Here is a 56,896-nt window from a genome sequence, read left to right as displayed (position 1 = left end):
CCCTTCACCCTGGAGGGGCGGGCCGCCCTGCCCCGGGTCGACGTCGCCTACGCCTATGCCGACGCGGACGGCACCGCCGTGCGCGCCTTCGTTGCAGCCGGCGCGCAGGGACTCGTCTCGGCGGGCCTCGCCCCCGGCATGACGCCCCCGGGCGAGGCCGACGCCCTGGCCGAGGCCGTGGCCGCCGGGGTGGTGGTGGTCCAGTCCACCCGCGCCGGCAGCGGCGTGGTGCCGGTCACGACCCGCCTGCGCGAACGCGGGATCCTCAGCGCCGACAACCTGACGCCGCAGAAGGCGCGGATCCTGCTCGCGCTGGCGCTGACCCGCACCCGCGATCCGGTCGACATCGCCGCGATGTTCGCGACCTACTGAGCGGCAGGGCGCGCCGTTCGACGGGTGCGGATGGCGCGTGCGGCGTGCCCAAACGCGTCGACGCCGATCGCCCGCAGAGGGCACGCGAAGACGCGCAAACGGAAGGCGGAGCGTCGCCCGAACCACCCGCGCCCGCGCCTATTCCAGCGAAGTCTGTGACCTTTCGGCGTTTCGGCCGTTGATGAGACATGCCGAACCGGTCGCGACGGCGTGACCGGCCATCCCGAACCATCGACGCGAGGTCCTTTTCATGAAGTCATTCGTCATCGCCACCGCCCTCCTCCTCACCCCCGTCGTCCTCGCGGGCACGGCGCAGGCCCAGGGCACCATCCGTGGCGCCGAGCGCGGCGTCGAGGACGGCAACCGCGCGGCCGGCCCGATCGGCGGCGTGGTGGGCGGCGCCGTCGGCGCGGCCACCGGCACGGTCGGCGGCGTCCTCGGTGTCGATCCGGATCGCCGTGAGGACCGGATCGAGCGTCGCGAGGAGCGTACCACCATCACGCGCGAGCGCCGCGACCGCTAAGCCGACCGCCTCGGCCCCGTCTCGGGGCCGAGGCCTTTCCGGGCCTGTCAGCCCAATCCCCGCCGGACCGCATGCGCCCCAATTCCGATCCGCACGCCCACCTCCTGGCCACCGCCCGGGGGTTGTTCCATGCCCTGCACGACGCCCTCGCGCGCCTCGGGCCTGTGCCGGTCGAACCGCCGACCCACGCCCATGTCGCGGACCGCCTCGCCCTCGAGGTCGTGAACCAGCAGATCTCGACCCGCGCCGCGGCAGCCATCTGGGCCCGCGTCGAGGCCGCGGCGCAGCTGCGGAGCGTGGCCCCCCGCGACCTCTTCGTCGAAGCCCATGCCGAGACCCTGCGCGGCTGCGGCCTCTCGGGCGCCAAGGTGCGGGCGGTCCAGGCCATCCGCGCCGCGGACGAGGCGGGCCTGTTCGGCCCCGACCTCGCCACCCTGCCCCACCCGGACCGCGCGGCGATCCTGCGCAGCATCAAGGGCGTGGGCCAGTGGACCGCCGACATGATCGGCATCTTCCACTATCACGACCCGGACATCTGGCCGGCCGGCGACGTCGCCGCCGTCGGCAGCCTCCGGCGCCTGACCGGCTGCACGGACACGCAGGCGTTCACGCGCCCCTTCGCACCCTATCGCTCCCACCTCGCCCGCGCGATGTGGCGGGTGCGTGATCTGGTGCCGGCCCCGACCCGCGCGGCCTGATCAGCGCGCCCCGAGGGGCGGCGTGCTCGCCGGCAGCCGACGCAAGGTCGTCGCCTGCTCGAAGGCGTAGGCGAGACCGAGGAGCTTCGCCTCGCTCCAGGGCTGGCCGAGCAGGTCCATGCCGACCGGCACGCCCTCGGGCGCCATCGCGGTGGCGGCCGAGAACCCGGCGGGGACGTCGATGGCGGGGAAGCCCGTCAACCCCGCGACGATCCCGTTGCGATCCGCCTGGTTGAGTTCGCCGATGGGCACCACGAGCCGCTTCTGCAGCGGGTAGACCAGGGCGTCGAGCTTCTGCGCCGCGAAAACCTCGGTGACATGCGCCTTCAGGGCGGCGATCCGTCCGAGACGGGCCCTGTACTCGGGCTCGGCCATGCCGTCCTGGCGCGCCTCGGCGGCCGTCAGGAACGACTCCAGGGCGGCGCGGTGGAACCGGCCCGAGGCCAGGATGCCGGCGAGATCCTTGTGCGGCGCATTCGGGATCGTGGCCAGATAGCCGTTCATCAGCGCCTTGTACTCGTAGGTCTGAACGTCGTCCTCCCGGTTGAGGGCGTCGGCCTCGAAGGCCGGATCGTCGATCCGCACCAGGGTGGCGCCCGCCGCCTCCAGGGCGTCGAGGGCCGTCTGCATGACGCGGTTGACCTCCGCGTGCTCCGGCTTGGTCCCGAACAGGGCCCGGACGACGCCGAGGCGGGCGCCCTTGAGGGCGTCGGGCTTCAGCGCATCGGCGTAGCTCCGCGCGACCTTACCGATCGCCGCGGCCGTGAGGGGATCGGCCGGGTCGGGGCCGGCCATGGCCTGCAGCAGGGTCGCCGCATCCGCCACCGTGCGGGTGATCGGCCCGATGGCATCCTGCGTCTTCGAGACCGGCATGATGCCCGCGAGGCTGATCAGCCCCTGGGTGACGCGCAGGCCCACGAGGTTGTTGGCCGAGGCGGGCGAGCGGATGGAATTCACGGTGTCGCTGCCGAGCCCCCCGAGGGCGAAGCCGGCAGCCAGCCCCGCGCCGACGCCGCCGCTGGAGCCGCCGGGGGTGCGGGTCAGGTCGTAGGGATTGCGGACCTGTCCCCCCAGCGAACTCACCGAGACCCCGCCGAGGGCGAGTTCCTGCATGTTCGCCTTGGCCAGCACGATGGCGCCGGCGGCGCGCAGGCGGGCCACCGCCGTGGCGTCCTGCGCCGGCTGCGCGCCCGCCAGCGCCGCCGAACCACCGGTCGTCGGCAGTTCGACGGTGTCGTAATTGTCCTTGAGGAGCAGGGGGACGCAGCCGAGGGGCTTGGCCGCGCCCGCCGTGCGATCCGCGTCGTAGGCCTCGGCCTGGGTCAGGGCCTGCGGGTTCAGCGCCCGGATCGCCGCGAGCTTCGGACCGGCCTGATCGTAGGCGGCGATGCGGTCGAGATAGCCCTGGACCAGGTCGCGGCAAGTGATCCGCCCGGAGGCGAGGGCCTCGCGCGCCCCCGCGATCGTCGCTGCCTCGACTCGGAAAGGCGCCGAAGCCGGGTCCTGCGCCGCGACGGGGGCGGCTTGGGCGAGGACCGCGGCCGCGAGGGCGAGGACGCAGGCAGGTCCGGGATAAGCGATCTTGGGCATTGGATTCCGATACGGATCGAAGAGGCCCGCGATCAGGCAGGTTTCGGGCCGGAATGGTCAAGGCGCTTCGTTGACGGCGGGCCGCTCGCGGGTGATCCCGTCGCCCGGCGATATGCCCCGGCCCCGAGGAGATCCGACTCCATGCCCTCCCCCCTCCTTCTCGTGACCAGCCTTCCCGCCGCGGACGAGGCGGCCTGGCGGGACGCCCTGGGCGCCGCCATGCCGGGGGAGCGGATCCAGACGGCCTCCGCGGGCGCCCCGGCGGACGCGGCGGAAGTCGCCATCGTGGCGAACCCGCCGCTGGGGTCCCTCGCGGGCCTGCCGAACCTGCGCTGGATCCAGAGCCTCTGGGCCGGCGTCGACCGCCTCGTCCTCGACGACACGCTGCCCGACGTGCCCGTGCGGCGCCTCGTCGACCCGACCCTGGCGCGCGCCATGGCGGAGGCGGTGGCGGCGGCGGTCCTGCACCTGCACCGCGACTTCCCGCTCTATGCCGCCCAGCAGCGTGCGGGAACGTGGCACCAGCACCCCGTCCGCTTAGCCGGCGCGCGCCGCGTGACGCTCCTCGGCCTCGGCGAGATGGGCCGGGCCGCGGCCGACCTCCTGCGCGCCCTCGGCTTTCCCGTCCGGGGCTGGAGCCGGTCCGGCACCGCGCACGGGACGATCCGGGTCGCCAGCGGCCCGGACGGCTTCGTACAGAGCCTCGCGGCGGCCGACATCCTGGTCAACCTGCTGCCCCTGACCCCGGACACCCGCGGCATCCTGAACGCCGACGCCTTCGGCCACCTGCCGCCGGGCGCCGCCCTGGTGAATTTCGGGCGCGGCGCGCACGTGGTCGAGGACGATCTCCTCGCCGCCCTGGCGACGGGCGCCCTCGGCCACGCCATCCTCGACGTCTTCCCGGAGGAGCCCCTGCCCCCGGATCACCGCCTCTGGACCCATCCGGCGATCACGATCCTGCCCCACGTCGCGGCCCCGACGAACATGGCCTCGGCCGCCGAGCTCGTCGCCGAGGCGGTGGCGGAGTTCCGGCGCACCGGCCGTGCGCCGGCAGGGATCGACCGGAGGCGGGGCTACTGAGGGCCTGCGCCCCCGCGCCACCCGCGTGCGGCGCCTCGGACTCGACCGGAGCGGGGGACGCGGACACGCTTCGTCACGCTGGCGGCAACGGCGCGACAAACGGGCCGGCTATCTCCCGGTTCGAAGCGGCCATCGCCGCTCCGACTTCGGAGACAGACCCATGAAGACCACGATGTTCGCCCTCCTCACCGCCGGCCTGCTCGCGGCGGCCCCGGCCCTCGCCGTCGACGGACACGCAACGCGTCGAACCCCGAGCAGGTGAAGCCGAACCTCGGCACCGTCTCCGGCGGACCGAACCACAGCGACGATCCCCGGGTGCGGGAGACGCAGGACAAGGGTCCCGACGGCAAGCCGCTGCATTCCGACACGGACGGGCATGCCCACGGCCACGGCCACGGCAAGAAATAGTCCCGCCGCCCCGGCCCGACGCCGCCCCCGCTTCCCGCAGGCTCACCCGCCTGCGGGAAGCGGGGGCGAGGGGCGAAGACCCTGGCGCTGCCGGAGGCCGTGAGGACCACCCGCGGCGGCGGCGCCAGGGGAAAGCCCCGACGATGATGAGCGCGAGGGAGCCGCCGTTGCCGCCCAAGGGAGAAGCCGCGTTCGGTGCGCGGGGAAGTCGCCGGCCAGCGCGTCACCGCGGCGTCGCCGTCATGGGCGCCGGTGGCGGGGACATGGGCGCCGGTGGCGGGGACATGGGCGCCGGTGGCGGGGACATGGGCGCCGGTGGCGAGGACATGGGCGCCGCTGGCGAGGACATGGGCGCCGCTGGCGAGGAGGAGTCCCACCCGGGTGACGCGCAGGTGCGCCGGGGCGAAGATCGACAGGGCGGTGGTCGGCACGGAAGGGTGCGGACCGGCGCCGGGCTCGGGCAGGGGCCGGCACACCCCGACCACCGGGCGCGCCGGCTCGAGGGGACGCACTGGGGCGGCGCCGCGTTTACACCGGACAACCACGGCGCGATCATAACCCATCCGAACGGATCTCCCATGACCACGAACAGACGCAACGCCCTCAGGGTCGCGGCCGCGGCCGCCGCCGGCACTGCCCTTCGGTCCACCGGGGCGACCGCCGGGGAAGCCGGGACGGCCCCGGGCGGCGCCGCGCCCCGGCCGCTGTTCGCCCTGCCCCCGGTCACGATCCCCATCGTCGGCAGCGCCGAGGTCTTTCCGGTGCGGCGGATCTACTGCATCGGGCGCAACTACGCCGCCCATGCCCGCGAGATGGGTTCGGACCCGACGCGCGAGCCGCCGTTCTTCTTCCAGAAGCCCACGGACGCGATCCAGGTCGTGCCCGTCGGCCACGTGGCCGACCACCCCTACCCGTCCCTGACCCGGAACTACCACCACGAGCTCGAACTGGTGGCCGCCCTCGCGTCGGGAGGCCGCAACATCCCGAAGGAGGCCGCCCTCGACCATGTCTACGCCTACGCGATCGGCCTCGACATGACGCGGCGCGACCTGCAGCGCCGCATGGGCGACCAGAAGAAGCCCTGGGAGATCGGCAAGAGCTTCGACCAGGCGGCGCCGATCGGGCCCCTGCATCCGGTCTCGGCCCTCGGCCACCCGGTGCGCGGCGCCATCCGCCTCAGCGTGAACGGCACGGTCCGCCAGGACGCCGACCTGTCGCAGATGATCTGGTCGGTGGCCGAGCAGATCGCCAACCTGTCCGAGGCCTTCGAGCTGAAGGCCGGCGATCTGATCTATTCGGGCACGCCGGAGAATGTCGGGCCGGTGGTGCCGGGCGACGTGCTCCTCGGGCAGATCGCCGGCCTGCCCGACCTGTCGATCCGCATCACCGACCGGGCCTGACCGCCCGTCGTCGGCGCGATGACGAAACCGCGCGGCTGAATGGCCGCGCCGCGCGTTGATGCCCCGACACTCGCGACTTGGAGCCGCATCGATGACCGAATCCCACACCGTATCCACAGCCGATTGGGCCGGGATCGTCGCCCAGGGCTACGCCGACGCGGCGGCACCGCCGCTGACGCCGGAATTGCTGGAGACGGTTCGGGAAACCCTGCGCGGGGCCGGCCTCGACCGTCCCCAGGCGGAGTCCCTCGATGCCGCCACCGTGGCGCGGGTCAACGAGGCCCTGGACGCCTTCGAACTCGAGATCAACGCCGTGGTCGGGCCGCGCGTCGCCGCGCTGCCGGCCGGTGCGCCGCCGTCCTTCGTCCAGCGCTCGGAGGCCGGGCGGCCGCTGCGCGCGTTCGGCGGCCAGTGACGCGCGACCAAATTCACTTCCGAATTTTTCTCATGTGCTGCTATGGGGAGGCCTATAAGAACACTGCGCAGAATCTGGTATTTTGAATACCAAAGGGGTAGGATGAACGCATGAGCGCGCATGACATCGGCGAGGTTCGCCGCTTCGAGCACCCTGGCAAGGGACGCAACCGAGCCAGGCCCGTCCCCAAGGGACGGCAGGTCGAACCCGTGGCCAAGGTCGAGATCGAGCGCCTGCTGGGCGATCGGTCGCGGCAGCGCGACCTGCTGATCGAGCACCTGCACCTCGTCCAGGACACCTACGGGCGGATCAGCGCCGCCCACCTGGCGGCCCTGGCCGACGAGATGAGCCTGGCCTTCGCCGAGGTGTTCGAGACGGCGACGTTCTACGCGCATTTCGACGTGCTCAAGGACGGCGACGCCGATTTGCCGGCCCTCACCGTGCGCGTCTGCGACAGCCTCACCTGCGCGATGTTCGGCGCCGAGCCCCTGCTGGAAGCCCTGCGCGAGACCCTCGGCAGCGGGGTGCGCGTGGTGCGCGCGCCCTGCGTCGGCCTGTGCGACCACGCCCCGGCGGTCGAGGTCGGCCACAACTTCCTGCACAAGGCGGACGTCGCCAGCGTCACGGCGGCCGTCGAGGCCGGTGACACCCACGCCCACCTGCCCGCCTATCCCCATTACGACGCCTACCGTGCGGGGGGCGGCTACGCCGTCCTCGACCGGCTGCGCTCCGGCGAGCTTGGCATCGACGCCATCCTGCAGGTCCTCGACGATGGCGGCCTGCGCGGCCTCGGCGGCGCCGGCTTCCCCACGGGGCGCAAGTGGCGCTCGGTGCGCGGCGAGCCCGGTCCCCGCCTCATGGCGGTGAACGGCGACGAGGGCGAGCCCGGCACTTTCAAGGACCAGCTCTACCTCAACGCCGATCCGCACCGCTTCCTCGAGGGCATGCTGATCGGCGCCCACGTGGTGGAAGCAGCCGACGTCTACATCTACCTGCGCGACGAGTACCCGATTTCCCGCGAGATCCTGGCCCGCGAGATCGCCCGGCTCCCCGCCGGCGGCCCGCGCATCCACCTGCGCCGGGGTGCGGGCGCCTATATCTGCGGCGAGGAATCCTCGCTGATCGAGTCCCTGGAGGGCAAGCGCGGGCTACCGCGGCACAAGCCGCCCTTCCCGTTCCAGGTTGGCCTGTTCAACCGGCCGACCCTGATCAACAACGTCGAGACGCTCTACTGGGTCAGGGACCTGATCGAGAAGGGCGCCGATTGGTGGAAGAGCCACGGCCGCAACGGCCGGGTCGGCCTGCGCTCCTACTCGGTGTCGGGGCGCGTGAAGGAGCCGGGCGTCAAGCTCGCCCCCGCCGGCCTTACCATCCGGGAGCTGATCGAAGAATATTGCGGCGGAATCAGCGAGGGGCACCGCTTCGCGGCCTACCTGCCGGGCGGCGCCTCGGGCGGCATCCTGCCGGCCAGCATGGACGACATCCCCCTCGATTTCGGCACCCTCGAGAAATACGGCTGCTTCATCGGCTCGGCCGCCGTCATCGTCCTGTCGGACCAGGACGATGTGCGCGGCGCGGCCCTGAACCTGATGCGGTTCTTCGAAGACGAGTCCTGCGGGCAGTGCACGCCCTGCCGCTCCGGCACGCAGAAGGCGCGCGTGATGATGGAGAACGACGTGTGGGACACCGATCTCCTCGGCGAGCTTTCGCAGTGCATGCGCGACGCCTCGATCTGCGGCCTGGGCCAGGCGGCGTCGAACCCGCTCACCACCGTGATCAAGTACTTCCCGGACCTGTTCCCGTCGCCGCAGCGGATCGCGGCTGAATAGCGATCCATCCCCGATCCGACGGCGCGGCTGCCCCCTCGCGGCAGCGGCCCGACCCCGATTTTCCTGCGCCATGACTGGAGCGGAACCATGAGCAGCGGCACACAGAACAGTGGTCTCAGCGGAGCCCACGCCACCACCCCCACCGGCCCCCAGGATGCGGGCGGCAAGGCGGACGGCGCCAACCCGGGCGCCGGGAGCACCTATTCCGAGGGCACCCAGTCGGGCGGCCAGGCGGGTCCGGCCCCGAGCGGCACCTTCGGCCTCAAGGAGATGCCGGCCGGAATCCCGGGCGTGATCTTCGAGTTCGACGGGCAACAGGTCGAGGCCGCCCCAGGCGAGACGATCTGGGCCGTCGCCCAGCGGCTGGGCACGCACATCCCCCACCTCTGCCACAAGCCCGCCCCGGGCTACCGGCCGGACGGCAATTGCCGCGCCTGCATGGTCGAGATCGAGGGCGAGCGCGTGCTCGCCGCCTCGTGCAAGCGGGTGCCGGGCGTCGGCATGAAGGTGAAGTCCGCCTCGGAGCGGGCGACCAAGGCCCGGGCCATGGTGATGGAGCTCCTCGTGGCCGACCAGCCGGCCCGGGAGATCTCGCACGACCCGACCTCGCATTTCTGGGCGCAGGCCGACCATGTCGCGGTCACCGAGAGCCGCTTCCCGGCCGCCCAGCGCTGGGAGGGCGACTGGAGCCACCCGGCCATGCGGGTCAACCTCGACGCCTGCATCCAGTGCAACCTCTGCGTCCGCGCCTGTCGCGAGGTGCAGGTCAACGACGTCATCGGCATGGCCTACCGTTCGGCGGACGCCAAGGTGGTGTTCGACTTCGACGACCCGATGGGCCAGTCGACCTGCGTCGGCTGCGGCGAGTGCGTCCAGGCCTGCCCGACCGGCGCGCTGATGCCGTCGGCCTACCTCGACGACAGTCAGACCCGCACCGTCTATCCCGACCGCGAGGTGGACTCGCTCTGCCCCTATTGCGGCGTCGGCTGCCAGGTCTCCTACAAGGTCAAGGACGACAAGATCGTCTACGCCGAGGGGCGTGACGGACCGGCCAACCAGAACCGCCTCTGCGTGAAGGGCCGCTTCGGGTTCGACTACGTCCACCACCCCCACCGGCTGACCAAGCCCCTGATCCGCCTCGACAACGTGGCCAAGGATGCCAACGACCAGGTCGATCCGGCCAATCCCTGGACCCATTTCCGCGAGGCGACCTGGGACGAGGCGCTGGAGCGCGCCGCCGGCGGCCTCAAAAAGATCCGCGACACCGTCGGCCGCAAGGCGCTGGCGGGCTTCGGCTCCGCCAAGGGCTCGAACGAGGAGGCCTACCTCTTCCAGAAGCTGGTACGTCTCGGCTTCGGCTCGAACAACGTCGACCACTGCACCCGGCTCTGCCACGCCTCCTCGGTGGCGGCCCTGATGGAAGGCCTGAATTCCGGCGCCGTCTCGGCCCCGTTCTCGGCGGCCCTCGACGCCGAGGTCATCGTCATCATCGGCGCCAACCCGACGGTGAACCACCCGGTGGCCGCGACCTTCATCAAGAACGCGGTCAAGGAGCGCGGCGCCAAGCTGATCATCATGGATCCGCGCCGGCAGGTCCTGTCCCGGCACGCCTACAAGCACCTCGCCTTCAAACCGGGCTCCGACGTGGCGATGCTGAACGCCATGCTCAACGTCATCGTGACGGAGAAGCTCTACGACGAGCAGTACATCGCCGGGTACACCGAGAACTTCGAGGCGCTCAAGGAGCGCATCGTCGAGTTCACGCCGGAGAAGATGGCTCCGGTCTGCGGCATCGACGCGGAGACCCTGCGCGAGGTGGCCCGCCTCTACGCCCGCTCCCGGGCCTCGATCATCTTCTGGGGCATGGGCGTCAGCCAGCACGTCCACGGCACCGACAACTCGCGCTGCCTGATCGCGCTCGCCCTCACCACGGGCCAGATCGGCCGCCCCGGCACCGGCCTGCACCCCCTGCGCGGCCAGAACAACGTCCAGGGCGCCTCCGATGCCGGCCTGATCCCGATGGTCTATCCGGACTACCAGTCGGTGGAGAACGAGACCGTCCGCGACCTGTTCGAGACGTTCTGGGGCCAGTCCCTCGATCCGAAGAACGGCCTGACCGTGGTCGAGATCATGCGCGCCATCCACACGGGCGAGATCAAGGGCATGTTCGTCGAGGGCGAGAACCCCGCGATGTCGGACCCCGACCTCAACCACGCCCGGCACGCGCTCGCCATGCTCGACCACCTGGTGGTGCAGGACCTGTTCCTGACCGAGACCGCCTTCCACGCCGACGTGGTGCTGCCGGCCTCCGCCTTCGCCGAGAAGGCGGGCAGCTTCACCAACACCGACCGGCGCGTGCAGATCGCCAAGCCCGTCGTCCCGCCGCCGGGCGACGCCCGCCAGGATTGGTGGATCCTGCAGGAGCTCGCCCGACGCCTCGGCCTCGACTGGACCTATACCGGCCCCGCCGACATCTTCACCGAGATGGCCCAGGTGATGCCCTCCCTGAAGAACATCACCTGGGAGCGGCTGGAGCGCGAGGGCGCCGTGACCTACCCGGTCGACGGTCCCGATCAGCCCGGCAACGAGATCATCTTCTACGCCGGCTTCCCCACGGCGAGCGGGCGGGCCAAGATCGTGCCGGCCCACATCGTGCCGCCGGACGAGGTGCCCGACACCGAGTACCCGATGGTGCTCTCCACGGGCCGCGTGCTGGAGCACTGGCACACCGGCTCGATGACCCGGCGCTCGGGCGTCCTCGACGCCCTGGAGCCGGAGGCGGTGGCCTTCATGGCGCCGAAGGAGCTCTACCGCCTCGGCCTGGAGCCCGGCGACACCATGCGCCTGGAGACCCGCCGCGGCGCGGTGGAGCTCAAGGTCCGGTCCGACCGCGACGTGCCGGTGGGCATGATCTTCATGCCGTTCTGCTACGCCGAGGCCGCCGCCAACCTCCTGACCAATCCAGCCCTCGATCCCATGGGCAAGATCCCGGAGTTCAAGTTCTGCGCCGCCCGGGTCGAGGCGGTCCGGCCCCGGCAGATCGCCGCCGAGTAGGGCGGGCGCCCCTCACCACGCGACGGCCGGGGGCCGGAGGCGACGCGCATCGGCGTCGCCTCCGGCCCCTTTTTCGAGGGCGGGGCGGCCTTCGCCTGGGGAAGGCCCTGAACCGATGCCAAGGTTGGCCGTTGGTCCTCGCCGACCGCGATCCGAGGAGCCTCGATGTCCCACAGTCCTGATTCCCACGCCGGAGAGTCGGTGGCCGTCACCTTCCGGGGGCGCGGCTTCGCCCGCCTGCGCGGCCAGACGCTGTCCGTGCTGGTCTGCCCCCGCTGCTCGCAGCGCAACGCACCGAAGGTCGCCGACAAGGGCTACTGCCACTGGTGCGCCTACGAGCCCTCCCGCGAGGACATCGAGCCGGCCCAGGCGGCCTGAGCCGGCGCCTGCGCCTTAAACCCTGCAGCGCGGACAGGAACAGCCGCGGCTCCCGGATGCGCGGGGCGTCAGACGGGATGCCGGCCCGTCCGTAGCGATGGGGCCCCGGCGGCCTGGTGTCGTCCCCGCCGCGTCCAGAACCATCGGCGTCAGCGTGGCGTTACCCGAGGCGTGCATCACGCCAATCATTCGGGAGAAACGCCATGAAGGCCCTCGCACTCGCCCTCGCCGGCACCTTCGCCAGCACCCTCGCCCTCGGGTCGGTCGCCTTCGCGGCCGAGGGCGGCTCCGGCACCACCCGGTCCGGGACCATGAACACCACCGGTCCGAACGATGCCGGGGCCGGCTCCTCCCCGGGCGCGGCCGGCAGCGGCCCCTCGACCGGGGACAAGAGCCGGTCCGGCACCTCCAACAGCACCGGCGCCAACGATGCCGGATCCGGCGCCTCGCCGGGTGCCGCGGGCAAGGGCACCGGAGCGCCCACCCGCTGATCCGCGACGCGGCGCGCGAGGGCGCGCGCCGCAGGCTCGCCCCGGGCGGCCCGGCACCCCATATCGGTGCCGCGCCGCCCGGCGGCCGCGCGGACGGGAATGGACATGGCTGGCCTCAAGGACAAACGCGGCTTCATCGACAAGGATCGCCTCGACCTCTCGGAGCGCAAGGCGGTGGAGTTCTGGATGAAGCGCTGGGGCGTCACCCAGGACCAACTCGCCGCCGCCCACCGCAAGGTCGGCCGGATGACGAAGGACATCGCGGCCGAACTGGGCAAGAAGCGCTAGCGACCGGCCCGCGCCCGCCCGCGCGCCCCTATCTTCCCGCGCAGGTCATGCGCGCGGGTCACCGCGCCGAACGGGAGCCGGCTTCGATGCCACGCTACTACTTCCATACGCATATCGGGGACGATGTGGTGGTGGACCCGGACGGCCGGGACCTGTCGAGCCCGGACGCCGCCTGGGCCGCGGCCCAGATCCTGGCCCGGCAGCTCCTCCAGGGCGCCGACAGCGACCCGCAGCTCCTGCGCGCGGTGCTGTTCGTGGAGGACCAGACCGGAGAGATCGTGCTGGAGTTTCCCCTGATCGAAGCCCTCGGGATCGAACCCCTGTCCGACCCGCCGGACGGTACGCGGCACTGAGGCCGTCGGAGCGCCCCGGCGCGCGATCGATTTGGAGCAGGGGCCGAGACGGGCCAGGACAGGTCTCGTCAGGAACAGCGTCTCGCCGGGCACCCCGTTCCAGGACTCTGCGAGTCCTGGCGGAGTCCCGCCAGCGTCTTGGTCACGGTCACGTGAGTCCCGCGCGGCGCGATCGGCTGCCGATCCACCATCAAAAGCTTGCGAGGGTGGTCTTAAAAGCACAGCCTTCACGTTCGCACATTCGATTCCACAACGCGCATTGCGCATTTCCCATGGTCGTAACAGCATGCTCCGCAGCCGTGCCGTCCGTGCGCGGAGAGGAAGCGCAAGACGCCATGTTCGCCTACGTCACGATCCATCTTGCGTGCTTCGCGCTCGTGCTGGAGATGGCCGGCCGCGCACCGCTCTGGCCCGACGAAGTGCCGGTTAGCCCGCGCCGCTGAGCGCCAGCAGCCCGCGCAGCTAGGCGCCGATCAGCCAGAGCGCTCCCCAGCCCAACAGCCCGACCCATCCCAGTTCCAAGACGGCAAGTGACCCCAGAACGATGGGGGTCAGGTAATCGCGGGGGGGCTTGCCTTCTGCGGACGTGGTGTCAGCCGTCGCGGCCAGGGCTTGTTCCGCCATGAGCATGTCCGATGTGAGAGGTGGATGTGTCCGTAACGCGGTCCCGTCGGAACCGTTTCAAAGTTTATCCAAAATTGGGTTCAAGTTCCGCGCCGGGCAACCATTGCGGCAAAACTGCGACACGAACCGTTTTCGTACGCGGGTGCTGTCCCTCGACAATCTCCACCGGTCCATCGGGCGGTTTATCCCGGTTGATTGCGGCGGCGCTCTTGCGGTTGTGATCGCGACCGACCCGCGGCTCGTCGCCAGCGCGCCCTCCGAGCAGGTGGTCGCGGGGCGTCGGCTCCCCATGCGACACCGCACGAGGTGTCCTGCCGGGGGTCAGCGAAGGTCGTGGCGGCCCACGCGTCGAAACCGGAGATCCCCCACCAGGCGGCCCGGCCCCGGCGATGCCGTGAGGCCCCCGCATCCGGCCGGACCGGAGGGCGCACCACCGGGGCGCGGCACCTGGACTTGCCCGCGTCCGCTTGCCCCCTGAGCCCAGGGCGCTACCCTGTCGCGCATCAGGTGCGATCGAAGGCGCCGCGTGCGCCTCCGTTCCCGGACAGCGCGCGACGGGGCACAGGCAGGAAGGGACCTGGGATGAGAGATGAGGTTCGGTACCCGCAGGTCATTCCCATGGTGCAGGCCGTGCTCGACACCCTCCGGGCGGGCATCGCGGCGGAGGAAGCGGCCGCGTCGGAGCTCGCCGCACTGGCCGACACGATGCGCGACGCGCAACCGGAGACGGCGACCGCGATCCTCACGACGAGCCGCAACCATGCCATCAAAGCGCTGGCGCTGCGCGGCAGGCGGGCGGCGCTCCTGGCAGAGTACGGTCTGGAGTCGATGTGATCTCCGCGCGCCGCACCGGCGCGGCGGCCGCGATCTCCGGCAGGCCCCGGGCGTAGAGCTTCGCCACGGCGGACCAGAAGCGCCCGGCATCCTCACCCTGGAGGAGGCGCAGGCGCCGATCGATGGCCTCGCGCGCCGCCTTCGCCATCGCGTCCAGGTCTTCGGCGGCTTCGAGCAGCAACGACATCGCGGCATCCTCATGCTGTGACGCACCATGGGGAACGTCCGCGCCGCACGAACCGATCCCTCGCGGGAAAGGCGGGCGCCCAACGGCGCCGCCGGACACCCGCGGGCCGCCTTGTCGGCCGAGCCGAATGTCCGTCCCGACGAGGACCCGGCGCGGGAAGCCGCCCGGTCCCGGGCCCGAGGGGGAACGACCCGACGACGCCTTGGCCCGGGAGGCCGACGGTCCTGGTGCCGGTGTGCGTGGGATCCTGGAGCGGAGAAGTCGGACCGCCTCGTCGGACGGCGGAGCCTGAAGGGCTTGCGGCGCAGAGCCGGGGAACAGCCTGCCTGTCTCGACCACCGGATTCGGCTTGAGTTTCTGAGCGGTCGACGCGTCTCAGAACATGGGTGCCCGGACAAATCGTCGACGAATTCAACGAAACCAATGGCCGAAGGCTCAGGTGCGGGACAACGGGTACCTCTGATCTGCGAGGGCTATTTCCCGAGCCTCCCGCACGTCTGTCCGGCGACAACGGGCAGAAAATCGCCAGATCTCGTAGGTGCAGCAATCGATCGTTTGATCGACAGTGCGACCCTTTTGATGACCTGACGGCCGGAACGATAGGCGAGCTTACTCCACCAGGGATCAAGGTCGTCGCCCTCAGAAGCGGGCGCGGGATCGTCGCCGGCCAGCGCGACACAAGGCGCGGCATGGCGCTGAACCGACACCGGCGTACCCGTGAGCCCGATACTCACGTCTTGCTTGACGAGCAACGTGAATCGGTCGTCAAGGCGCGCGTCGGTGACGAACTCCCGGTAGGCCGCCCGGCTCCAGCCCAGCGTCGCCACGAACACTCGGGAGGGTCGGGCGCTTTTCGGGAAAGGTTTCGCGTCGCCGGAAGCGACGACTCTGAAGCAACATTGCGGCGCCGGACATGTGTTCGCTGTGGACGGAATTAACTCAGGTTATTTTTCGCCTACTATCGCGAGGGCACGGTTGTATTGCACGAAAGACACAGGTTGCGATCGTAACGAATCGGCAATCCTCTGCTTGGTATACAAAGTGAATTCTACCGGACTATTGAGACTTCCGACTCGGTGCGAGAGCGCAGAGCGCTAGTTACGCTTCAGCCACAATTCCCATGGGCCCTCGATGAGCGATCCAACACACAAGCCACCCCACGCAGTCGCAGGTGGCTTGAAGGCCGAAGCAGCGATGGGCCTCCAGCCTGAGAAATCGTCGAGCCCGATGCGGCGACTGGTCGAATACGTTGTCGACAGCTTTCGTGACTTCAGCGAAGCGCACGGCCTCCGGTGGGATCAGATCAGGCTCCAGCAAGCGGACGTGGCCATCACGGTTGCAGAGATGGCGCGCAGGCAACTTGAAGCGGACCGGATCGCGATTCAGCCAGTTGCGCCCAAGGTTCTGGTGCCCCTCATCGAGAAAGCCTCGCTGGAGGCGCCGGAGGGTGAGATGGTCCAGCGATGGGCGAGCCTCCTCGCCAGAGCGGCGTCTCCCGGAGGTCTTCCCCCACGGCTCATCCAGATCATCTCTGAATTGGAGGTCCGACAGGTGGCATTGCTTGAGCGCGCCACCATCAACGGCTTCGAAATGTTCAAGAATCCCCGACAGGTGCTTCGGGATTCGGCCGTCGAGCTTGGATCGAACCAGATTGAGGCGATCATCGACAGCGTTCTTTGCGACGATGACGCGACTCCCGAAAGCATCATCGAAGCCTTTGTTTTTTCGCTCGAGCGCCCGGGCGCCCTGTATCTGGCCAGCTCCGTGTTCAGCGACCGGACGGAACGGTATGACTTGCGCGTTCCGGACCTCGATGTCGTCGAACGGGACATCGCGATCTGCGAGAGCCTCGGTTTGATGAAACTCGTTCGGGTGCCGGTGTCCTTCGATCTCAACGAGGACCGGTTCCAGGGCCAACTGTCGTTCTGCCATCTCACGGCACTCGGCATCGAACTCGTGGAAGCCTGCGCGCCACAGGTCGTCACGACCCTCGAAGCGACGCAGAATTAAACATCTGGTCCAGCGATCGGCGATTCTGATGAAGCCCAAACCGCTTCAAACTGGACGTTGATCTGGATCTACTTCCCCGAGGATGTGATCCAGAAGGCGAATTCGACGCAGATCGGCTTGCTAAGTGCCCGATCTGGAACAAAGTGGGCGGCCCCCCTTCTGGATGCTGATCACCTCTAGGCTGGTTCCGTCACGCCACAAAGCCTTAACTCTTATAGAAACAGAACGTAGATATGAAGGTCCAACCATTAATGACCTTTCTAGACCGATGCTACCAAACCGCACTAAGCTTTGTTTTTCTGAACCTGCGTATTTGGTGGTTTATCCGTCGCCCAAATCATCATGGAGTCCTCGTGATGATTTGGTTTCAAGATCAAGTTTTGTTAGTGCGCAACTCCTACCAGCCGTGTTGGTCGGCGCCCGGAGGGGCAATCGAAGCGTCGGAAAGTTCGATTGAAGCAGCCATTAGAGAATGCAAAGAAGAAATCAAACTTGATATTAATCAGACCGAATTGGTATTTATTCGAGATATTGAGTATAATTTTCGGTCTCGCGCAGACAAAGTAAGTTTGTTTGAGTGGCACCCAAAGGACAGGCCCTTTATAAAAATCGATAACCGCGAAATTATTGAAGCAAGGTGGTTCTCGCCGAGCAGCACTCATACCTTAAATCTTATTACCCACTTGTCGTCATATATCAAAGACACACGTTTTATGAAAAACTAAATATGATTTCTCATATTTGAAACTACACTTGCATTCGCGTCCATATCCATTAGGAATTTCTGACTAGACATTAATAACAGTATTCCAGTTCATAATATAAAATAAAGGATATCACTCAGCAGAGCATGCGATCAATTCCTACAATTATCGCGCACTATAATAATCTTTTTATTTATCTTATAGCACAAACCCTATTTAAATTTGTCGTGCGCGCGTTCCATGCTCCGATCGGCCCTATCACGGCGTTGAAGACGTCGGCCATCGGCGGGCAATGAAGGGGATCTCGTGGCCGCGGTGGACGCAGATCTCGCCGCGGAGCGAGCCTCGGCCTGGACCTCGGTCGATCCCGAGCCGCACACCGGGTCCATCGCGTGACCTGACCGGCTGGCTTTGGACCGGGCTGATTGAGAGGATCAGCCAGGACCGAAGGAACTCAACATGAAGCGAGGTCCGTAGACGTGTGGTGACACGGTGTCATCCAGGCAGGCGGCTGTACGCGGACCCAATGACGATGGCCCGCCCGAGGACGAACATGCAGGCGCCAATGATGGCCAGAACGCGACACAGGCGCTCCCGCCGATGCAGTGCTTGGAGGAGGAGGTAGAACAGGACGTAGGCGGCGGGCACCACCAAGACCCACGCCATGATGGTGATGACCAGCGACTGGGACCGGTCCAGATCGTAGCCCAGCAGGGCGGCTAGCGCGAAACCGCCGAGCACCACCAGGAGCACAACGGAGCCGGGCGGAATGGGCCCGAACTCGGGATCGAACCAGACCGTCCTCAGCCAAGCGTTGAGCCGGCCCATGCCCTGGAAGACAGACTGAAGGCGGCGCAGCCCGAGAACCTCAGGCGTCACGAGGAAGAAAGCCGCCAGTTCGAGGAGGGCGACGAGGAGGTCTAGCTGCGGAGGCACGGGCCGGCATATAGGCGCGGCCAGCGCTGGGACCTAGGGGCGCCCTCACGTTCGGCCTGAGGCCCACCCGGGGCACCCATACGGGGGGAAAGCCCGCCGCTGCGTGTCATGTATGCCCCCTCGCATGAGTGACCCCGTGGGTAGTTGAGAGCTACCGTGAACCGTCCAGAAGTTTGTCGATGCCAGAGTATTTTAGTATCAGTTGAGACCGAAGCTGATCCCTCATAGGCACGCTCTCTATTTCTGCTATCATTTCCCGGGCTTCCGCATTCAACCGATCCAATCTAAGCTTCTCAAAAAACTCGCTCATGGACTTCTGTGCGTTAGTTGATTGGACAAAAAACCGCACCGATATGGCGTCTATTATCGCACCACTAGCGACTTTCACGACTGTTCCAGCAATGTCACTCGAAGTGTGCGAGACGAACGCAAACAGGAGAACGCTAAACCCTATTGATGCAAATATTATACTGAACCAGAAACTAATATTCGCACGGGCAAGCGCCTGTAACAGCTGCGCTGGGCGATCGGTATTAGGCGCCCGGGGTCATCCCTAGGTCGATCCTCGGAAGTTTGCCCACCGCCTCCGCCATCGCCCTCACTGTCACTTCGCCGTAAGCATCACCCGCCGTCCGTGCCGCGTGCCCCTGGATAACATCGCGCACATGCGGGTCCATTCCGGCCTCCCGCGCGACAGTCTTGAAGCGATGGCGCCAAGCATGGTTCGAGGCCACCCTCGGGTCCGGCACCACGTCCCGCGCGAACTCCGCCAGCCGGTTCTTCAGCCCCTGGAGCGGTCCCAGCACGTCGCCATCAAGCGCCGGCCTCAGGAACAGGTGGCCGCCCTTGGCCCCCGCAATGAACCGCCCGAAGCCTAACTCGATGAGGTGCGGGTGCAGGACTACCTCGCGCCTCTCGTTGGTCTTAACCGTGCCAGCCTCGGGCGTGATGGTAGCGACCCAGTGCGGACCCTCTTGCCTGATGTCTGCCTTACGGAGCTGGGCCAGCTCGCCCACCCTCGCCCCGGTGTAAGCTTGAAGCCAGGGCAGCCAGCGCTTGGCGGCAGTGGTCTCAGGCCTCTCCTTGCGGCTGCCCTGGTGTGCTGAGGCTGCTCTGAGGATCGCCGCCGCTTCCTCATGGGTAAACCCCTTGGACCGGAGCTTCTGCGGCTTGCCGAGCTTGATGGTCAGCCCCGTGGCAGGGTTCGAGGTCATCCTTCGGTTCGCAACGGCCCAACCGAAGATGGTCTTCAGGCCCGCAAGGTCGCTGTCCTTCACGGTCTTCGGGGAGATGGCCTTGCCGGTTCGCGGGTTGATGGTGGCGAGGCGGTGGTTCTTGAACCGGACGATATCCTCGGAGGTCACCCGGCCGGCATCGTCATGCTTCAGGAAGGCCACGAGGTTGGCCATCGTGTTCCGGTAGCTCTCGTGGGTGCTGGGCTTCCGGCCCACGGCTTTCTGTTCGGTCCACCAATCCTCGACCAGCTTGGTGAAGGAGCCTTGGCGAAAGCAGCCGGAGCGGGGCGCGGCTCGGCCTGCGGCGTCTCGAAAGCGGGAAAGCGTGCAGCCTTCGGGTCGGGGCTGTAGTCGCCCTCTGCGTTCCGGCGTCGAGCCGCAAAGGCATCACGCAGAGCAAGCACGAAGGCGTCGAGGAGGATGGGCCGCGTCCCGGCGTCCACGCTGGAGATACCTTTGGCAAACAGCAGGCGGTCCACGAGCCGGCCTATGAGAGGCTCAAGGTCACTCCCCTCCCCGCTCAAAGTGGCCGCATCCAGCTTCGCCAAAGCAGACTCGAAGCCCGCCCCCTCCTCCTCTGGTGTGCTCCGGTCGCGGACCCACCCACCCGGCGTATGAGTCACGGCGATGGTGCGATCCCCGCCGCCGTCCGCCCATGCACGGTAGAGGTCTCCGGCCAGCGCTGTGGCCTGCTTGTGACTTGGCGTGACCGGACAGGAGTTGCGAAGGGTGGCATAGAACTGCTCAACGACAGAGGCAGCCTGCCCTTACCGAACTTTCGCCTCGCTGGGATCGCGGGTCTTGAGCGAAAAGCGGACCATCGCCATGCCCGGCGTGATGGTGATGTGGGTGGTCTCGGAACCCAAAGGCACCGAGAGGACGCGGCCCACAGCGAGAGGCCGAACGTCAGCAGGAATGCGTTGTTTGAACTGCTGGACGGAGGAGTCTGACCGCTTCATCGGACGAGGGAGCCTGAGGAGCATGTGGCACACCGTTGTGGCACGGTCTGCCTGTCTCAACTACCTGATCCGGCCTAAGTTTCTGAGGGGTAGACGCTTCTCAGAAAATTGGTGCCCAGGAAAGGACTCGAACCTTCACCTCTTGCAAGACTGGTACCTGAAACCAGCGCGTCTACCAATTCCGCCACCTGGGCTCGCCGGGGCCGCTTGCGGCGCCGACGCGGGTTTCGTTTAGGCGGGGCGGGGCCGGTCGTCAATCCGGATCGCAGCGGATTTTTCGGCCGGCCCGTCGATTGTGGTTCAGGCCTCGCGGCGCCACTCGCGGATGTCGACGAAGCGCCCGGCCACGGCCGCCGCCGCCGCCATGGCGGGGGAGACGAGGTGGGTGCGGCCGCGGTGGCCCTGGCGGCCCTCGAAGTTGCGGTTCGAGGTCGAGGCGCAGCGTTCGTTCGGGCTCAGGCGGTCGGCGTTCATGCCGAGGCACATGGAGCAGCCCGGCTCGCGCCAGTCGAACCCGGCCGCCTTGAGGATGCGGTCGAGGCCCTCCGCCTCGGCCTGCTGCTTCACCAGGCCGGAGCCCGGCACCACCATGGCGGAGACGTTGGCGTGGACCTTCCGGCCCTCCACCATCTGGGCCACCGCCCGCAGGTCCTCGATGCGGCCGTTGGTGCAGGAGCCGATGAAGACCCGGTCGAGGGTGATGTCGGTGATCTTGGTGCCGGGGGTCAGGCCCATGTAGCTCAGGGCCTGCTCCTTCGACTGGCGCTTGTTCTCGTCCGCGATCCGCGACGGATCGGGCACGGCGCCGGAGATCGAGACCACGTCCTCGGGGCTGGTGCCCCAGCTGACGATGGGCGGCAGGTTGGCGGCGTCCAGGCGCACCTCGCGGTCGAAATGGGCGCCTTCGTCGGTGACGAGGCTCTCCCAGTAGGCCCTGGCGCGGGCGAAGGCTTCGCCCTGGGGCGCCTTCGGCCGGCCCTCGACATAGGCGTAGGTGGTGGCGTCCGGCGCCACCAGGCCGGCCCGGGCGCCGCCCTCGATCGACATGTTGCAGATGGTCATCCGGCCCTCCATCGAGAGGGCGCGGATGGCCGAGCCGGCATACTCGATGACGTAGCCGGTGCCGCCAGCGGTACCGATCTCGCCGATGATCGCCAGGATGATGTCCTTGGCCGTCACGCCCGGCGGCAGGGTGCCGTCGACGCTGACGCGCATGTTCTTCGCCTTCTTCTGCAGCAGCGTCTGGGTGGCGAGCACGTGCTCCACCTCCGAGGTGCCGATGCCGTGGGCGAGCGCCCCAAAGGCGCCGTGGGTCGAGGTGTGGCTGTCGCCGCAGACGATGGTCTGGCCCGGCAGGGTGAAGCCCTGCTCCGGCCCGATCACGTGGACGATGCCCTGGCGGCGGTCGAGGGCGTCGTAGAACTCGATGCCGAAGTCGCGCACGTTCTCGGCCAGCGCCTCGAGCTGGATGCGGCTCTCCGGATCCTCGATGCCGAAGCGGCGGTCGGAGGTCTGCACGTTGTGATCGACCACCGCGAGGGTCTTCTCGGGGTGGCGCACCCGGCGCCCGGCCACGCGCAGGCCCTCGAAGGCCTGGGGGCTGGTGACCTCGTGGACGAGGTGGCGGTCGATGTAGAGGAGCGTGGAGCCGTCGGGCTCGACATCGACGACGTGGTCGTCCCAGATCTTGTCGTAGAGGGTGCGCGGCGCGGTCATGGCGTGGCTGTTCTGGTTGTTCGTCGGGAAACGGAGGTCGGTCTCCCTTTAGTAGTGTTCCAAGGCGTGCAGCGAAAGTGGGGGCCCGGCTGCGCCCGGCGGATGGCAGCCCGGAGGCGCCCGCATGGGGCGGCGCGCGGGCCGCCGAAGGTCACTGGACCGGTCCGGACCTGCGGCCTAAAGCTGTCGGCGCGGAGCCGTTCAGGCTTCGACCGGATCCCGATCGTCGCCGAGCCCCCCCATGCCGCCCATCGACATCCTGATGCTCAAGGCGATGCATCCCGACGTCATGGACGCCGTCGCCGAGCGCTTCACCCTGCACCGGCTCGACACCGTCCCCGATCCGCAAGCCTTCCTGGCCGAGACCGGCCCGCGCATCCGCGGCCTCGCCACGGGGGCCCAGGCGCCGGTGGACCAAGCCCTGCTGGCGCGCCTGCCCGGCCTCGAGATCGTGGCGAGCTTCGGCGTCGGCTACGACACCATCGACACGGCGGCGGCGGCCGCCCAGGGCGTCGTCGTGACAAACACCCCGGACGTCCTCACCGACGAGGTGGCCGACCTCGCGCTGGGCCTGCTCCTGGCCACCGTGCGCCAGATCCCCCAGGCCGAGCGCCACCTGCGCGCCGGGCACTGGCCGCAGCGGACCTATCCGCTGACCCCGACCCTGCGCGGGCGCACCGTGGGCATCCTCGGCCTCGGGCGGATCGGTCGGGCCATCGCCCGGCGCCTGGAGGGCTTCGGCGTCGCCATCGCCTACCACGGACGCCGGCCGCAGGCGGACGTCGCTTACGCCTACCACCCCACCCTGCGGGGCCTCGCCGAGGCCTCCGACGTTCTGATGGTGGTGGCGCCCGGCGGGCCGGAGACCAACGGGATCGTCGATGCGGCGGTGCTGGAGGCGCTGGGGCCGCAGGGCTTCCTCGTCAACGTCGCCCGCGGCAGCCTCATCGACGAGGCGGCGCTGATCGGGGCCCTCCAGGCGGGCACCATCCTGGGCGCCGGCCTCGACGTCTTCGCCCGCGAGCCGCACGTGCCCCCCGAGCTCGTGGCCATGGACCACGTGGTGCTCCTGCCCCATGTGGGCTCGGCCTCGGTGGAGACCCGGGCGGCCATGGGCCGGCTCGTGGTGGACAACCTCGTCGCCTGGTTCGACGGACGCGGCCCCCTCACCCCGGTGCCGGAGACGCCCTGGACGGCCCAGGCATGATCGGCCCAGAGAGGATCGACCGAGGCATGATCGGCGGAGGCATGAGCCGCGCTTGCCGCATCGCCGCCCTGGCCCTGGCGCTGGCGACACCGGCCCTGGCGCAGGAGACCGCCCCGCCCCAGGAGGCGCCCGCATCGAGCGCCGCGCCGGCGCCCGCCGCGCCCGAAGTGCCCTTCGTCGAGACTCTGCCCCGCGACATCGCCGGGGTGCCGGGCACCTGGGACCTGTCGCGGGACGGCAGCACCCGGCGCTGCGTCCTGACCCTGGCGGGCGCGAGCGGTCCGGCCGGCCGGCGTCTGTCCTTCCCGGCCGGGTGCCGGCGGGCCCTGCCGATCCTCAACGGCGTCGCCGGCTGGCTCTTCACCGACGGCAACCTGCGCCTGGTCGACAAGGACGTCCGGCCGGTGCTGCAGTTCAGCGCCCGGGTCGATGCCCGCAGCCTCGTGGCCGCCGCGGGCGACGAGCATTTCAGCCTGGTGCCGCTCCAGATCGTCGCGATGGTGCCGCCGACCGACGCGGTGCCCACCAGCCCCGGCGCCGGCTACGCCGGTGCCGGCTCTGCCGGTGCCGGCAGCGCCGCCCCGGACGCGCGCAGCGCCCCGGCACCCGAGGCCGCGCCGGCGGGCGACGCCCCGGCCCCCGGCACCTACGCCCTCGACCGCTACCGCGAACAGGACGTCTGCCGCATCGAGCTGACGCCCGGCACCGCGCCGGCGCCGGTGCGCATCCTCGACCATTGCCGCGACGGCGGCCTGACGGTGTTCGATCCGGTCTCCTGGCGCTTCGCCAACGGGCACCTCACCCTCAACGCCCGCCGCGGCCACATAGTGAACCTGGTCGCCACCGGGGACGGGCGCTGGCGCCGCGACCCGGAGGTCGGCACCACCTTCGTGCTGCGCCGGGTCGAGCCCGCCGCCCCGTGAGCCCCCTCCCCTGAACCCCGAATCCAGTCCCTTGCCCCGCCGATCACCCCCGATGCCGCTGACCGTCGCCGCCCTCTACCAGTTCGTCGCCCTGCCGGACGTCGCCACCCTGCAGGCGCCGCTCCAGGCCCTGTGCACGGAACTCGGGATCACCGGCACCCTGCTGCTGGCGCCGGAGGGCCTGAACGGCACGGTGGCGGGCCCGGACGCGGCCATCGACGCCTTCCTCGCCGCGCTGCGCGAAGGCCCGCTCTTCGGCGGCCGTCTCGCCGGCCTCGACGTCAAGCGCTCGCAGGCCGAAGCGCCGCCGTTCCGGCAGCTCAAGGTCCGGCTGAAGCGCGAGATCGTCACCTTCGACGACGGCGCCACCGACGCGGCCACGGGGGCCGGCACCCCCGTGGCGCCGGAGGCCTGGAACGCCCTTCTCGACACGCCCGGCCTGCTCCTGATCGACACCCGCAACGCCTTCGAGGTGGCGCTGGGCAGCTTCCCCGGCGCGGTCGATCCGGGCATCACCCGGTTCAGCGCCTTCCGCGCCTATGTCGACGGCCTCGATCCGGCGGCGCATCCCCGCGTGGCGATGTTCTGCACCGGCGGCATCCGCTGCGAGAAGGCCGGGGCCTACATGCGCGCGAAGGGCTTTCCCGACGTGCGCCACCTCGAAGGCGGCATCCTGCGCTACCTGGAGACGGTGCCGGAGGCCGAGAACCGCTGGACGGGCGACTGCTTCGTGTTCGACGGCCGGATCGCCCTCGGCCCCGCCCTGGTGGAGCGGCCCGACCACGCGCCCGAGACGTTGATGTCCGAGCCCCGGATATCCGAGCCCCTGATCTCCGAGACGCCGCGATGACCGATCTCTCCGCCCGCATCGACGCCCTGGAGATGCGCCTCACCGAGCAGGACGTGGTGATCGACGACCTCAACGCCACGATCACGGCCCAGTGGCGCCAGATCGACGCCCTCACCCGGCAGATGGCCAAGCTCGTGGAAGAGGTGGAGCAGGCCTCCCACCGCCCGGCCTCCGGCGCCCCGGAGCCGCCGCCACCGCATTATTGACGGGACGGTCGCCGCGGGATCCCTCTCCCCCCTGCGGGAGAGGGTGGCCCGCGAAGCGGGTCGGGAGAGGGGAGCGCTGTTTCCGGAGAGGTCGACCCCTCTCCCGCCTGCTCCGCAGGCACCCTCCCCCGCAGAGGGGGAGGGATGACCCGCGATGCGCGACGGCTCGACGTCCCCTACCCCACGACGCTCGCCTGGCTGACGAACTTCGTGGTCAGGTAGGCCTCCAGGGCCTCCGAGCCGCCCTCGCTGCCGTAGCCGGAATCCTTGACGCCGCCGAAGGGCGTCTCGGGGAAGGCGAGGCCGTGGTGGTTGATGCCCACCATGCCGCTCTGGACCCGTGCCGCGACCTCGACGGCGCGGGAGGCCGAGCGGGTATAGGCGTAGGCGGCCAGGCCGTAGGGGAGCCGGTTAGCCTCGGCATAGGCATCCGCGTCGTCGGAGAAGCGCTGGATCAGCGCCACCGGGCCGAAGGGCTCCTCGTTCATGATGCGGGCGGTGGCCGGCACGTCGCAGAGCACCGTCGGCGCGAAGAAGTTGCCGCGGTTGCCGATGCGCTGGCCGCCGGTGCGCAGCTCGGCGCCCTGCGCCACCGCGTCCGCGCAGAGGCTCTCCATCGCCTCCAGGCGCCGGGCGTGGATGAGCGGACCCATGGTGGTCTCGGGGTCGAGCCCGTCGCCGACCTTGCGCCCCTCGGCGAAGGCCACGAAGCCATCGCGGAACCGGTCGTAGACGGACTCGTGCACCAGCATCCGGGTCGGGGCGACGCAGACCTGACCGGCATTGCGGAATTTGTTGGCTCCGAGCACCGCCACGGCGGTCTCGACGTCGGCATCCCCGAACACGATCGCGGGCGCGTGGCCGCCGAGTTCCATCGTCGCCCGCTTCATGTGCCGGCCCGCCAGCGCGGCGAGCTCCTTGCCCACCGGGGTCGAGCCCGTGAACGACATCTTGGCGATGACGGGGTGCGGGATGAGGTAGCCGGAGATCGCGGCCGGATCGCCGTAGACCAGGGAGAGCACGTCGCCCGGGACGCCGGCGTCGAGGAAGGCCCGGATCATCGCCGCGCAGCTCGCCGGGGTGTCCTCGGGTCCCTTCAGGATCACCGAGCAGCCGGCGCAGAGGGCGGCCGCCACCTTGCGCACCGCCTGGTTGATGGGGAAGTTCCAGGGCGTGAACGCCGCCACCGGGCCGACCGGCTCGCGCAGCACCATCTGCACGACGCCGTCGGCGCGGGCCGGGATGATCCGGCCGTAGGCGCGGCGGCCCTCTTCCGCGAACCAGTCGGTGACGTCGGCCCCCGCCAGGATCTCCACCCGCGCCTCAGCCAGGGGCTTGCCCTGCTCCAGGGTCATGAGGCGGGCGATGTCCTCCACACGCGCCCGCAGGAGATCGGCGGCCCGGCGCAGCACCTTGGCGCGCTCGTAGGCCGAGACCTTCCGCCAGGCCGCGAAGCCCCGCTCGGCCGCCGCCAGCGCCCGGTCGAGATCGGCCCGCGTCGCCACCGCCAGGGTGCCGAGGGTTTCGCCGGTGGCCGGGTTCAGCACCGGCAGGGTCTCCGCGCCGGCCCCGTCGGTCCAGGCCCCGGCGATGTGCAGCGTCACGTTCGGATACGTCATCGGCGTCTCCCGCATGGCAATCGAGCGGGGTTGTCCGCCCTTCGCACGCAGGCCGCAACCCTTATCCGGGAGGGCCGGGGCGTCGTCAGGCGGCGATGCGCGCGGCCACGGCCTGGGGGCCGGTGACGATCACCGGGCCGCCGCGGCGGGCCTGGAGCGTGCCGCCCTTGGGGACGACCTTCCAGCCGTCGCGGCAGCCGTCGATCGGCTCGGAGACCACGACGAGGCCGGTCTCGGTCTGGCGGTAGTACAGGCTGGGCGGGCTGCTGTCGCAGGCCCAGCGGAAGGCCGTGAGGGTGTCGCCGTCGGTGACGACGGCAGTGAAGCGCAGGGGCTCGGTCGCCTCGGCCGCCCGCATCAGCTCGCGCACCGTGGCCAGGGTCTTGTGCATGGCGCCGATCGGGTCCTCCGCGAGGCCGTTGCCCAGGGCCAGCAGGAAGATCGCCTCGGAATCGGTGGTGCCGCGCCGGTCGTCGTAGAGCGCGTCGGGGATCAGCGCCTCGATGCGGCGCTTGATGCGGTGATAGCCGCCGATCTGGCCGTTGTGCATGAAGAGGTGGCGGCCATGGGTGAAGGGGTGGCAGTTCGCCCGGGTGGTGGCGGTGCCCGTGGAGGCCCGCACGTGGGCGAAGAACATCCGCGCCCGCACCTGCTGGCAGAGGTTGACCAGATTCTCGTCCGACCAGGCCGGGCAGACGTCGCGGTACAGGCCCGGATCGACCCGCTCGCCGTACCAGCCGATTCCGAAGCCGTCGCCGTTGGTTTCCGTCTTCGCCTCGGCCGCGTGGAGCGACTGGTGGACCAGCGAGTGCGTCGGTGCGCAGACGAGGTCGGTCAGGAAGACCGGCTCACCGGAATAGGCGAGAAAGCGGCACATGACGGACGAACCCCCCCTGATCTCGACGACGCGACCGACCCGGTCGCCGCCCTCGGGCAGCGTCCGTCTTGTACAACCTGTGCGACCCGCACGACCATGATATTCACGCTAACGTAGTAAACGAATGGTTAACGCGCGCCACGGGCCCGGCCTCCTGCAGAACCCGCGATGCAAGAGGCGCACCGTCGGGCCCGGGCCCTGCCCGGTCGATGGCGGCCCGTAGCCCATTCATCATGCGAGCCCGGCGGGAATGCGGCGGCGAACGCGATCATCGATGCGGGAACCGCATGGCCGGAACATGGATTCGGACTCTTGCCCCCCGCACCGTGGCGGCGCAGCATCACCCGACGAGAATCAGTCATTCGATTGGACAAGGCTGGGACGCGGACGGCGGCTCCGTGCCGCCCGCGTACCGCGTCCCGCCCTGCATTCCGCGCGTTCGCCACCCAAACGCCCGACGAGGAGACTTCATGGACCGCTCACACGCCCCCTGCCCGATCGCCCTCGTGGTCGAGGACGACGCCGATGTCCGCAACCTCGCGACGGCGGTCCTGGAGGAAAGCGACCTCGACGTCATCGCCTGCGACACGGCCGAGGCCGCGATCTCGGTGCTGGAGCGCGCCGGCGGCAACGTCGCCCTGCTCTTCGCCGACGTGCGGCTGGGCGCCGGCATGGACGGGATCGCCCTGGCCAGCGCCGTCGGGCGGCGCTGGCCGGATGTCCGCGTCGTCCTCACCTCCGGCGGCGATGCCCGCGGCGTCGAGGCCCTGCCGGCCCAGGCGGTCTACATGCCGAAGCCCTGGCGCGCCCTCGACGTGCTGGTCCAGGCCGAGCACGCGACGGTGGCGGCCCGGGCCGCCTGAGGGTCTCGCCCCAACGCGGAAAAGCCCGGCCGCAAGGCGACCGGGCTTTTCCGTATGTCCATGACAGGCGACGGCCGGTGCAATGCGCACCGCGGCCGTCGCGGGCCGTCTCGCGCCTCAGGCGTTGCCGGCGGGCGGCAGCACGGTCGGAGCGGTCGGCGCGAACGGCGAACCGCCCGGACGACGCGGAGCACCGGCGCCGAAACGGGGCTTCGGCTTCGGCGCGGCGATCAGGCCCTCGCGGATCGCGGTCTTGCGGGCCTGCTTGCGGGCGCGGCGCACGGCCTCGGCCTTCTCACGAGCCTTGCGGACGGAAGGCTTCTCGTAGGCCTTGCGCTGCTTCATCTCGCGGAAGATGCCCTCGCGCTGCATCTTCTTCTTCAGGACGCGGAGGGCTTGGTCGACGTTGTTGTCGCGAACGAGTACCTGCAACGGTTTCAATCCTCTGAAACGATGTTTGTTGGGCGGCGCCGACCCTGAGACCCGCCCGGAGCCCCGCGACGCGAACTGCAAAACGTCCCGGACCCGGGATCTCCCCCGGGCGGGACGTCCATCAGACGGCCTCGAATCGGCGCAGAAACTGCACTTGGGGCAGGCTCATACACCAACCGCCCGCGAGTTCCAACACGCCTCGCCGCGGCCGGGGCGCATTATCGCCGCGCCGGTGGGACAAACCGCGGGCGCTGTCGCCTCCGGGACGCAGGCAGCACCGGGGGCGCGTGCTCCAAGGATTCCGAAGTGGTCGCCGACGTCCGTTGCGGCAACGACGGACGCTCGACAAGATGAAGCGCGCGTTCCTGAGCTTTAGCCCGGACAAGGCAGGTCACGCGAAGCACGAATGGTTGCCCAATCGGTTGTGGCAGCGCACGAATTTTCTGATCTTTAATTTTTGTGTCGGAGTTTCTGTGCGCAGCAGCGGACTCATCCGGCGCGATGACCGAGAACTGCGACCTGAGCCCTTCCGGGGTTCTGACTCTGGGGCGTACGATGCTGGGTCTGAAGACGAGGACGGCCGCCGAGACGGCCGCGAAACTGGCGGCCCTCGACAAGTCGCAGGGCATCATCGAGTTCAACCTCGATGGGACGGTGATCACCGCCAATCCGAACTTCCTCGCCGTCATCGGCTACGACCTGGCCGAGATCCGCGGACAGCCGCACAGCCTCTTCGTCGCCCCCGCCGAGCGCGACAGCCCCGCCTACGCCGCCTTCTGGGCCAAGCTGCGCCGGGGCGAATACGAGGCCGCCCAGTACAAGCGCATCGCCAAGGGCGGGCGCGAGGTCTGGATCGAGGCCTCCTACAACCCGATCCTCGACGGGGCCGGCAAGCCCTACAAGGTGGTGAAGTTCGCCACCGACGTCACGCGGCAGAAGATGCAGGACGCCGACGTGCAGGGCCAACTCGCCGCCCTGCACAAGGCCCAGGCGGTGATCTCCTTTTCCCTCGACGGCACCGTGCTCGACGCCAACGCGAACTTCCTCGCCGCCGTCGGCTACACCCTGCCGGAGATCGTCGGCCGGCATCACCGGATGTTCGTGGAACCCGCGGAGCGCGACGGCGCCGCCTATGCCGAGTTCTGGGACCGGCTGCGCCAGGGCACCTACCAGGCCGCCCAGTACAAGCGCGTCGCCAAGGGCGGGCGCGAGGTCTGGATCGAGGCCTCCTACAACCCGATCCTCGATGCCGGCGGACGGCCCTACAAGGTCGTCAAGTTCGCCACCGACATCACCGCGCAGGTGACGCTCCTCGAGAACCTGCGCCGGCTGATCGCCCAGAACTTCGGTGAGATCGACGGGGCGGTGCTCCTTTCCAACACGCAGACGCGGGACGCCGACGCCGCGGCCAGCACCACCGCCAGCAACGTCCAGACCATGGCGGCGGCCTCCGAGGAACTCGCCGCCTCCGTCGCCGAGATCTCGCAGAGCATGGCCCATTCGCGGATCGCCACCGAGGCGGCGCAGGGCCAGGTGGTGGCCGCCGCCGAGGCGACCCAGAAGCTCACCCAGGCCGCGGGCGCGATGAGCGGCATCGTCGGCCTGATCCAGACCATCGCGGGCCAGATCAACCTGCTTGCGCTCAACGCGACGATCGAGTCGGCCCGGGCCGGCGAGGCGGGCCGCGGCTTCGCGGTGGTGGCCCAGGAGGTGAAGAACCTCGCCAACCAGGCGGCCCGGGCCACCGAGCAGATCACCGGCGAGATCGACAACGTGCAGGCGGTCTCCCGGCAGGTGGGCGACTCGCTCCAGACCATCCAGGCCTCGGTGGCGCAGATGCGCGAATACGCCATCAGCACGGCGGCGGCGGTGGAGGAGCAGAGCGTCGTCACCCAGGACATGTCGGGCAACATGCAGCACGCCGCGAGCGCGGTCGCGGCGATCTCGCAGAACATCCAGGCGATCGGCCACTCGATCGGCCAGGTCTCCCGCGCGGTCGGGACCACGAAGGACGCGGCCCGCGTCCTCGCCCGCTAGGCCCGCGCCGACCTCCCGGGATCAGCCCTGGGGCGCAGCGCCCTTGGGACGCGCCAGATCGGCCAGCAGGCTCGCCGCCACCGTCGCCTTGGAGACCGTGAGCCCCGAGGCCGTCACGGCCGCCAGGGTGGCGCGGGCATGGTCGAGGGCGGCGCCGCGGCTCCGGCTCCAGGCCGCCACCGCCTCGGGGCCGGCGCCCACCGTGCCGACGACCTCGGCGGTGAGCTGGCGATGCGCGGTGGCGATGGTGGAGACGGCCCGCTCCAGGGCGATGCGGTCGTAGGTGTCGCCGGTGGCGACCTCCCGGGCCGCCGCCGCGAGGTCCGAGAGCCGGAGGGCCCGGTCCAGGGCGAAGTGGGTCGCAGCGATCTCGGGGATCGCGCCGCCACCGGTCTCGGCGATCCGCACGATGTCGGGGGCCGAGGTCAGGGCGGTGAGGGCCGCGAGGCGCCGGGCCGGCGCCTCGGCCATGCCGAACCCGACGAGTTCGGCCTCGCGCGCGGCGCGCTGCCCGTTCACCGCCTCCCCCATCACCTCCGGCAGGGCCGCCTGCAGGGCGCTGATGCCCTCGCGGTAGCGGGCCACGAGGGGCGCGACGCTGCCCGAGAGGTCGAGGTTGCGCAGGAACCAGACGATCCGGCCCACCAGCAGGTCCTGCACCTCGGCGTAGAGGGCGATCTGCGCCTGACCGCCGATGGCGCCGGCCAGCCCGTCGATGGCGAGGTTCAGCTCCATCAGGCCGTAGGCGTCGCGGGTGATGGCGTAGGCCTTGGCGATGGCGCTCGCATCGGCGCCGGTCTCCTCCACGAGGCGGGTGACGAGGGAAGGCCCGCCACGGTTGACGATGATGTTGGAGAGGGCGGTGCTGATGATCTCCCGGCGCAGGCGGTGGCCGTTGACCGCGTCGGGGAAGTGCTGGCGGAGCGCCGCGGGGAAGTAGCGCTGCAGCTCCCGGTCGAAATAGGGGTCGTTCGGGGCCGGGCTCGCCAGGAGCGCGTCGTAGAGGGCGAGCTTGGCGTAGGCGAGGAGCACCGCGTATTCGGGCCGGGTCAGCCCCTCCCCCTTGCGCATCCGCTCCGCGATGGCGGCATCGTCCGGCAGCAGCTCCACGCCGCGGTCGAGGCGCCCTTCCGCCTCGAGGGCCTGCATCGTCCGCATGGCGAAGCCCGTCTCGGGCAGGCCCCGGTGCTGGGCCAGCGAGAGCGCCAGGGTCTGGAGCTGGTTGTTGCGCAGCACCAGGGCGGCGACCTCGTCGGTCATCGCCACCAGGAGGGCGCTGCGGGCTTGCCCGTCGAGGCGGCCGTCGCGCTCCGGGGTCATCAGGGCGATCTTGATGTTCACCTCCACGTCGGAGGTGTTCACCCCGGCGGAGTTGTCGATGGCGTCGGTGTTGAGGCGCACCCCGTTGCGGGCCGCCTCGATGCGCCCGCGCTGGGTCGCCCCCAGATTGGCGCCCTCGCCGATGACCTTGGCCCGGACCATCGCCCCGGTGATGCGCACCGCGTCGTTGGCCCGGTCGCCGGCCTCCTCGTCGGATTCGGCGGTGGCGCGGATATAGGTGCCGATGCCGCCGAACCAGAGCAGGTCCACCGGCGCCTTCAGGATCGCCTGCATCAGCTCCGCCGGGGTCGCCGCGTCCTGCGCGAGCCCGAGCACCGCCCGGATCTCGGGGGAGACCGGGATGGTCTTCAGGCTGCGGGCATAGACGCCGCCGCCGGGCGAGATCAGGCCGGTGTCGTAGTCGCGCCAGGAGGAGCGCCCGAGATCGAACAGGCGGCGGCGCTCGGCGAAGCTCGCGGCGGCGTCGGGGTTCGGGTCGAGGAAGATGTCGCGGTGGTCGAAGGCCGCCACGAGGCGCAGAGAGCGCGACAGCAGCATGCCGTTGCCGAAGACGTCGCCCGACATGTCGCCCACGCCCGCCACCGTGATCGGGTCGCTCTGGGTGTCGATGTCCATCTCTAGGAAGTGGCGCTTCACCGCCTCCCAGGCGCCGCGGGCCGTGATGCCCATGCCCTTGTGGTCGTAGCCCTGGCTGCCGCCCGAGGCGAAGGCGTCGCCGAGCCAGTGGCCGCGCTCCGCCGAGAGGGCGTTGGCGATGTCCGAGAAGGTGGCGGTGCCCTTGTCGGCGGCCACCACCAGGTAGGCGTCGTCGGGATCGTGCCGCACCGTGTCGGCCGGCGGCACGATGGCGTCGCCGACGATGTTGTCGGTGAGTTCGAGCAAGGTCCGGATGAAGATCCGGTAGCTCTCGGTGCCCTCGGCCATCCAGGCCTGCCGGTCCGAGGCCGGCGGCAGGCGCTTGGGGAAGAAGCCGCCCTTGGCGCCCACCGGCACGATCACGGCGTTCTTCACCTGCTGGGCCTTCACCAGGCCGAGGACCTCGGTGCGGAAATCCTCCGGCCGGTCGGACCAGCGCAGGCCGCCGCGGGCGACGTAGCCGAAGCGCAGGTGCACGCCCTCGACGCGCGGCGCATAGACGAAGATCTCGAAGACCGGGCGCGGCAGCGGCATGCCGCCGACCTTGGCGCAGGCGAACTTGAAGGCGATGGCCTTGCGCCGCCCGCCGCCCGGCGCGACCTGGAAGAAGTTGGTCCGCAGGGCGGCCTCGATCAGGTTGACGAAGCGGCGCAGGATGCGGTCCTCGTCGAGGCTGGTCACGGCGGCGAGGTCCGTCTCGATCCCGGCGCGGATCGCGCCCTGGGCCGCCTCCCGGTCGCCGGCGGCGGCGGGGTCGAACCGGGCCCGGAACAGGGCGACCAGGGCGCGGGCCACGCCCGGATGGGCGCTGAGGGTGGCAGCGAGGTAGTCCTGGCCGTAGCGGATGCGGAGCTGGCGCAGGTAGCGACCGAGGGCGCGCAGCAGGGCGACGTCGCGCCAGGGCAGCTCGGCCTCCAGCACGAGGCGGTTGTAACCGTCGGATTCGGCCAGCCCCGTGCCCAGCGCCAGCAGGGCCTCCTCCAGCAGGGTCTCGAGGCGGCCGAGGTCGATGGCCGCCCCCGTGGCGCGCTCCAGCAGCATGTCGTGCAGCCAGACCCGACCGGCCTCGTCGGCGCCGGGGGGCAGGATGCGGTAGGTCCGCTCGTTGATGACCCGGAATCCGAGGTTCTCCAGCACCGGCACCCGCTCGGACAGGGAGAGCGAGGCGCCCCGCGAGAACACCCTCAGGCGGATCTGCGAGTCCGGGTCGGCGGCACGCCGGCCGATATCGGCCGCCCGGGGTCGCGCGGGGCTGAGGCGCTCCACGGTCATGATGTCGGCGATGGCCACGCGCGGGGCGAAGCTCTCGCGATAGGCCGCGGAGAAGGCCTCGCCGTAGCGGGCCGCCAGGGCGCGGGCCTCGGGGCCGTCCAGGGTCTCGGAAAGGGCCACCCGCAATTCGTCGCCCCAGGTACGCACCAGGGCGGCGATGCCGGCCTCCAGGGCGGCGGGGTCGCGCTCGGGCGCACCGGATTCGGGCAGGCCGATGATGAAGTGGGTGCGGGCGAGCGGCCCGTCGGGGAAGTACGGGTAGGCCGCCGAGACCCGGCCGCCGTATTCGCCGGCGAGGTAGGCGCCGATCCGCGCCCGCACGGTGGAATCGTAGCGGTCCTTGGGCACGTAGACGAGGAGCGAGACGAAGCGGCCGAAGCGGTCGGGCCGCGAGAGCACCCGCAGGCGCGGCCGGTCGGCGAGATGGGCGATGGCGAGGCTGAAGCGGTAGAGCCGGTCGGCGTCGATCTGGAACAGGTCGTCGCGCGGGTAGGTCTCCAGCACGTCGAGGAGGCCGCGCCCCGCATGGCTCGTGGGATCGAGGCCCGCGCGCGTCGCCACCTGCGCCACGGTCTCGCGCAGGTAGGGGATCTCGCGCGTCGGCAGGGTGTAGGCGCTCGCGTTGAACAGGCCGACGATGCCGACCTCGCCGGTGAGGCTGCCGTCCGCGCCGAACAGCTTGCAGGCGATGTAGTCGAGATGGGCGGCCCGGTGGACCCGGGACTTGGCGCTGGCCTTGGTGATGATGAGGGCCTGCGGCCCCTCGAGGAAGGCGCGGATCTCGGGCGTCATGTCCACGAGGGCGCCCCCGCGCCGCAGCACCGCCACCCCCGGATCGCGCAGCAGGCCGAGGCCCGAGCCCTCCACCAGGGCATGCTCCGCCCCGGAGAGGCTGTGCTCGCGCAGGCCGAGCAGGGTGAAGTGCCCCGCGCCGAGCCAGGCGAGAAAGGCCCGCGCCTCCACCACCTCGGCCGCCGACAGGGGCGGCGGGGCGTGGGCATAGGCCTCCGCGAGGCCGGCCAGGCGGGCGGTCATGGCGTCCTGGTCGTCGGTGGCCAGGGCGACGTCGTGGAACACGCGGGCCAGGCCCTCGACGAGGCGGGTGCGGGCCTCGCCGGCATCGAGCCGGTCGAGGTGGATGTGGATGAAACTCTCCCGCGCGAAGCCGGCCTGGGTGTCGGCGGTGGTCTCCCCCACCACCCGGACCAGGGCGCCCGCCCCGTCGCGTTCGACGCCGAGGATCGGGTGGGCGACGAGGTGGGGGGCCAGCCCCTGCTCCGTCAGCTCGGCCAGGGCGGAATCGAGCAGGAACGGACGGTTGTCGTTGACGACCTCGACGATGGTCAGGTCGCGGGTGCGGCCGTCGCGCAGGACGGCGCGGTCGCTGACGGACAGGTTGGCGGGTGCGCCCGGGTGCCGGGGCTCGGCCAGTCGCCCCCGGGCCGCCAGGGCGAGGTCGGCGAGATCCTGCGCCGTGTAGGGCGCGAGGTCCTCGGGCGGCACGCGCCCGAACAGGTCGGTGACGAAGCCGCCGGGGCCGCCCTGCGCCACGACCCGGTCGGCCGCGGCGGCGAGAAGGTCCGTGCGGGCCCCCCGGGCCTCGGGGCTGGACAGGGCGGCGTTCCGTTCCAGTGCCATGGTCATCGTGTCCTTGCGGGGGGCGTCGACGCGATCGATCCCGGGGGGGCCCGATCAGGGCCAGTTCGATCCGGCCCAGTTCGATCCGGGCAGGTCGTCGCGGCGATCGGGCGGGGATGGCCCGTCGGGCGGCAGGGGGCGGAGGGACGGTGGCTGGATCGCATCGCTGGGTCGCCGATCTCTTCGCTGGCCTGCGATTCGCTCGCGATGGCCGCCGCGCCCTCACTTGAGCATCGGGCTCCCCGTCTTTCCAGGGCCGGACGGCCGGATCGGGCGCGGGCCGCTACGACCGGCGGTCGATGTCAGGCTTTGCGGGCACCGCGCGGCGCGGGCGCCGCCCCCGGGCGGCCGACGCAGCCCTGCCAAGAGCGAGGGCAGGCCGGCCGGCTCGATCCGAAACGGGGTACGGGAAGGCGTTCGGGAAGCCGCTCGTCAATGATCGACCGTATCCGTTCGCGCTATTTCCATCCTCTGCTCGTATCTCATCACGAAGACTTGAAGACAACTCAGGGTTTAATTGGGGGTTTTCAGTTTTGGATACGCGTCAATTTCAGGCACATCCCTCGATCATCTGTCTGCGGAGGCCCGGAACCACTGTAAGCCAGCGGCCACCCGAGGAGAGAAGTCCTGCCCCCTTCAGCGGGCGCCCGCCTCACCGACCGGCGCAGCGTCCGTCTGCGGTGCGATCCGCCCGTGCGCCGAAGCCGCCGCAGGGTCTCCGACGCCGGTCGAGGGCAAACGCCGGACCTTGTGCCGGCGAGAACCGGTGCAGGACCCACGACCGTGCCGGCGCCGATCGGAGACGGGTCCGGCGGCCATCAGATCCCCCGATCGCCGGGCGATCGAGACGCGTTTCCCGACCGCGCGGGACCTTTGGCCCGCGCGGGGCGCGTCGCCCCGAGGCGGCGCTCCGCCCCGGGATCGCCCCCCTGGACGCGGCAGCGCATCCTAGGATTGGAAGCATCTGAGAGCTATTGTGAATGAATTTTAATGTAGCGCCCAGGCTTTTAACTGGACTTGCAGCGATGGCGTCTCATAATCCGGCCCGGTTCGGGCAACGCGTGCCTGCCCTTACATCGTCATGAGAGATGATTCTTTGTTTTCCGCGGGTGTGATCCGTTCCGGAATTTCCGTGCCGAGGGAGGAGCCGCGCCAGCCCGTTCCCGCCTCGCTGGCCCAGATTCTCCGGCTGGTCGAGGAGCTGGCCCAGATCGGGCTCTGGTCCATCGACCTCCGCTCGGGCGTGCTCTCGCTGTCGGACGGCGTCGTGCGGCTCACCGGCCTGTCGCAGCAGACCACCCGGATGGAGGCGCTGCGCGCCCTGGTCCATCCCGAGGACAGCCCGATCTTCGACGAGGTCTCGGCCGCGCTGCGCACCGGGATCCCGGTCGATCGCGGCTTTCGGATCGTTCGGCCGGATCGGACCGTGCGCTGGGTCGAGTTCAGGGGGAACGTGGTGCTGGGGACGGATGCCCGTCCGGTGCGGGCCGACGGCCTGATCCTGGACGTCACCAGCCGGCACGAGACCACGCAATCGGTCCTGCGCAATCAGGCGCGCTACGAGGGCCTCGTCCAGGCGATCGCGGCCGTGGTCTGGCTGATGAGCCCGGACGGGGTCCGTCAACCATCCCCGAGCTGGTGCGCCCTGACGGGTCAGACCCCGGAGGAGTGGCATGCCGGCGGCTGGGTCTCGGCGATCCATCCCGAGGACCGGGAGCGCGCGGCCAGCGCCTGGGCGACGGCCTTCCGCCGGCACGAACCCTACGAAGCCAATTACCGCCTGCGCCGCGCCGACGGGCATTACCGCTGGGTCAGCAGCCGGGCCGTCCCAGTGCTCAACCCCGACCGCTCGGTCCGGGAATGGATCGGCCTCGTCATCGACATGACCAGCACGGCCAGCATGATGACCCAGCCCCCGGCCCTGGCGCTGGCCGACATGTCCGGGCCGCTGATCCGGAGCGCCCGGGCGATGCTCAACTGGTCGATCCCGGACCTCGCGGCGGCCGCGGAGGTCTCGGGCTCCAGCATCAAGCGATTCGAGGAGAGCGGGGGCGCCGTGCTGCGGCCGCGGACGCGCGCCGCCATCCGGAACGCGCTGGAGGCCGCCGGCATCACCTTCGTCGCGCGCCTGTCCGGCGAGGTCGGCCTGGTCTACCGGCCGGTCGCGCCCGAGGCGCACCCGGAGTCCCGACCCGACACCGCCGCCTGAGGCGGCGCGGGGCCGCCGGTCGCGCGACCTCGACGCGACCGGCGTGGTATACTAGCGCGCGCCGAGAAGCTCGACGTCGAAGATCAGGGTCGCGTTGGGCGGGATCACGCCGCCGGCGCCGCGCGGGCCGTAGCCCTGGTCGGGCGGGATGATCAGCGTGCGCTTGCCGCCGATCTTCATCGTGGCGACGCCCGTGTCCCAGCCGGCGATGACCTGCCCGGCGCCGAGGGTGAAGGTGAAGGGCGTGCCGCGATCCCGCGAGGAATCGAACTTCTTGCCCGGCTTGCCACCGTCGTCGAGCCAGCCCGTGTAGTGGACGCTGACCTTCTGGCCGGCCTTCGGCTCGGGGCCGGTGCCCACGACCTCGTCACGGTACTGGAGGCCCGAGGGGGTGGTGACGGTCTCGGCGGATGCGGATGCAGTCATGGCGAGGATCAAGGCTCCGGTGAGGGCATAGAGGGGACGGCGCATGGTAGGTCCTGTCTGGCATGCCGAGGCGGCGCAGTAGCACGGACTCGCCAGGACGTCACAATCCCCGCTCTGCGCCGAGCCCCGCGCCCTCAGCGCCGAAGCAGCCGTCGCGCCTCGCCCCGGGCCGTCTCCTCGAAGCGGGCGAGGCGGAGGCGCCGCTCCAGCCCGATCAGCCCGCGCGCCCTCTCCGGCACGGCGACGATCTCCGCGACGGTGTCGCGCTCGCGGTAGAGGCTCTCCAGGGCCGAACCGGCCAGGGTCGCGGAATCGAGGCGGTCGGCGAACCCCTCCGCATGCAGCGCCCGCACGATCTCGGCCTCCAGGACGAGGCCCGGCGCGAAGGCGCGGGCGGTCTCGTCATAGGCGGTCTTCAAGAGGTAGGCGGTCCCGCCCGCCACCAGGGCGAGGCTGACGGCCAGGGTCGTCCCATCCCGGCTCAGGGTGTCGGCCCGGATGCCCACGGGGCCTCCCTCGGCCCGGAACAGCGCGCGGGCGAAGGCGGCATGCGCCGGGCGGCAGGCCATGGCGGTGCCGGCGGCTCCCTTCCATCCGGCGGTCTCGACGTCGAGGAAACCCTCCACCGCCCGGGCGAGAGCCGGTCCCTGCGTCACGGTCTGAAGGCTCACCACACCGCCCTCGGCGAGGCGGCGCTGCCGGCGTCGCAGATCCTTGAGCCGCGAGGGATGCGGATGCCCGTCGAGGAAGGCGGCGTGATCGGGGCGCCTGTCGAGGACTGGACGGGCGAACCGCGCCACCTCGCCGAGATCCCAGCCGGCCTCCGCCATCGCGGCCATCAGGTCGCGGCCCGGTGCCGCCTCGACCGAGAGCAGCGGCCAGCGCCACGCCCGTCCGCCGGAAGCGGCGGCAAGGCCCTCGACCAGGGCCGCCAGGATCGCGGACCTGTCCGGGCCCTCTGCCACCAGCGGCGCGGACGCGGTGATGAAGGGCGACGCGAACGGCAGCAGCACGGATCGTCCGAGTCCGCAGATATCGTAGGAGCGGCGAAACGGCAGAACCGCCTCCAGGCGCTCCGGCCCGTGCACGACGACGACGCCCATGTCCGACGACGCCAGGCCGCTCGCCAGATGGGCTTGCATCACGTGCCGACCGAAGAAGGGATGCGCCCTCCCCGCCCGGACCGAAAGGTCGTCCCAAGCCGCCGCCTCCCGCCCGAGAGACGCGAGCGACGTGATCGCGTGGGTATAGGCCGGCGCAACCCGCCGGGCGTGAGCGGCACTCATCGACCCCGTCTCCCGAATAGACCGATCCGGACCGGCGTGACCAGGCCATGCACCGCATGGGCCGCCCAGGCCATGGCGGCGGCTCGGACCACGGTCGCGAGCGCCATCGCCAGGGCGGCGCCGATCACCCCGAACACCGGGACCAGTATGAGGCAGAGGCCGCCGGCCAGACCCAGGATGCCGACGGCGACGCCGGCGGCCAGGCGCTCTCCGCCGAGCATGTTGAGCAGGTCCTCACCCGGACCGAAGACGCTGGCGGCGACACTCCCGGCAACGAGGACGGCGAGGATGGGCAGGCTGTCCCGGAATTCGGAGCCGAACAGGCCTAACAGGAGGGGCGCGGCCGCGAGGACGGCGATCCCGATGAGCGTGGTGGCCGCGAGGGTGAGACGCGCCTGCAGGGCGATCAGATCGGCGAGCCGCCCCCGATCCCCGGCCGCATGGGCTGCGGTGAAGCGTTGCGCCGTGGCGGCGGTGGCGGCGAAATGGACGAAGACCACGAATTGCTGGATCCGCGTCGCGGCGAAGTACAGCCCCACCGTGGCCGGTGGGGCGAGCAGGCTCAGCACGACGACGTCGATGAAGCTCGAAGCGGACGTGGCGAGGTCGCTGCCCGCGATCGGCAGGCAGGCGCGGAACCAGCGCCGCCAGGCATAGCGGCGCGGTCCGGTGGGCAGGATCGCCTGAAGGCGCCGCAGCAGCAGGGCCGCCTGGATCGACACCGCGATCCCGGTCGCCACGAGGGTGCACAGGACGGCGACGCGCGCCTCCGCCGGGGCGCCGAATCCCACAGCCGCCAGCATGGCGGCCATGATCAGACCCTGCCGCAGCAGGTACGGGGGCGCGATGGCGAGCACGGCCCAGTTCTGACCGCGGGCCACGCCCTCGCAGTAATCCTGAAGCGCGAAGAGCGGCAGCACCAACGCCGCCACGAGGAGCGGGGCGGCATAGGGCCCCTCCAGCAGGGAGCCCTCGACCCAGACCAGGGCAAGCCCCCCGAGGGCGACGGCCATTGCGCTCGCCAGGGTCACGGTCGTGCCGCCGACAAGGTAGGCGCGGACGGCAGCCAGGTCACCCCGGGCCTGATCCGCCGGAATGAACCGGCAGGCGCCCTGCGACAGGCCGAGGGTGGCCGAATGACCGAGGATCGCGATCCAGACCCAGATCGCTGCGAAGATTCCGTACTCGGTGCCGCCCATCAGGCGCGCCATCAGCACCTGCCCGACATAGGCGAAGCCGGCGGCGCCGATGCGGATCGCGAAGACGTGGATCGCCGCCCCGGCGGCACCACAGCGCAGACGCGTCAACGCGCTCCACGCGCCGGCGGCTCCGATCCTATCCGTCGCTGTGCTCACCGAATGGCCCCCGCCCGATCGACACCGGTGTAGGGCCTACGCCATTGCGGCGCGGTTAAGCCGAGCGGTTAAGGCTTTGGTTCAGGGCCCGGCGGGCGCCGTCGCGGGTAGCTTGGTCCCGGCGGATTCCTTCGGCGGCGCCAACGTCAGGGCGGGTCGCCCGGCGCTGCCCGTCGAGGCCGGATCCGGCTGGAGCAGCGACAGGGTGATCGCGCGGGTGACGTGCTCGGCCATGCAGCGCAGACCGAGATCGTTCAGTCGAAACTGACTGCCCAGGAGATGTCCCTCGCCCTTGTCGTTGCGGCGAGCGAGGTAGCGCATCGCTTCGTAGCGCTGCACCAGGGGCACGCCTTCCCGCAGGGCGACCTCCTGCACCTTGCGCACGAGGCTGGTGTAATAGTCGTCCGAGGCGAGACTCGCGGTGTAGACCGGGCTGACCAGTACGACGTCGATCTCATGCCCCTTGATCCATTGCACGGTCTCGTCGAGGGCCGTGCCGAAGGCATCAAGATCGACCCGGGCGAGGGCATCGTGGGAGCCGACCTGCCAGATGACGAGGTCGGGCTCCACTTCCGCAACCATGCTGCGCAGGCGCTCGCCTGCCCCCGACGCGATCTCGCCTTGCAAACCCCGGCTCTCCACGACCACGTCGACATCCGGTAGGGAGCGCTCCAGGGCGGTCTCCAGCTTGACCGGATACGTGGCGGAGGACCCGAGTCCCATCGTCGAGGCGCCGATGGCGAGCACGCGGACCGGGCGTTTTTCCTTGAGGGCCGCCTTCACCGCGCCGAGGCGGGCCAGGGTATAGAGCTTCGAGCCCGGCACCCGGCATTCTGGCGAGAGGGTCACGTCGACGGCCTCTGCATCCGGCCCCTGACCGGCGGCGACGCTCGGAGGCGACACCACGGTCGGCGGCGGACCTCCCACCTTCGCGGGCTCTTGATGGGGCGCCGGCTCCTGCGCCCGGGCGCTGCCTCCGCCGAGGGGGCAGAGGAGGGCCAGGCTCAAGGCGAGGAGACCCGCGGCTTTCGGGAGCGCCATTCGACGAACCATGCGGTGAAACCCAGTGCGAACAGGCCAGACCCTACGACGAAAACGTCAACAACGACACCGCCGCCAGCCCAGAACCGTATGAGTTGCGCGGCCAGGCTGAGCAGGGAGCCGACAGAGAAGACTGCCAGCGAATTTCGCCCCAGACTGGCGAGGAAGGCCGTGATCCATCCGAGTCGCGGGGCGAGGAATCCGTAGAGCGTCTGGAAAGCGAGGAGCACGCCGAGGAAGTGGATCACCCGCGCCGGGGACAAGTAGGTCTTGTCAAAGGTGAAGACGAGGCGTGGATCGGGAACGAGGAGGGGATCCGGCCTGAGATCGAGCACCGACAGGACGATGCCGGTAAGAACGATGATCACTCCCACCGGGACGAGCCGACGCGACCAGCGCTTCAGCCAGGGGGAGGTCCGACTCCAGTCCTGCATGATGAAGCCGAGAACGAGGAGAAGCTGCCAGCACAGCGGATCGAAGAACCAATCGCCCTCCCCCGGCCAGGACGGCAGGTTCCACTCGAACACCAGGCTTGAGGCATAGAGCGCGAAGGACAAGAGGAGGGCAGCGCTCCGGCTCACGCGCCCGATCAGCACGAAGACGGGTGCGATGCCGAGGAGCGCGACGTAGAGCGGCAGGATGTTGAAGAAGCCCAGTTGGTGCGTCAACAGCACGAAGCCGACCATGGTTTGGATCGGATCGGCGAAGAAGCCTCCAGCATTGTGCCATTCGAGCAGCAACGGGTTATCGAGCACAAGGGCCGTGCCGGCAATCATGCCGAGGGCGAGGGCCATCGTGGTGATCTGAGCGCGGTAGACTTCGATGGTGCGCGACATCAGCCGCAGCACGGTCTTCAGCCGCGGCTCGGGGCTCCCATCACGATTGCGCGTGGCGATTCCGATCGACCAGCCGGCCAGGAAGACAAACAGCTCAGCCGCATCGGAGATGCTGTACTGCGAATAGGTGTAGCGCTCGAAAGTGTTGCCGGGAATGTGATTCACGAAGATCGTGACGAGGGCCAGACCCCGCCAGAAATCCACCGCGTTCGGTTCGCGCATCGGGGATCCGCACTCCGGTAGCTCGAAAGGACAGATGCGAGGCGGGCAGTATCTCGCGGCCGCGCGGCAAGGGCCGGCCCTGATACGGTGCCCTCGCGGTTCTGCAAAGGGCAACCTTCGGCGGCGATGACCGGAGGCCGAACTCGTCCTGCACGGAGGGCACGGCGGGCGCTCGGCGAGGCGCATACCCCGGCGGTGTGGCATAAATACCGGCGACGCCGAGGGGTCCCCCACCTATGGTGGATCCGATTTTCACGTTGCGGATTCATCCATGCAGACCCCCGTCGCCGGCGACGCCGCGCCGATCCCGACCGGCGTGCCAGGCCTCGACGAGATTCTCCACGGCGGCTATGCGGCCCAGCGGGCTCATCTCATCGAGGGGCGGCCGGGCAGTGGCAAGACCACCCTCGGACTGCAATTTCTCCTCGACGGTGTAAATCGGGGCGAGCGGGGCCTCTATATCACCCTTTCGGAGAGCCGGCGCGAACTCCTCTCGGTGGCCGAGCGCCATGGCTGGTCCCTGGACGGCGTCGAGATCTACGAATTGGTGCCGCCGGAGCTCAGCCTGGATTCGGAGCAGCAGCAGACCCTCATCCACTCGTCCGACCTCGAACTCGGCGAAACGGTCCGGATGGCGCTGGCCGAGATCGAGCGCGTGAACCCGGTCCGGGTGGTGTTCGACAGCCTGTCGGAGATCCGCTTGCTGTCGCAGGGCTCCCTGCGCTACCGGCGGCAGGTGTTGGCGCTTAAGAGCTATTTCCTGCTCAACAACGCCACCGTGCTGATGCTCGACGATCTGAGCTCCGAGGATGAAGACCTCAACCTGCACTCGATCAGCCACGCGGTCCTGCGCCTGGAACAAGTGACGCCGACCTACGGCGCTGCGCGCCGCCGGCTCCACATCATCAAGATGCGCGGCACCCCCTACGAGAGTGGCTACCACGACTTCGTGCTGAAGCGGGGTGGGGTTCGGATCTTCCCTCGCCTTGTGGCCGCCGATCACCATGCCGAGTTCGAGCCTGGGACGGTCGCCTGCGGGGTTCCTGAGCTGGACGCGGTCCTCGGCGGCGGCCTGGACCGGGGTACCACGAACCTCATCATCGGCCCTTCGGGCGCCGGCAAGTCGACCCTGGCGCTCGGTTACCTGATGGCCGCCCTCGATCGCGGCGAACATGGGCTGATCATCAGCTTCGACGAGACCTCCGGCATCCTCCAGCGGCGGGCTACGGGAATCGGCTTCGCGATCGGCCCCCACATCCAATCCGGACGCCTGCGGATCGAACAGATGGACCCGGCCGATATCTCGGCGGGCGATTTCGCCGGGCGGATCCGCGATGCGGTCGAGACCGATGGGGCGCGCGTCGTAGTGATCGACAGCCTCACGGGCTACATGAGCGCCATGAGCGGGCAGCCGCACCTAGTGCTGCAGATGCACGAGATGACGACCTACCTGAACCAGCAGGGCGTGGTGACGATCCTAGTGCTGGCCCAGCACGGGATGGTGGGACGGATGGAGGCGCCGGTCGATCTCACTTATGTCAGCGACACGGTGGTGATGCTCCGCTTCTTTGAGGCGGGCGGCCACGTACGCCGCGCCCTCTCAGTGCTGAAGAAGCGCACCGGCCCGCACGAGAATACCATCCGAGAGTTCAGAATCGATTCGCAGGGGCTCCGGGTGGGGGCCGTGCTCAAGGATTTCCGCGGCGTGCTCACCGGCGTGCCAACCTTCGAGGGGAAGCACGCCGATCTTCTTGATGACCGGCCCGTTGCGTCGGCAAAGATCACCGACAGTCAAACCGGCTCCCATGGCGCAGCCTGATCCCATCGCGCTGATCCTGGCGCCGAGCGGACGGGACGCGCGCATCGCTGCAGCGATTCTGGCTGAGGTCGGCATCGATTCACGGATCAAGGCGAACTTGGCGGACCTTGTGGCAGACCTCGATGTCGCGGCCTGCGCGGTGATCACCGAAGAGGCGCTCCTGCGCTCAGACCGACGGGCGATCGCCGAATGGTCGGAGCGCCAGCCCCCCTGGTCCGACTTTCCCTTTATCCTGCTCAGTCATCGCGGCGCCTCACCCGACGAACGCTTGAACGGCCTGCTCGGCAATGTGACCTTGCTGGAGCGGCCGTTCCATCCGGCGGTACTCGCCAACGCAGTGCGTTCGGCCCTGCGCGCCCGGCGCCGGCAGTGGGAGGTAGCGGCTCATCTGGACGAGCGCCAGAAGACTCATGAGCGCCAAGCCCTACTGATTCGAGAGCTTCATCATCGTGTGAAGAACACCCTCGCCACGGTACAGGGCCTGCTCGGCGCGACCGCGCGGTCCACCCACGATGTCGAGACGTTCTACCAATCGTTCTCCAACCGGATCGTCTCCCTGGGCAAGACCCACACACTCCTCACGGAGGATTATTGGCAGACGGCCCCACTGCACGAGCTGCTTGAGAACGAGCTGAGCCCCTACAATGACGCCAAGAGCCAGCGCATCCGCCTCCAGGGACCGATGATCGAGTTGGCGGCCGACCTCGCCGTCCCGACCGGGATGGCGTTCCATGAACTGACCACGAACGCGGCCAAGCACGGAGCCCTCTCCGAACCGGGTGGCCGGATCTTTGTCAGATGGGATGTCGTAGCGGGTGAGGCCGGACGGCGCCTGACCCTCGACTGGACGGAGTCAGGAGGGCCGGTGGTGACACCACCGCAGCGCAAGGGCTTCGGCTCGACTCTGCTCCAGCGGGTTCTGGCACAGCAATGCAACGCCGCCGTAACCATCGACTATGCAGAGAGCGGACTGCGCTTCCACATGGAAGCGCCGCTGCCGGAGGAACGGCTGGTCCCGAGCTACTGAGGAACCGCCGTCCGCGGGACCGCCGTCCCGACGCATTCAGTCGAGGTAGTCTCCGTACTTCTCGACGTGGCGGGCGAGGCCCAGGCCGTGCTCGCGCACGAGACGTTCGGCGCGCTCCGCATCCCGTGCTTCCAGAGCCTGAATGATCTCGACATGCTCCTTGATTGAGTTCGCCGCCCGGTCGCCCTGGCGCAGGGCCGTGTTCCGGATTCCGCGAACATGCATCAGCAGATTGCTGGTGATGTCTTTGATCACCTCGCAGCCGCCGAGCGAAATGATCTTCTGATGGAACCGGATGTTCGCATCCGAGTACTCGTCCATGTGATCGGTCGGGCGCCCCTCATAGAATTCGGGGAAATGAATACGCAGGCAGCCGAGTTGCTCGTCGGTGGCATGCTCACAAGCGAGCCGGGCAGCCATGCTCTCCAGGGCCGACCAAGCCTGGATCATCGCCACGATCTCCTTCTTCGACTTCTTGATCACGAAGACACCACGACGTGCTTCGAACCGGACGAACCCCTCCTGCTCCAGGACCGTGAGGGCTTCGCGGACCGGGGTGCGGCTGACGCCGAGATCCTGAGACAGCTTGCGCTCGTCGAGCCGGACCTCGTCGCGCTGGCTGTAGATGTTCATGTTGGTGATGGCTTCCTTCAGCGCATCGTAGGCAAGCGCACGCAAGCTCGACGTCGCGGCGAGCGGCTTGATCTGAAAGGTCGTGGACTCAACCATGCTTACACCTGGAACGATCGCTAGGACGCTGACGCGACGTCAATTTGATTAGGAACATGCCGAACCCGCTTCCGGAACACAAGGAAACCTTGGCGATTGAGCCGGGACACGATCTGAATATCCCCCCTGCAACAACAACATAGCTACGTCGACTCACCAAGGCGTGACGACGAACGGTTGCTCGTATTCCCGAAGCAATGATTTTCCCATTCGGGGGCCGCCTCGGAGGTGCTGCCGCTGATGACCGATCCCGGGCGCGAGCGATCCGGTCAGATCCGGTTTGACACTTGGTATTTGGTATGCCACCATTCTTGGACTGACAACCGGCCGGTCGCGATTGGCAGCACTGCACCTAACACAATCCTCGAACCGGATCATCGCCCAGCGTACAATTATGCGAAGTGATCGATCGGCTGAAGACTGATTTACTCACGATTATACGCCTCATGGCTATATGAGTTGTCGAGAAATCCGACTGTGAGCCGCAGAGATCGTTGCGATCTGACTGATGCCTCGGCCGAAAACTCCGATCATTCCGGATTAAATTTAGTCCGACGCCCACCTCAAACGTTCGAAGACACTCAAAAATAGCGCGCCACCCAACAAGAAGCGCCCCAACTGGAGGAAACATGATGGATAGAACCGCTGGCTCCGAATCCCCGCAGGCCGTCCATGACGTCGCCACCGGCGTTGGTGTCACGTCCGATCATGCGGGCGAGCAGATCGACGGCTTCCACCTCGTCATCGATGCCCTGAAGCTCAACGGCATCACCAACATCTATGGCGTGCCCGGCATTCCAATCACGGATCTCGGCCGCCTCGCGCAGGCCGCCGGTATGCGCGTCATCTCCTTCCGCCATGAGCAACACGCCGGAAACGCCGCCGCGATCGCGGGCTTCCTCACCAAGAAGCCAGGTATCTGCCTCACCGTTTCCGCCCCGGGCTTCCTCAACGGCCTGACGGCGCTGGCCAACGCGACCACGAACTGCTTCCCGATGATCCTGATCTCGGGCTCCTCCGAGCGCGAGATCGTCGACCTGCAGCAGGGCGACTACGAGGAGATGGACCAACTCGCTATCGCCAAACCCCTGTGCAAGGCCGCATTCCGCGTGCTGCACGCCTGCGATATCGGCATCGCGGTCGCCCGCGCCATCCGCGCCGCGGTTTCCGGCCGTCCGGGTGGCGTCTACCTCGATCTGCCCGCTAAGCTGTTCAGCCAGGTCATGGATGCCGAGGCGGGCACCAAGTCACTGGTCAAGGTGATCGACGCGGCCCCCGCGCAGCTACCGGCCCCGGCAGCCATCACCCGTGCCCTCGACGTGCTAAAGAGCGCCAAGCGTCCGCTCATCGTCCTCGGCAAGGGAGCCGCATACGCCCAGGCCGACGAGGAGATCCGCAACCTCGTCGAGCGCAGCGGCATCCCCTATGTGCCGATGAGCATGGCCAAAGGCCTCCTCCCCGACACCCATCCGCAATCGGCCGGTGCGGCACGCTCCCTCGTCCTCAAGGAAGCCGACGTGGTCCTCCTGGTCGGCGCGCGCCTGAACTGGCTGCTCTCGCACGGCAAGGGCAAGACCTGGGGCGCCCCGGGCTCGAAGAAGTTCATCCAGATCGACATCGAGCCGAAGGAAATGGATTCGAACGTCGAGATCGTTGCCCCGGTGGTCGGCGACATCGGCTCCTGCGTCACCGCCCTCCTCGACGGCATGGGCCAGAACTGGCAGGCGCCCCCGACGGCCTGGACCGACGCGATCCGGACCAAGAAGGAGGAGAACCTCGCCAAGATGGCCTCGAAGCTGAAGAAGAACTCGGCTCCGATGGACTTCCACGGAGCGCTAGGCGCGCTCCGGACCATCATCAAGGAGCGGCCCGACGCGATCCTCGTCAACGAGGGCGCCAACACCCTCGATCTCGCCCGCGGTATCATCGACATGTATCAGCCGCGCAAGCGCCTGGACGTCGGCACCTGGGGCATCATGGGCATCGGCATGGGGTTCGCCGTGGCTGCCGCCGTCGAGACCGGCAAGCCGGTCCTGGCGGTGGAGGGCGACAGCGCTTTCGGCTTCTCCGGAATGGAGGTCGAGACGATCTGCCGGTACGACCTGCCGGTCTGCATCGTGGTCTTCAACAACAACGGCATCTATCGCGGCACGGACACCGACCCCACCGGCCGCGATCCAGGCACCACGGTGTTCGTAAAGGACTCGCGCTACGACAAGATGATGGAGGCCTTCGGCGGCATCGGCGTCCACGTCACAACCCCGGACGAACTGTCCCAGGCCGTCAACGCCGCGATGGACTCGGGCAAGCCCACCCTGATCAATGCGGTGATTGACCCGAGCGCCGGCACCGAGAGCGGCAACATCGGGAGCCTGAACCCGACGAGCACGGTGGTCCGCAAGAAAACCGCCTGAGGCGCGAGACCTCGCCCTCCCCGGAGACGACTCCGTCTCCGGGGACACGACACGCGCAGGCGGCCTCCCGGTGGGCCGTCTCGCATGCTCCGAATATCGTGGTATCGGCACCGTGCTGCAGGAGAGCATCCTCCACCCGCCGTCGCCCGAACGGATGTCCGTGCTGACGTCTCCCGGATAGGTGAGCCTGTGCCATGAAAGCCCTCGAAGGCGTCAAGATCCTCGACTTCACGCACGTCCAGTCGGGCCCGACCTGCACGCAGTTGCTAGCCTGGTTCGGTGCCGACGTGATCAAGGTCGAGCGGCCGGGCGTGGGCGATGCGACGCGCCAGCAGCTCCAAGACATTCCAGATGTAGACAGCCTCTACTTCACGATGCTGAACCACAACAAGCGCTCGATCACCCTCGACACCAAGAATCCGAAGGGCATCGAGGTGCTGTGGCGCCTGATCGGCGAGTGCGATGTCCTGGTCGAGAACTTCGCTCCCGGCGCGCTCGCCCGGATGGGCCTGACCTGGGAGGCGATCCACGCCGCCAACCCACGCATGATCCTCGCCTCGGTGAAGGGGTTCGGCCCCGGCGCCTACGAGAACTGCAAGGTCTATGAGAACGTGGCGCAATGCGTCGGCGGCGCTGCATCGACCACGGGGTTCCGCACCGACATCCCGATGGTGACCGGCGCGCAGATCGGTGATTCCGGCACCGGCCTCCACTTGGCACTGGGCATCGTCACCGCTCTGTACCACCGCACCCAGACCGACCTCGGCCAGCGGGTCGACTGCGCCATGCAGGACGGGGTGCTCAACCTCTGCCGGGTCAAACTGCGCGACCAGCAACGCCTAGAGCGTGGCCCCCTGCCGGAATACAGCCAGTTCGGCGAAGGCATTCCGTTCGGCGGCTCGGTGCCGCGCGCCGGCAATGATTCCGGGGGCGGCCAGCCAGGCCGGATCCTCAAGTGCAGAGGTTGGGAGACCGACCCGAACGCCTACATCTACTTCATCACCCAGGGCGCGGTCTGGTCGCAGATCTGCGACGTCATCGGCGAACCCGCCTGGGCGACACATCCCGACTATGCCACACCGAAGGCTCGCCTGCCGCACCTGAACGAGATCTTCACCCGCATCGAATCTTGGACGATGTCGAAGACCAAGTTCGAGGCGATGGAGATCCTCAATGCGCTGCATGTGCCATGCGGGCCGATCCTCTCCATGAAGGAGATCGCGGAGGACGAGTCCCTGCGTAGATCCGGTACGGTCGTAGAGGTCGATCACCCCACCCGTGGCAAGTACCTCACTGTGGGCAACCCCATCCGACTCTCGGCCAGCAATACCGAGATCACGCGATCTCCGCTGTTGGGCGAGCACACCGAAGAGATTTTGACCGAGGTCCTCGGATACTCTGAAGCCGAACGTCTTGAGATTGCCGAGTCCGGGGCCATCGGCGTCGTCCAGAGGATCGCCGCCGAATAGGCAGTCTCCTCAACTCGACCTCTCTTCTCCCAACTTGCGCGGCCTCGATCCCTCGACGCCGCGCTTCCCTTTAGAAGGATCATTTATCCGTCTCAACCGCAAACAGCAAAGCACCGTTTCTGTTTCCGACGACGACTTCATTGTGTCTTTCGACGGAACTTCTGTCTTGTGACAGCCAGTCAGCGACCTTGATCACGCGTCCGACCTGCAGAGCCATATGGACGAGGATCGTGACAAGAAAGGATGCGAGCACGGACAGTGTTTCAAAAACATATAGTGGCGCAACATTTCCTGTTGCATCGCAAATTCACAGTGGTAGCTAGAGATCTTTCGCCCAATCCGCACCGTCGTATCTGCTCTCACGTCAAACGCCTCAGCGTTGTTTTCTCGCCCCAGGCTCCGAGGGTGCACGCTCCACTCACCTGCAGAGCTTCACTGGATCCTTCATTTGCTTCCGCTTGCCTGATGACCCCAAGGCCTGTCAGGACTCGGTGAACGACCGGGTCGGCTTCAGCCAACGTCGGCACGAGACTGGTAAGGCGCCCGCTGTCGAGGCGCGCGAGGACACGGCCTGTGGCGTGATCGGCAAAGCGAATGGTGGTCATCCGGCGCAGGCAATCGCGCAGGAAACGCATCTCCCCTGGCGCATCCCGGGGTGGAACGCCGCGATAGACCGCCTCGGGATTGCGGGCCTGAATGTTGATGGCCTGATACCGATCGATGTCGAGCAAGACCTGAACGTCAAGAATGTTCATCACGCCATTCGCACCAAAAGCGACGGTCCGCGGAAGGCAACCCTCGGGTACACCGTTGTCCAGGAACTCGAAATGCACCTCCTTGTCCGGCCGCAACACCCAGGTGAAGAACAACCGCGGCATGCCTGTGTAAGCTTCGACATTGTGCGCCAGTAGGTCTTCCACCGCCTTGTAGCGACCGAACTGTTCGCCACGTTTCCAAGCCCGCTCGACAGTGGCATCCGGCGGCGTGATCATGAACTGCATGTAGACTTGGCGCCCGAAGCGCGTGAGGAGCTGGCTCCCAAGTTCGGTACCGGGATTGACTGCAAAACTGTCAAAGCGGAAGCGGTCGATGACGAGATGGGAGATCCGGCCAGCCTCAGCCTTCCGCGCCATGTAGCCATCGAGCTTGCGGTCGATGATCTCGACCTCGTGTCCTGTCAACGGCCCGGCATAGCGCCGCGCTGACCCGAGACTGTCGTAATCCAACAGGAACTTACGCCAGACATCAGGCGTGATGAGGGCGAAGTCGGACCAATTCAATTCCAGGGTCTCGACCAGAGCGCGCTGATAGGGACGGATGGTACTCTTGCCTGAGGCGGACGAGCCCTTCACGTTCAGGATGACAGGAGTGTCCTGCGGCTTAAGGCGCACGTAACCGCGCTTCGCCACCACTGCCTGCATCCAGGGCTCAATCAGCGCGCCCAGGGCAAGACTACCATAGCCGTTCGATACGAGCGTGACGGCAAGCCTTCCGAGCAGTGACGGGTCACGGATGAGAAAGCCACGTCGACCGATCAGACTCTCAACGACGCAACGCAGCGCGGCGCAGGCCGCCACGGCGAGAGCATCCTCTGCCGCGGCGACCCGCGCATGCCAGGCGTCAAGGTGATGCCAGACCTGATGTATAGGGTCCCGGCCAACGCAAGCAGAGCCGGAAAGTTTTGAGCTTTTCCGTCCGGTGCGGTGAGGCCAGAAACGACGCCAGAGAGCACCGCGCGGTGGCCACCCCTCGGCGGTGTGAAGGTACTCGCCCAATATTTTGTCGATCTGGCCATCGAGAAGTTCCGCGGCTGCGACTCGGATCTCCGCATGTCGCGCGGCGATCTCTCTGCCATGTTCGGCAATACCCTCGTTCAGGATGGCAGAGACGATAGCGCGAAAATTTACCCCGAGATCGCCGTACGTCTGGCCGACCGGAACGGAAAGATCAGCCATGACGCGGATCAAAACTTCGTGGACCACCAGCCGCTCAGGCCGGAAGCAGACAAGCGATGTCAATGGCAGACCACTGACATCGCTTAACTCATAGGCATCGTTGAGGGAGGTCTCGACGTTTTCCTCGCGGAAAACGGTAGCTAAGGGCAGGAGCGCGCGCGGAAGGCTCGACTCGATACCCGGGCTCCAGGGCCCGTAACAGTCCGGATCGGCGCCGTCGCTTGCCGGACTCGCCAAGGCATGGATGGTCATGCCAGTAGACTTTGCATTCTGTGATGGTCCGAACGCACGAGATTCGAGCCCAGACCCCAATCCACCGCGGGTGCTCAAACGGCCTGCGGTTCCTCAATGACCTCCAGGCGAAGCTGGTACTCTTCTCCCCAAAGCTCCCCAGCTTTCTGGTACCACGCCGCATCGAAATACTCGCGACAGAGTACCTCGCCTGTCCAAATGCAGACAGCGATCAGGCGACCGTCAATCACCTTGACGTGGCGACTGATCAGGCCGTTCGTGATACCAGTCGAGGGACACATGTCGATACTGGTCATCCCGTAGCTGTTCTCGCCGCTGAAGATTACCGGGCAGTCGAGGATTGCCAGGAAACGCATGGGGATCACTCCTTTATTTTCTTCACCACCGACGATGGCAGATTGCAGAGGCGCCGAGCGGTGATGCGCGCCGGCATGCAAACGCCAGCCTTGCCTTGCCCTACCCGTCGTCGAGCGAGCTTAAAAATGTGTATTTAAACGCATCAAGCGTCAAGTTCTGTGCATTGTTGAAGGATCTGCGATCAATCCAACCGCTTTTGCATCGCACGATTTTGTATCAATCTGTGTAATTCTTGAACATCACCAAGGGGATCGGGTCCGACCCCACCTCGGACGCTGCGATTATACAGTCGAAGCGTGTGATGCATCTACAACACAATCCCAGATACTCTGAATCGAATGAAGGCACATTCCATTCATGATCGCGATATGGTTGGTCTTATGTGTGCAAAACAGTTGCAACCGATCGGCGAGCGGCGTCCGAACGTCGGCGGAGACGAACTCCGGCGTAGTCAGCATCCAAACCAAGCTGTCGAGCGTCTCCAGGCCCTCCCTGGCCATTACGCGAAAGATCTCACGATCGCTCAGTATTCCGATAAATGAACCAGTGTCGTCGCATGGGCCGTCAACGACAATTAGCGCATCAACGTCTGGAGCGGCTAGAAGCCGAATTGCTTCCCGCACAGAACGATCCATACGAATATAGCGCACGCGGGAGGCTTCACTGCCAAGCTTCTGGCGCGCGCTCATGGCACCGCTCCTCTGATCTTATGGCATTTTTCACTCGCGAGCCTGGTATACAAAATATTTTCTGTCAATGAGTGGGGCGAAATATCATGCCGGAATGAGAGACAGATCTGCTGCTTTGTCGTTTCAAACACGCGAACCGGCTTTGAAGAATCTTCCCCGCCTGGATGGCAAACAACAGTTTTCGCCTATCTGCTTGCTGCACTGCGTCATCGCGCACCCGTCCCCAGTGCAGGACCGCAACTAAAACGCTTGGGACATCACACAATGCTCACGTGCGGATGCGCCGCCAGCATGTGCTTCGACCGGCACTATTGCGCATTAGGCGGCGAGGTAACTTCCTCTGCACATAAGCTTATCCGGCATCTGGGTATCGTCGGATAAGGATTCTTGCGTTTCGACGAGACGACACGCTGAGGTATCGCCGGGATTCAAATATCGTCTGCGCTCAGATCGCTGGTGCCCGTGCAAAGCAAGCAGATCGACCGCCTGGAAACACTAAGAGCGATCTCGCGGATGGAGCGAAACTACCAGCATTTGGCCGTCACGCTGCAGTGCGGGATCGATTTCTCGGCAACCAACTCTTGACGATTGGTTCGCAGAGAGAGAGGCTGGTATTCCACATACCAAGCCGGCGATAAGTCCGGCGGTCAACGGCCCCTACGCTCAGCATCGGACGAAGAGCCGATCGCGTATCTCGTTTCATCAAGAGCCTATCGGAGGAAAAGCCATGTCGAGGGTGGAAACTACAACCGAGCACGTATCCGACAGTTATCGATGGGGTCAGCTCGTCATCGGCGTCATCTGCATGGTGATGATTGCCAATCTGCAATACGGCTGGACATTCTTCGTCCCCGACATTCAAAAAAAATTCGGATTTGATCGCGCCGCGATCCAATGGGCATTTACCCTGTTCGTGTTGTTTGAGACTTGGCTCGTTCCGGTCGAAGGCTGGTTCGTCGACAAGTACGGCCCACGGGTCGTAGTCCTATTCGGTGGTCTCCTTTGCGGGATCGGCTGGGTGATCAACTCCTATGCCAGCACCCTGAACATGTTCTATCTTGGCCAAGTCGTCGCCGGCATCGGCGCGGGCGCGGTCTATGGCACCTGTGTCGGCAGCGCCCTGAAATGGTTCCCGGACAAGCGTGGTCTCGCCGCCGGCATCATCGCCGCGGGGTTCGGTGCCGGCTCAGCCCTCACCGTCGCGCCGATCCAGTGGATGATCGCCGATCATGGTTTCCAGGCGGCGTTCTTCAACTTCGGCATCGGCCAGGGCCTCGTGGTCGCTGTGTTGGCTTTCTTTTTCACCTCGCCGAAGAAGGGGCAAGTTCCGGACGCCGTCGCGAACACCAACGTCATCCAGACCCGGCGCAACTACACCCCCGGTGAAGTCGCTCGGCAGCCGATCTTTTGGCTGATGTACTTCATGTTCGTTATCGTGGGCGCAGGCGGCTTGATGATCACCGCCAACCTCAAGCCCATCGCTGCAGATATCGGCGTCGACAAGGTGCCGGTCACGATTATGGGCATCACCATGGTCGCCATCACCTTCGCAGCCACCATCGACCGCGTACTTAATGGCTTGACCCGCCCGTTCTTCGGCTGGGTCTCGGATAAGATTGGTCGCGAGAATACCATGTTCGTCGCCTTCGCCATGGAAGGCTTCGGCATCTACATGCTCTACCTCTGGGGCCATGACCCCCTGTGGTTCGTGCTGCTCTCCGGCTTCGTGTTCTTCGCCTGGGGCGAGATCTACTCCCTCTTCCCCTCGACCTGCACAGATACCTTCGGTACGAAGTTCGCTGCGACCAATGCGGGCCTGCTCTACACCGCGAAAGGCACCGCCGCGCTCCTGGTTCCGGTAGCGAACTATCTGCAGCAGGCGACCAACAGCTGGGACGGCGTCTTCCTGGTCGCCGCCGGCGCCAACATCCTCGCCTCGCTCCTCGCCATCGCGGTACTGAAGCCCTGGCGTAAGCGCGTGGTGGCGCAGGCGCTCGCTGTCTCCGACGAGACTAAGCCAGCCCCCCGCATCGTCGCGGCCTGACAGCCCAACCGAAGCGCCGAAGAAAGAGCCGCGGGGGCCGGACGCCAAGTCCTGGCCTCCGCGCCCGTTTCAGCCCACCCGATCGTCTCGCAGGAGATCTCCGATGCCGCCGACCTGGCGCCCGATGCAGACGGCCCCGCAGATCGTCAACCGGATTTGGCTCAACCACCTGACCCTAGGCCCGATTCTTGCGGAAGGCCTCCCCGGCCGCTGGTACTCTCCGAGCGCGACGCGTCAGGTCTGGCGCTGGTACCGCCCGGCCGAGCCGAACGCCCTGGAGCCCTTCAGCGGCTGGCTGCCCTACGATGCGCTCGCAGCGAACGGGATTGACGGCACCACGACGATGGACGATCCAAAGGACCGCTTCGCCATGTCATCCCACTTCGCGGGGCAGCAAGACAAGCCCGCATCCCTCAGGGTGTAGGTCGCGCGTGCGATGACAATACGGTCGGCGATGTATGAGACTTCCCCGACCGTCTGGCGGACATCGCGCAGGCTGTCGGCGGCAAGCCGGTAGAAGTCTGGTTCTGTGACGAGGCCCGTGTCGGCCAGAAGAACACCCTGACCCGACGCKGGGCCAAGGGCGGAACGCGACCCTCGGCCCCCAAGGACCAGCGCACGGCYTCGGCCTACATCTTCGGGGCGATCTGCCCGGCCCGGGGCGTCGGGGCAGGCTTGGTCATGCCCCGCTGCACCACGTCAGCGATGGCCCATCATCTCGAAGAGATTTCGGCGACCGTGGCTCCTGGCGCCCACGCCGTCCTCCTGCTCGATCAAGCCG

At 68.2% G+C, this 56,896-nt stretch carries 49 protein-coding genes, 1 tRNA gene and 1 pseudogene (1 of these 51 cut by a window edge); 30 read left to right on the top strand and 21 right to left on the bottom strand.

Annotation, left to right across the window (positions count from 1 at the left end; translation table 11 throughout):
* From ASF41_RS17200 to ASF41_RS17190, 3 genes are all read left to right on the top strand, one after another.
* A protein-coding gene (locus ASF41_RS17200; RefSeq protein ID WP_056495306.1) for an asparaginase crosses the window boundary here: on the top strand, window positions 1-372 show its final stretch. It extends 630 nt beyond the left edge of the window; only the last 372 of its 1,002 coding nucleotides appear in the window; the start codon falls outside the window, past its left edge; it ends in the stop codon at window positions 370-372.
* A gap of 250 nt (window positions 373-622) precedes the next feature.
* Window positions 623-895, top strand: a complete 273-nt coding sequence (locus ASF41_RS17195; protein ID WP_056212321.1) for a hypothetical protein — start codon at window positions 623-625, stop codon at window positions 893-895.
* A gap of 71 nt (window positions 896-966) precedes the next feature.
* Window positions 967-1,593, top strand: a complete 627-nt coding sequence (locus ASF41_RS17190) for a DNA-3-methyladenine glycosylase (RefSeq protein ID WP_056495303.1) — start codon at window positions 967-969, stop codon at window positions 1,591-1,593.
* Here ASF41_RS17190 and ASF41_RS17185 read toward each other — a convergent pair whose 3' ends face one another.
* Window positions 1,594-3,183, bottom strand: coding sequence for an amidase family protein (locus ASF41_RS17185; RefSeq protein ID WP_056495300.1), 1,590 nt, complete (start codon window positions 3,181-3,183; stop codon window positions 1,594-1,596).
* 141 nt (window positions 3,184-3,324) lie between these two features.
* On the opposite strand from ASF41_RS17185, the gene ASF41_RS17180 reads away from it, so the two are divergent.
* The 10 genes from ASF41_RS17180 (at window position 3,325) to ASF41_RS17135 (ending at window position 12,879) form a co-directional block, all read left to right on the top strand.
* Window positions 3,325-4,263: a glyoxylate/hydroxypyruvate reductase A gene (locus tag ASF41_RS17180; RefSeq protein WP_056495297.1), complete on the top strand. Its 939-nt coding sequence runs from the start codon at window positions 3,325-3,327 to the stop codon at window positions 4,261-4,263.
* Between the two features lie 258 nt (window positions 4,264-4,521).
* The gene (locus ASF41_RS26250) at window positions 4,522-4,671 is read left to right on the top strand and encodes a hypothetical protein (protein WP_156653357.1); all 150 of its coding nucleotides are present in this window, start codon (window positions 4,522-4,524) and stop codon (window positions 4,669-4,671) included.
* A 578-nt stretch (window positions 4,672-5,249) separates the two neighbouring features.
* Window positions 5,250-6,071 carry a fumarylacetoacetate hydrolase family protein gene (locus ASF41_RS17170; RefSeq protein WP_056495294.1) on the top strand — a complete coding sequence of 274 codons (822 nt, stop codon included), beginning with the start codon at window positions 5,250-5,252 and terminating at the stop codon, window positions 6,069-6,071.
* A gap of 91 nt (window positions 6,072-6,162) precedes the next feature.
* Entirely contained in the window at window positions 6,163-6,486 is a 324-nt protein-coding gene (locus ASF41_RS17165) for a hypothetical protein (protein ID WP_056495291.1), read from the top strand.
* 110 nt (window positions 6,487-6,596) lie between these two features.
* Window positions 6,597-8,315: an NAD(P)H-dependent oxidoreductase subunit E gene (locus ASF41_RS17160; protein WP_056495288.1), complete on the top strand. Its 1,719-nt coding sequence runs from the start codon at window positions 6,597-6,599 to the stop codon at window positions 8,313-8,315.
* An 87-nt stretch (window positions 8,316-8,402) separates the two neighbouring features.
* Window positions 8,403-11,369: a formate dehydrogenase subunit alpha gene (fdhF, locus tag ASF41_RS17155; protein WP_056354730.1), complete on the top strand. Its 2,967-nt coding sequence runs from the start codon at window positions 8,403-8,405 to the stop codon at window positions 11,367-11,369.
* 165 nt (window positions 11,370-11,534) lie between these two features.
* Window positions 11,535-11,747, top strand: coding sequence for a hypothetical protein (locus tag ASF41_RS17150; protein WP_056212340.1), 213 nt, complete (start codon window positions 11,535-11,537; stop codon window positions 11,745-11,747).
* 203 nt (window positions 11,748-11,950) lie between these two features.
* Window positions 11,951-12,238, top strand: coding sequence for a hypothetical protein (locus ASF41_RS17145; RefSeq protein ID WP_056354726.1), 288 nt, complete (start codon window positions 11,951-11,953; stop codon window positions 12,236-12,238).
* 105 nt (window positions 12,239-12,343) lie between these two features.
* Entirely contained in the window at window positions 12,344-12,526 is a 183-nt protein-coding gene (locus ASF41_RS17140; protein WP_055957170.1) for a DUF3606 domain-containing protein, read from the top strand.
* Window positions 12,527-12,612: 86 nt separating this feature from the next.
* A complete protein-coding gene (locus ASF41_RS17135; protein WP_056495285.1) occupies window positions 12,613-12,879 on the top strand; it encodes a DUF6894 family protein in 267 nt (88 codons plus the stop codon).
* A gap of 462 nt (window positions 12,880-13,341) precedes the next feature.
* Here ASF41_RS17135 and ASF41_RS25810 read toward each other — a convergent pair whose 3' ends face one another.
* Window positions 13,342-13,503: a hypothetical protein gene (locus tag ASF41_RS25810; protein ID WP_156394060.1), complete on the bottom strand. Its 162-nt coding sequence runs from the start codon at window positions 13,501-13,503 to the stop codon at window positions 13,342-13,344.
* Between the two features lie 618 nt (window positions 13,504-14,121).
* Between ASF41_RS25810 and ASF41_RS17130 the strand changes: the two genes are divergently transcribed.
* Window positions 14,122-14,337 (top strand): hypothetical protein, encoded by a 216-nt coding sequence (locus ASF41_RS17130; protein ID WP_056354719.1) that lies wholly within the window; start codon window positions 14,122-14,124, stop codon window positions 14,335-14,337.
* Window positions 14,338-14,997: 660 nt separating this feature from the next.
* On the opposite strand, the gene ASF41_RS17125 is transcribed toward ASF41_RS17130, so the two are convergent.
* On the bottom strand, window positions 14,998-15,351 hold the full coding sequence (locus tag ASF41_RS17125) for a hypothetical protein (RefSeq protein WP_156653356.1): 354 nt from the start codon (window positions 15,349-15,351) through the stop codon (window positions 14,998-15,000).
* A gap of 349 nt (window positions 15,352-15,700) precedes the next feature.
* Here ASF41_RS17125 and ASF41_RS17120 point away from each other — a divergent pair, with 349 nt between their 5' ends.
* On the top strand, window positions 15,701-16,534 hold the full coding sequence (locus tag ASF41_RS17120; protein WP_156653355.1) for a hypothetical protein: 834 nt from the start codon (window positions 15,701-15,703) through the stop codon (window positions 16,532-16,534).
* A 251-nt stretch (window positions 16,535-16,785) separates the two neighbouring features.
* The gene (locus ASF41_RS24185) at window positions 16,786-17,259 is read left to right on the top strand and encodes an NUDIX hydrolase (RefSeq protein ID WP_162242132.1); all 474 of its coding nucleotides are present in this window, start codon (window positions 16,786-16,788) and stop codon (window positions 17,257-17,259) included.
* A gap of 474 nt (window positions 17,260-17,733) precedes the next feature.
* Here the strand turns inward: ASF41_RS24185 and ASF41_RS17115 are convergent, their stop codons facing one another.
* From ASF41_RS17115 to leuC, 5 genes are all read right to left on the bottom strand, one after another.
* On the bottom strand, window positions 17,734-18,174 hold the full coding sequence (locus ASF41_RS17115) for a hypothetical protein (protein ID WP_056495274.1): 441 nt from the start codon (window positions 18,172-18,174) through the stop codon (window positions 17,734-17,736).
* Window positions 18,175-18,325: 151 nt separating this feature from the next.
* The gene (locus tag ASF41_RS26690) at window positions 18,326-18,688 is read right to left on the bottom strand and encodes a TRADD-N-associated membrane domain-containing protein (protein WP_407067302.1); all 363 of its coding nucleotides are present in this window, start codon (window positions 18,686-18,688) and stop codon (window positions 18,326-18,328) included.
* 19 nt (window positions 18,689-18,707) lie between these two features.
* A complete protein-coding gene (locus ASF41_RS26245) occupies window positions 18,708-19,583 on the bottom strand; it encodes a hypothetical protein (protein WP_244479693.1) in 876 nt (291 codons plus the stop codon).
* An 894-nt stretch (window positions 19,584-20,477) separates the two neighbouring features.
* Window positions 20,478-20,562, bottom strand: a tRNA-Leu gene (locus ASF41_RS17105).
* Window positions 20,563-20,668: 106 nt separating this feature from the next.
* Window positions 20,669-22,084, bottom strand: coding sequence for a 3-isopropylmalate dehydratase large subunit (gene leuC / locus ASF41_RS17100; RefSeq protein WP_056216518.1), 1,416 nt, complete (start codon window positions 22,082-22,084; stop codon window positions 20,669-20,671).
* 241 nt (window positions 22,085-22,325) lie between these two features.
* On the opposite strand from leuC, the gene ASF41_RS17095 reads away from it, so the two are divergent.
* The 4 genes from ASF41_RS17095 to ASF41_RS17080 are packed head-to-tail and all read left to right on the top strand — an operon-like array spanning window position 22,326 to window position 25,270.
* Window positions 22,326-23,291, top strand: coding sequence for a 2-hydroxyacid dehydrogenase (locus tag ASF41_RS17095; protein WP_056495270.1), 966 nt, complete (start codon window positions 22,326-22,328; stop codon window positions 23,289-23,291).
* Window positions 23,292-23,332: 41 nt separating this feature from the next.
* Complete coding sequence (locus tag ASF41_RS17090; protein WP_082504675.1) at window positions 23,333-24,214, top strand: AprI/Inh family metalloprotease inhibitor; 882 nt, start codon at window positions 23,333-23,335, stop codon at window positions 24,212-24,214.
* 52 nt (window positions 24,215-24,266) lie between these two features.
* A complete protein-coding gene (locus ASF41_RS17085) occupies window positions 24,267-25,064 on the top strand; it encodes a rhodanese domain-containing protein (protein ID WP_082501519.1) in 798 nt (265 codons plus the stop codon).
* Window positions 25,061-25,270, top strand: coding sequence for a SlyX family protein (locus ASF41_RS17080; protein WP_056277927.1), 210 nt, complete (start codon window positions 25,061-25,063; stop codon window positions 25,268-25,270). The genes ASF41_RS17085 and ASF41_RS17080 overlap by 4 nt, the downstream gene beginning before the upstream one ends.
* A gap of 176 nt (window positions 25,271-25,446) precedes the next feature.
* Here ASF41_RS17080 and ASF41_RS17075 read toward each other — a convergent pair whose 3' ends face one another.
* A complete protein-coding gene (locus ASF41_RS17075) occupies window positions 25,447-26,889 on the bottom strand; it encodes an NAD-dependent succinate-semialdehyde dehydrogenase (RefSeq protein ID WP_056495991.1) in 1,443 nt (480 codons plus the stop codon).
* 85 nt (window positions 26,890-26,974) lie between these two features.
* The gene (locus ASF41_RS17070) at window positions 26,975-27,766 is read right to left on the bottom strand and encodes a class II glutamine amidotransferase (protein ID WP_056495267.1); all 792 of its coding nucleotides are present in this window, start codon (window positions 27,764-27,766) and stop codon (window positions 26,975-26,977) included.
* Window positions 27,767-28,236: 470 nt separating this feature from the next.
* Between ASF41_RS17070 and ASF41_RS17065 the strand changes: the two genes are divergently transcribed.
* Window positions 28,237-28,629 carry a response regulator gene (locus ASF41_RS17065; protein WP_056216533.1) on the top strand — a complete coding sequence of 131 codons (393 nt, stop codon included), beginning with the start codon at window positions 28,237-28,239 and terminating at the stop codon, window positions 28,627-28,629.
* Window positions 28,630-28,746: 117 nt separating this feature from the next.
* Here the strand turns inward: ASF41_RS17065 and rpsU are convergent, their stop codons facing one another.
* Window positions 28,747-29,061: a 30S ribosomal protein S21 gene (gene rpsU, locus ASF41_RS17060; RefSeq protein WP_055957071.1), complete on the bottom strand. Its 315-nt coding sequence runs from the start codon at window positions 29,059-29,061 to the stop codon at window positions 28,747-28,749.
* A gap of 555 nt (window positions 29,062-29,616) precedes the next feature.
* On the opposite strand from rpsU, the gene ASF41_RS17055 reads away from it, so the two are divergent.
* Window positions 29,617-31,098 (top strand): PAS domain-containing methyl-accepting chemotaxis protein, encoded by a 1,482-nt coding sequence (locus ASF41_RS17055; RefSeq protein WP_056495264.1) that lies wholly within the window; start codon window positions 29,617-29,619, stop codon window positions 31,096-31,098.
* Between the two features lie 21 nt (window positions 31,099-31,119).
* Here the strand turns inward: ASF41_RS17055 and ASF41_RS17050 are convergent, their stop codons facing one another.
* On the bottom strand, window positions 31,120-35,985 hold the full coding sequence (locus ASF41_RS17050; protein WP_056495989.1) for an NAD-glutamate dehydrogenase: 4,866 nt from the start codon (window positions 35,983-35,985) through the stop codon (window positions 31,120-31,122).
* Window positions 35,986-37,117: 1,132 nt separating this feature from the next.
* Here ASF41_RS17050 and ASF41_RS17045 point away from each other — a divergent pair.
* A complete protein-coding gene (locus ASF41_RS17045) occupies window positions 37,118-38,194 on the top strand; it encodes a PAS domain-containing protein (RefSeq protein WP_056216537.1) in 1,077 nt (358 codons plus the stop codon).
* Between the two features lie 51 nt (window positions 38,195-38,245).
* Here the strand turns inward: ASF41_RS17045 and ASF41_RS17040 are convergent, their stop codons facing one another.
* From ASF41_RS17040 to ASF41_RS17020, 5 genes are all read right to left on the bottom strand, one after another.
* Window positions 38,246-38,665 carry an FKBP-type peptidyl-prolyl cis-trans isomerase gene (locus tag ASF41_RS17040; protein ID WP_056495261.1) on the bottom strand — a complete coding sequence of 140 codons (420 nt, stop codon included), beginning with the start codon at window positions 38,663-38,665 and terminating at the stop codon, window positions 38,246-38,248.
* Between the two features lie 89 nt (window positions 38,666-38,754).
* Entirely contained in the window at window positions 38,755-39,906 is a 1,152-nt protein-coding gene (locus ASF41_RS17035) for a GNAT family N-acetyltransferase (RefSeq protein ID WP_056495258.1), read from the bottom strand.
* On the bottom strand, window positions 39,903-41,213 hold the full coding sequence (locus tag ASF41_RS17030; protein WP_244479692.1) for a lipopolysaccharide biosynthesis protein: 1,311 nt from the start codon (window positions 41,211-41,213) through the stop codon (window positions 39,903-39,905). Before ASF41_RS17030 ends, ASF41_RS17035 begins: the two co-directional genes overlap by 4 nt.
* Before the next feature lie 129 nt (window positions 41,214-41,342).
* A complete protein-coding gene (locus tag ASF41_RS17025; RefSeq protein WP_056216546.1) occupies window positions 41,343-42,302 on the bottom strand; it encodes a GDSL-type esterase/lipase family protein in 960 nt (319 codons plus the stop codon).
* On the bottom strand, window positions 42,266-43,360 hold the full coding sequence (locus ASF41_RS17020) for an OpgC family protein (protein ID WP_056495252.1): 1,095 nt from the start codon (window positions 43,358-43,360) through the stop codon (window positions 42,266-42,268). Before ASF41_RS17020 ends, ASF41_RS17025 begins: the two co-directional genes overlap by 37 nt.
* 271 nt (window positions 43,361-43,631) lie before the next feature.
* On the opposite strand from ASF41_RS17020, the gene ASF41_RS17015 reads away from it, so the two are divergent.
* Window positions 43,632-45,179, top strand: a complete 1,548-nt coding sequence (locus ASF41_RS17015) for an ATPase domain-containing protein (RefSeq protein WP_056495249.1) — start codon at window positions 43,632-43,634, stop codon at window positions 45,177-45,179.
* A complete protein-coding gene (locus ASF41_RS17010) occupies window positions 45,166-46,206 on the top strand; it encodes a sensor histidine kinase (protein ID WP_056277910.1) in 1,041 nt (346 codons plus the stop codon). Before ASF41_RS17015 ends, ASF41_RS17010 begins: the two co-directional genes overlap by 14 nt.
* Before the next feature lie 36 nt (window positions 46,207-46,242).
* Here the strand turns inward: ASF41_RS17010 and ASF41_RS17005 are convergent, their stop codons facing one another.
* On the bottom strand, window positions 46,243-46,935 hold the full coding sequence (locus ASF41_RS17005; RefSeq protein ID WP_056216554.1) for a GntR family transcriptional regulator: 693 nt from the start codon (window positions 46,933-46,935) through the stop codon (window positions 46,243-46,245).
* 629 nt (window positions 46,936-47,564) lie between these two features.
* On the opposite strand from ASF41_RS17005, the gene oxc reads away from it, so the two are divergent.
* Together oxc and frc are read left to right on the top strand one after the other, a co-directional pair.
* On the top strand, window positions 47,565-49,349 hold the full coding sequence (gene oxc, locus ASF41_RS17000) for an oxalyl-CoA decarboxylase (RefSeq protein ID WP_244479691.1): 1,785 nt from the start codon (window positions 47,565-47,567) through the stop codon (window positions 49,347-49,349).
* A gap of 194 nt (window positions 49,350-49,543) precedes the next feature.
* Window positions 49,544-50,818: a formyl-CoA transferase gene (gene frc, locus ASF41_RS16995; RefSeq protein WP_056495246.1), complete on the top strand. Its 1,275-nt coding sequence runs from the start codon at window positions 49,544-49,546 to the stop codon at window positions 50,816-50,818.
* Window positions 50,819-51,177: 359 nt separating this feature from the next.
* Here frc and ASF41_RS16990 read toward each other — a convergent pair whose 3' ends face one another.
* The 3 genes from ASF41_RS16990 to ASF41_RS16980 all read right to left on the bottom strand — a co-directional run bounded on the left by ASF41_RS16990 (window position 51,178) and on the right by ASF41_RS16980 (window position 54,071).
* Window positions 51,178-53,025 (bottom strand): hypothetical protein, encoded by a 1,848-nt coding sequence (locus ASF41_RS16990; protein WP_082504652.1) that lies wholly within the window; start codon window positions 53,023-53,025, stop codon window positions 51,178-51,180.
* Between the two features lie 74 nt (window positions 53,026-53,099).
* The gene (locus ASF41_RS16985) at window positions 53,100-53,381 is read right to left on the bottom strand and encodes a hypothetical protein (protein ID WP_056216559.1); all 282 of its coding nucleotides are present in this window, start codon (window positions 53,379-53,381) and stop codon (window positions 53,100-53,102) included.
* A gap of 282 nt (window positions 53,382-53,663) precedes the next feature.
* Window positions 53,664-54,071 (bottom strand): CBS domain-containing protein, encoded by a 408-nt coding sequence (locus ASF41_RS16980; RefSeq protein ID WP_056354647.1) that lies wholly within the window; start codon window positions 54,069-54,071, stop codon window positions 53,664-53,666.
* 727 nt (window positions 54,072-54,798) lie between these two features.
* On the opposite strand from ASF41_RS16980, the gene oxlT reads away from it, so the two are divergent.
* The 3 genes and pseudogenes from oxlT to ASF41_RS25135 all read left to right on the top strand — a co-directional run.
* A complete protein-coding gene (gene oxlT, locus ASF41_RS16975) occupies window positions 54,799-56,115 on the top strand; it encodes an oxalate/formate MFS antiporter (protein ID WP_056216563.1) in 1,317 nt (438 codons plus the stop codon).
* 103 nt (window positions 56,116-56,218) lie between these two features.
* A complete protein-coding gene (locus ASF41_RS16970) occupies window positions 56,219-56,539 on the top strand; it encodes a hypothetical protein (RefSeq protein ID WP_056495243.1) in 321 nt (106 codons plus the stop codon).
* A 41-nt stretch (window positions 56,540-56,580) separates the two neighbouring features.
* Window positions 56,581-56,896 (top strand): annotated as a pseudogene (locus ASF41_RS25135) (transposase); the annotation flags it as partial.

This window comes from Methylobacterium sp. Leaf111 (assembly GCF_001423285.1).
Taxonomy (GTDB): Bacteria; Pseudomonadota; Alphaproteobacteria; order Rhizobiales; family Beijerinckiaceae; genus Methylobacterium.
Note: the sequence above shows the minus strand (reverse complement) of the source record. Positions and strands in the feature narration are given on the sequence as shown.

What these genes read in the sequence shown, in the direction of transcription:
- ASF41_RS25810 (WP_156394060.1), bottom strand. Translation starts at nt 13,503, where the DNA reads ATGGCGGAACAAGCCCTGGCCGCGACGGCTGACACCACGTCCGCAGAA.
- ASF41_RS17180 (WP_056495297.1), top strand. Translation starts at nt 3,325, where the DNA reads ATGCCCTCCCCCCTCCTTCTCGTGACCAGCCTTCCCGCCGCGGACGAG.
- ASF41_RS17185 (WP_056495300.1), bottom strand. Translation starts at nt 3,183, where the DNA reads ATGCCCAAGATCGCTTATCCCGGACCTGCCTGCGTCCTCGCCCTCGCG.
- ASF41_RS17190 (WP_056495303.1), top strand. Translation starts at nt 967, where the DNA reads ATGCGCCCCAATTCCGATCCGCACGCCCACCTCCTGGCCACCGCCCGG.
- ASF41_RS17075 (WP_056495991.1), bottom strand. Translation starts at nt 26,889, where the DNA reads ATGACGTATCCGAACGTGACGCTGCACATCGCCGGGGCCTGGACCGAC.
- ASF41_RS17095 (WP_056495270.1), top strand. Translation starts at nt 22,326, where the DNA reads ATGCCGCCCATCGACATCCTGATGCTCAAGGCGATGCATCCCGACGTC.
- ASF41_RS17050 (WP_056495989.1), bottom strand. Translation starts at nt 35,985, where the DNA reads ATGGCACTGGAACGGAACGCCGCCCTGTCCAGCCCCGAGGCCCGGGGG.
- frc (WP_056495246.1), top strand. Translation starts at nt 49,544, where the DNA reads ATGAAAGCCCTCGAAGGCGTCAAGATCCTCGACTTCACGCACGTCCAG.
- ASF41_RS17160 (WP_056495288.1), top strand. Translation starts at nt 6,597, where the DNA reads ATGAGCGCGCATGACATCGGCGAGGTTCGCCGCTTCGAGCACCCTGGC.
- ASF41_RS17055 (WP_056495264.1), top strand. Translation starts at nt 29,617, where the DNA reads ATGCTGGGTCTGAAGACGAGGACGGCCGCCGAGACGGCCGCGAAACTG.
- ASF41_RS17035 (WP_056495258.1), bottom strand. Translation starts at nt 39,906, where the DNA reads ATGAGTGCCGCTCACGCCCGGCGGGTTGCGCCGGCCTATACCCACGCG.
- ASF41_RS16985 (WP_056216559.1), bottom strand. Translation starts at nt 53,381, where the DNA reads ATGCGTTTCCTGGCAATCCTCGACTGCCCGGTAATCTTCAGCGGCGAG.
- ASF41_RS17145 (WP_056354726.1), top strand. Translation starts at nt 11,951, where the DNA reads ATGAAGGCCCTCGCACTCGCCCTCGCCGGCACCTTCGCCAGCACCCTC.
- ASF41_RS17025 (WP_056216546.1), bottom strand. Translation starts at nt 42,302, where the DNA reads ATGGCGCTCCCGAAAGCCGCGGGTCTCCTCGCCTTGAGCCTGGCCCTC.
- ASF41_RS17135 (WP_056495285.1), top strand. Translation starts at nt 12,613, where the DNA reads ATGCCACGCTACTACTTCCATACGCATATCGGGGACGATGTGGTGGTG.
- ASF41_RS17070 (WP_056495267.1), bottom strand. Translation starts at nt 27,766, where the DNA reads ATGTGCCGCTTTCTCGCCTATTCCGGTGAGCCGGTCTTCCTGACCGAC.
- oxc (WP_244479691.1), top strand. Translation starts at nt 47,565, where the DNA reads ATGATGGATAGAACCGCTGGCTCCGAATCCCCGCAGGCCGTCCATGAC.
- ASF41_RS16990 (WP_082504652.1), bottom strand. Translation starts at nt 53,025, where the DNA reads ATGACCATCCATGCCTTGGCGAGTCCGGCAAGCGACGGCGCCGATCCG.
- ASF41_RS17015 (WP_056495249.1), top strand. Translation starts at nt 43,632, where the DNA reads ATGCAGACCCCCGTCGCCGGCGACGCCGCGCCGATCCCGACCGGCGTG.
- ASF41_RS17195 (WP_056212321.1), top strand. Translation starts at nt 623, where the DNA reads ATGAAGTCATTCGTCATCGCCACCGCCCTCCTCCTCACCCCCGTCGTC.
- ASF41_RS17090 (WP_082504675.1), top strand. Translation starts at nt 23,333, where the DNA reads ATGAGCCGCGCTTGCCGCATCGCCGCCCTGGCCCTGGCGCTGGCGACA.
- ASF41_RS17085 (WP_082501519.1), top strand. Translation starts at nt 24,267, where the DNA reads ATGCCGCTGACCGTCGCCGCCCTCTACCAGTTCGTCGCCCTGCCGGAC.
- ASF41_RS17130 (WP_056354719.1), top strand. Translation starts at nt 14,122, where the DNA reads ATGGTGCAGGCCGTGCTCGACACCCTCCGGGCGGGCATCGCGGCGGAG.
- ASF41_RS17080 (WP_056277927.1), top strand. Translation starts at nt 25,061, where the DNA reads ATGACCGATCTCTCCGCCCGCATCGACGCCCTGGAGATGCGCCTCACC.
- leuC (WP_056216518.1), bottom strand. Translation starts at nt 22,084, where the DNA reads ATGACCGCGCCGCGCACCCTCTACGACAAGATCTGGGACGACCACGTC.
- ASF41_RS17040 (WP_056495261.1), bottom strand. Translation starts at nt 38,665, where the DNA reads ATGCGCCGTCCCCTCTATGCCCTCACCGGAGCCTTGATCCTCGCCATG.
- ASF41_RS24185 (WP_162242132.1), top strand. Translation starts at nt 16,786, where the DNA reads ATGACCTTTCTAGACCGATGCTACCAAACCGCACTAAGCTTTGTTTTT.
- ASF41_RS17170 (WP_056495294.1), top strand. Translation starts at nt 5,250, where the DNA reads ATGACCACGAACAGACGCAACGCCCTCAGGGTCGCGGCCGCGGCCGCC.
- ASF41_RS17005 (WP_056216554.1), bottom strand. Translation starts at nt 46,935, where the DNA reads ATGGTTGAGTCCACGACCTTTCAGATCAAGCCGCTCGCCGCGACGTCG.
- ASF41_RS17165 (WP_056495291.1), top strand. Translation starts at nt 6,163, where the DNA reads ATGACCGAATCCCACACCGTATCCACAGCCGATTGGGCCGGGATCGTC.
- ASF41_RS17150 (WP_056212340.1), top strand. Translation starts at nt 11,535, where the DNA reads ATGTCCCACAGTCCTGATTCCCACGCCGGAGAGTCGGTGGCCGTCACC.
- ASF41_RS17020 (WP_056495252.1), bottom strand. Translation starts at nt 43,360, where the DNA reads ATGCGCGAACCGAACGCGGTGGATTTCTGGCGGGGTCTGGCCCTCGTC.
- ASF41_RS17010 (WP_056277910.1), top strand. Translation starts at nt 45,166, where the DNA reads ATGGCGCAGCCTGATCCCATCGCGCTGATCCTGGCGCCGAGCGGACGG.
- ASF41_RS17140 (WP_055957170.1), top strand. Translation starts at nt 12,344, where the DNA reads ATGGCTGGCCTCAAGGACAAACGCGGCTTCATCGACAAGGATCGCCTC.
- ASF41_RS16980 (WP_056354647.1), bottom strand. Translation starts at nt 54,071, where the DNA reads ATGAGCGCGCGCCAGAAGCTTGGCAGTGAAGCCTCCCGCGTGCGCTAT.
- ASF41_RS17065 (WP_056216533.1), top strand. Translation starts at nt 28,237, where the DNA reads ATGGACCGCTCACACGCCCCCTGCCCGATCGCCCTCGTGGTCGAGGAC.
- ASF41_RS16970 (WP_056495243.1), top strand. Translation starts at nt 56,219, where the DNA reads ATGCCGCCGACCTGGCGCCCGATGCAGACGGCCCCGCAGATCGTCAAC.
- fdhF (WP_056354730.1), top strand. Translation starts at nt 8,403, where the DNA reads ATGAGCAGCGGCACACAGAACAGTGGTCTCAGCGGAGCCCACGCCACC.
- oxlT (WP_056216563.1), top strand. Translation starts at nt 54,799, where the DNA reads ATGTCGAGGGTGGAAACTACAACCGAGCACGTATCCGACAGTTATCGA.
- ASF41_RS26245 (WP_244479693.1), bottom strand. Translation starts at nt 19,583, where the DNA reads ATGGCCAACCTCGTGGCCTTCCTGAAGCATGACGATGCCGGCCGGGTG.